Annotated in this window: 50 protein-coding genes and 6 tRNA genes (1 of these 56 cut by a window edge); 23 read left to right on the forward strand and 33 right to left on the reverse strand. The window is 60.3% G+C overall.

Features of this window, described 5'->3' with window-relative positions; all coding sequences use genetic code 11:
- Positions 1 to 239, forward strand: a 239-nt coding sequence (locus BMZ24_RS20010; protein WP_208599870.1) for a hypothetical protein, incomplete at its 5' end; no start/stop codon positions are given.
- A gap of 76 nt (positions 240 to 315) precedes the next feature.
- On the opposite strand, the gene BMZ24_RS15700 is transcribed toward BMZ24_RS20010, so the two are convergent.
- The 6 genes from BMZ24_RS15700 to serS form a co-directional block, all read right to left on the reverse strand.
- Positions 316 to 393 (reverse strand) — tRNA-Glu (locus tag BMZ24_RS15700).
- Between the two features lie 3 nt (positions 394 to 396).
- Positions 397 to 470: transfer RNA gene (locus BMZ24_RS15705), tRNA-Gln, on the reverse strand.
- Positions 471 to 495: 25 nt separating this feature from the next.
- A tRNA-Glu gene (locus BMZ24_RS15710) sits at positions 496 to 573 on the reverse strand.
- A 25-nt stretch (positions 574 to 598) separates the two neighbouring features.
- Positions 599 to 674 (reverse strand) — tRNA-Glu (locus BMZ24_RS15715).
- 6 nt (positions 675 to 680) lie between these two features.
- Positions 681 to 756, reverse strand: a tRNA-Lys gene (locus BMZ24_RS15720).
- A 52-nt stretch (positions 757 to 808) separates the two neighbouring features.
- The gene (gene serS / locus BMZ24_RS15725) at positions 809 to 2,092 is read right to left on the reverse strand and encodes a serine--tRNA ligase (RefSeq protein WP_092193715.1); all 1,284 of its coding nucleotides are present in this window, start codon (positions 2,090 to 2,092) and stop codon (positions 809 to 811) included.
- Positions 2,093 to 2,384: 292 nt separating this feature from the next.
- Here serS and groES point away from each other — a divergent pair, with 292 nt between their 5' ends.
- Both groES and groL read left to right on the forward strand, forming a co-directional pair.
- A complete protein-coding gene (gene groES / locus BMZ24_RS15730; protein WP_092193716.1) occupies positions 2,385 to 2,675 on the forward strand; it encodes a co-chaperone GroES in 291 nt (96 codons plus the stop codon).
- A 27-nt stretch (positions 2,676 to 2,702) separates the two neighbouring features.
- A complete protein-coding gene (gene groL / locus BMZ24_RS15735; protein ID WP_015774790.1) occupies positions 2,703 to 4,340 on the forward strand; it encodes a chaperonin GroEL in 1,638 nt (545 codons plus the stop codon).
- A gap of 89 nt (positions 4,341 to 4,429) precedes the next feature.
- Here the strand turns inward: groL and BMZ24_RS15740 are convergent, their stop codons facing one another.
- From BMZ24_RS15740 to BMZ24_RS15775, 8 genes are read right to left on the reverse strand one after another with little or no spacing between them, the layout of a single operon-like run.
- Positions 4,430 to 5,221 carry an NADH-quinone oxidoreductase subunit B family protein gene (locus BMZ24_RS15740; protein ID WP_092193717.1) on the reverse strand — a complete coding sequence of 264 codons (792 nt, stop codon included), beginning with the start codon at positions 5,219 to 5,221 and terminating at the stop codon, positions 4,430 to 4,432.
- Between the two features lie 11 nt (positions 5,222 to 5,232).
- Complete coding sequence (locus BMZ24_RS15745) at positions 5,233 to 6,714, reverse strand: hydrogenase large subunit (protein ID WP_092193718.1); 1,482 nt, start codon at positions 6,712 to 6,714, stop codon at positions 5,233 to 5,235.
- Positions 6,711 to 8,147 carry a proton-conducting transporter transmembrane domain-containing protein gene (locus BMZ24_RS15750; RefSeq protein ID WP_092193719.1) on the reverse strand — a complete coding sequence of 479 codons (1,437 nt, stop codon included), beginning with the start codon at positions 8,145 to 8,147 and terminating at the stop codon, positions 6,711 to 6,713. Before BMZ24_RS15750 ends, BMZ24_RS15745 begins: the two co-directional genes overlap by 4 nt.
- Positions 8,144 to 8,788, reverse strand: a complete 645-nt coding sequence (locus BMZ24_RS15755) for a hydrogenase (RefSeq protein ID WP_092193720.1) — start codon at positions 8,786 to 8,788, stop codon at positions 8,144 to 8,146. The genes BMZ24_RS15750 and BMZ24_RS15755 overlap by 4 nt, the downstream gene beginning before the upstream one ends.
- Positions 8,785 to 9,690, reverse strand: a complete 906-nt coding sequence (locus BMZ24_RS15760; RefSeq protein ID WP_208599871.1) for a respiratory chain complex I subunit 1 family protein — start codon at positions 9,688 to 9,690, stop codon at positions 8,785 to 8,787. The genes BMZ24_RS15755 and BMZ24_RS15760 overlap by 4 nt, the downstream gene beginning before the upstream one ends.
- Entirely contained in the window at positions 9,690 to 11,630 is a 1,941-nt protein-coding gene (locus tag BMZ24_RS15765; RefSeq protein WP_092193721.1) for a proton-conducting transporter transmembrane domain-containing protein, read from the reverse strand. Before BMZ24_RS15765 ends, BMZ24_RS15760 begins: the two co-directional genes overlap by 1 nt.
- The gene (locus tag BMZ24_RS15770; protein WP_161949193.1) at positions 11,627 to 12,328 is read right to left on the reverse strand and encodes a PTS sugar transporter subunit IIA; all 702 of its coding nucleotides are present in this window, start codon (positions 12,326 to 12,328) and stop codon (positions 11,627 to 11,629) included. Before BMZ24_RS15770 ends, BMZ24_RS15765 begins: the two co-directional genes overlap by 4 nt.
- 48 nt (positions 12,329 to 12,376) lie before the next feature.
- Positions 12,377 to 14,110, reverse strand: a complete 1,734-nt coding sequence (locus tag BMZ24_RS15775; protein ID WP_092193723.1) for a proton-conducting transporter transmembrane domain-containing protein — start codon at positions 14,108 to 14,110, stop codon at positions 12,377 to 12,379.
- A gap of 773 nt (positions 14,111 to 14,883) precedes the next feature.
- Here BMZ24_RS15775 and mraZ point away from each other — a divergent pair.
- The 15 genes from mraZ to BMZ24_RS15850 are packed head-to-tail and all read left to right on the forward strand — an operon-like array spanning position 14,884 to position 32,407.
- Positions 14,884 to 15,339 carry a division/cell wall cluster transcriptional repressor MraZ gene (gene mraZ / locus BMZ24_RS15780; RefSeq protein WP_092193724.1) on the forward strand — a complete coding sequence of 152 codons (456 nt, stop codon included), beginning with the start codon at positions 14,884 to 14,886 and terminating at the stop codon, positions 15,337 to 15,339.
- 11 nt (positions 15,340 to 15,350) lie between these two features.
- Positions 15,351 to 16,313: a 16S rRNA (cytosine(1402)-N(4))-methyltransferase RsmH gene (rsmH, locus tag BMZ24_RS15785; protein ID WP_092193725.1), complete on the forward strand. Its 963-nt coding sequence runs from the start codon at positions 15,351 to 15,353 to the stop codon at positions 16,311 to 16,313.
- Positions 16,310 to 16,585, forward strand: coding sequence for an FtsB/FtsL family cell division protein (locus BMZ24_RS15790; RefSeq protein ID WP_244150389.1), 276 nt, complete (start codon positions 16,310 to 16,312; stop codon positions 16,583 to 16,585). The genes rsmH and BMZ24_RS15790 overlap by 4 nt, the downstream gene beginning before the upstream one ends.
- 19 nt (positions 16,586 to 16,604) lie before the next feature.
- A complete protein-coding gene (locus BMZ24_RS15795) occupies positions 16,605 to 18,539 on the forward strand; it encodes a penicillin-binding transpeptidase domain-containing protein (protein WP_092193726.1) in 1,935 nt (644 codons plus the stop codon).
- A 2-nt stretch (positions 18,540 to 18,541) separates the two neighbouring features.
- Positions 18,542 to 19,972, forward strand: coding sequence for a UDP-N-acetylmuramoyl-L-alanyl-D-glutamate--2,6-diaminopimelate ligase (locus tag BMZ24_RS15800; protein ID WP_092193727.1), 1,431 nt, complete (start codon positions 18,542 to 18,544; stop codon positions 19,970 to 19,972).
- Positions 19,969 to 21,327: a UDP-N-acetylmuramoyl-tripeptide--D-alanyl-D-alanine ligase gene (locus BMZ24_RS15805; protein WP_092193728.1), complete on the forward strand. Its 1,359-nt coding sequence runs from the start codon at positions 19,969 to 19,971 to the stop codon at positions 21,325 to 21,327. The genes BMZ24_RS15800 and BMZ24_RS15805 overlap by 4 nt, the downstream gene beginning before the upstream one ends.
- Positions 21,324 to 22,400, forward strand: a complete 1,077-nt coding sequence (gene mraY, locus BMZ24_RS15810) for a phospho-N-acetylmuramoyl-pentapeptide-transferase (protein WP_092193729.1) — start codon at positions 21,324 to 21,326, stop codon at positions 22,398 to 22,400. Before BMZ24_RS15805 ends, mraY begins: the two co-directional genes overlap by 4 nt.
- A 7-nt stretch (positions 22,401 to 22,407) precedes the next feature.
- On the forward strand, positions 22,408 to 23,700 hold the full coding sequence (murD, locus tag BMZ24_RS15815; protein ID WP_092193730.1) for a UDP-N-acetylmuramoyl-L-alanine--D-glutamate ligase: 1,293 nt from the start codon (positions 22,408 to 22,410) through the stop codon (positions 23,698 to 23,700).
- Positions 23,697 to 24,818: a putative lipid II flippase FtsW gene (gene ftsW / locus BMZ24_RS15820; RefSeq protein WP_092193820.1), complete on the forward strand. Its 1,122-nt coding sequence runs from the start codon at positions 23,697 to 23,699 to the stop codon at positions 24,816 to 24,818. Before murD ends, ftsW begins: the two co-directional genes overlap by 4 nt.
- Positions 24,815 to 25,906, forward strand: a complete 1,092-nt coding sequence (gene murG / locus BMZ24_RS15825; protein ID WP_092193731.1) for an undecaprenyldiphospho-muramoylpentapeptide beta-N-acetylglucosaminyltransferase — start codon at positions 24,815 to 24,817, stop codon at positions 25,904 to 25,906. Before ftsW ends, murG begins: the two co-directional genes overlap by 4 nt.
- A 2-nt stretch (positions 25,907 to 25,908) precedes the next feature.
- A complete protein-coding gene (gene murC, locus BMZ24_RS15830; RefSeq protein ID WP_092193821.1) occupies positions 25,909 to 27,285 on the forward strand; it encodes a UDP-N-acetylmuramate--L-alanine ligase in 1,377 nt (458 codons plus the stop codon).
- The gene (locus BMZ24_RS15835) at positions 27,282 to 28,127 is read left to right on the forward strand and encodes a cell division protein FtsQ/DivIB (protein WP_092193732.1); all 846 of its coding nucleotides are present in this window, start codon (positions 27,282 to 27,284) and stop codon (positions 28,125 to 28,127) included. The genes murC and BMZ24_RS15835 overlap by 4 nt, the downstream gene beginning before the upstream one ends.
- A 39-nt stretch (positions 28,128 to 28,166) precedes the next feature.
- Complete coding sequence (gene ftsA, locus BMZ24_RS15840; RefSeq protein ID WP_015774769.1) at positions 28,167 to 29,396, forward strand: cell division protein FtsA; 1,230 nt, start codon at positions 28,167 to 28,169, stop codon at positions 29,394 to 29,396.
- 53 nt (positions 29,397 to 29,449) lie between these two features.
- A complete protein-coding gene (gene ftsZ / locus BMZ24_RS15845) occupies positions 29,450 to 30,700 on the forward strand; it encodes a cell division protein FtsZ (protein ID WP_092193822.1) in 1,251 nt (416 codons plus the stop codon).
- Positions 30,701 to 30,745: 45 nt separating this feature from the next.
- Positions 30,746 to 32,407 carry a radical SAM protein gene (locus BMZ24_RS15850; protein ID WP_244150390.1) on the forward strand — a complete coding sequence of 554 codons (1,662 nt, stop codon included), beginning with the start codon at positions 30,746 to 30,748 and terminating at the stop codon, positions 32,405 to 32,407.
- On the opposite strand, the gene BMZ24_RS15855 is transcribed toward BMZ24_RS15850, so the two are convergent.
- Positions 32,387 to 35,323: a ligand-binding sensor domain-containing diguanylate cyclase gene (locus tag BMZ24_RS15855; RefSeq protein WP_092193733.1), complete on the reverse strand. Its 2,937-nt coding sequence runs from the start codon at positions 35,321 to 35,323 to the stop codon at positions 32,387 to 32,389. The genes BMZ24_RS15850 and BMZ24_RS15855 overlap by 21 nt on opposite strands.
- 217 nt (positions 35,324 to 35,540) lie before the next feature.
- Between BMZ24_RS15855 and BMZ24_RS15860 the strand changes: the two genes are divergently transcribed.
- A complete protein-coding gene (locus BMZ24_RS15860; protein ID WP_143077936.1) occupies positions 35,541 to 38,060 on the forward strand; it encodes a TonB-dependent receptor in 2,520 nt (839 codons plus the stop codon).
- Between the two features lie 391 nt (positions 38,061 to 38,451).
- On the opposite strand, the gene BMZ24_RS15865 is transcribed toward BMZ24_RS15860, so the two are convergent.
- The 4 genes from BMZ24_RS15865 to BMZ24_RS15880 are packed head-to-tail and all read right to left on the reverse strand — an operon-like array spanning position 38,452 to position 41,462.
- Positions 38,452 to 39,369, reverse strand: coding sequence for an amino acid ABC transporter permease (locus BMZ24_RS15865; protein WP_244150391.1), 918 nt, complete (start codon positions 39,367 to 39,369; stop codon positions 38,452 to 38,454).
- Entirely contained in the window at positions 39,366 to 40,178 is an 813-nt protein-coding gene (locus tag BMZ24_RS15870) for a transporter substrate-binding domain-containing protein (RefSeq protein ID WP_092193736.1), read from the reverse strand. The genes BMZ24_RS15865 and BMZ24_RS15870 overlap by 4 nt, the downstream gene beginning before the upstream one ends.
- Entirely contained in the window at positions 40,166 to 40,981 is an 816-nt protein-coding gene (locus tag BMZ24_RS15875) for an amino acid ABC transporter permease (protein ID WP_092193737.1), read from the reverse strand. The genes BMZ24_RS15870 and BMZ24_RS15875 overlap by 13 nt, the downstream gene beginning before the upstream one ends.
- Positions 40,982 to 41,021: 40 nt before the next feature.
- Positions 41,022 to 41,462: a universal stress protein gene (locus BMZ24_RS15880; protein ID WP_092193738.1), complete on the reverse strand. Its 441-nt coding sequence runs from the start codon at positions 41,460 to 41,462 to the stop codon at positions 41,022 to 41,024.
- Positions 41,463 to 41,894: 432 nt separating this feature from the next.
- Here BMZ24_RS15880 and pal point away from each other — a divergent pair, with 432 nt between their 5' ends.
- From pal to mepK, 3 genes are all read left to right on the forward strand, one after another.
- Positions 41,895 to 42,425 (forward strand): peptidoglycan-associated lipoprotein Pal, encoded by a 531-nt coding sequence (gene pal, locus BMZ24_RS15885; protein WP_092193739.1) that lies wholly within the window; start codon positions 41,895 to 41,897, stop codon positions 42,423 to 42,425.
- A gap of 286 nt (positions 42,426 to 42,711) precedes the next feature.
- The gene (locus tag BMZ24_RS15890) at positions 42,712 to 44,325 is read left to right on the forward strand and encodes a L,D-transpeptidase family protein (protein WP_244150392.1); all 1,614 of its coding nucleotides are present in this window, start codon (positions 42,712 to 42,714) and stop codon (positions 44,323 to 44,325) included.
- Positions 44,326 to 44,335: 10 nt separating this feature from the next.
- Entirely contained in the window at positions 44,336 to 44,881 is a 546-nt protein-coding gene (gene mepK / locus BMZ24_RS15895; protein WP_092193740.1) for a peptidoglycan L,D-endopeptidase MepK, read from the forward strand.
- Positions 44,882 to 45,008: 127 nt separating this feature from the next.
- Here mepK and BMZ24_RS15900 read toward each other — a convergent pair whose 3' ends face one another.
- The 5 genes from BMZ24_RS15900 to BMZ24_RS15920 form a co-directional block, all read right to left on the reverse strand.
- Complete coding sequence (locus BMZ24_RS15900; protein ID WP_092193741.1) at positions 45,009 to 45,329, reverse strand: type II toxin-antitoxin system PemK/MazF family toxin; 321 nt, start codon at positions 45,327 to 45,329, stop codon at positions 45,009 to 45,011.
- The gene (locus tag BMZ24_RS15905) at positions 45,326 to 45,805 is read right to left on the reverse strand and encodes a hypothetical protein (RefSeq protein WP_092193742.1); all 480 of its coding nucleotides are present in this window, start codon (positions 45,803 to 45,805) and stop codon (positions 45,326 to 45,328) included. The genes BMZ24_RS15900 and BMZ24_RS15905 overlap by 4 nt, the downstream gene beginning before the upstream one ends.
- Before the next feature lie 111 nt (positions 45,806 to 45,916).
- A tRNA-Leu gene (locus BMZ24_RS15910) sits at positions 45,917 to 46,003 on the reverse strand.
- 264 nt (positions 46,004 to 46,267) lie between these two features.
- A complete protein-coding gene (locus BMZ24_RS15915; protein WP_092193743.1) occupies positions 46,268 to 46,564 on the reverse strand; it encodes a hypothetical protein in 297 nt (98 codons plus the stop codon).
- The gene (locus BMZ24_RS15920) at positions 46,561 to 47,946 is read right to left on the reverse strand and encodes an MATE family efflux transporter (RefSeq protein WP_092193744.1); all 1,386 of its coding nucleotides are present in this window, start codon (positions 47,944 to 47,946) and stop codon (positions 46,561 to 46,563) included. Before BMZ24_RS15920 ends, BMZ24_RS15915 begins: the two co-directional genes overlap by 4 nt.
- Before the next feature lie 169 nt (positions 47,947 to 48,115).
- Here BMZ24_RS15920 and BMZ24_RS15925 point away from each other — a divergent pair, with 169 nt between their 5' ends.
- Positions 48,116 to 49,288, forward strand: a complete 1,173-nt coding sequence (locus tag BMZ24_RS15925; RefSeq protein WP_092193745.1) for a TraB/GumN family protein — start codon at positions 48,116 to 48,118, stop codon at positions 49,286 to 49,288.
- Between the two features lie 247 nt (positions 49,289 to 49,535).
- On the opposite strand, the gene cydB is transcribed toward BMZ24_RS15925, so the two are convergent.
- The 9 genes from cydB to BMZ24_RS15970 form a co-directional block, all read right to left on the reverse strand.
- Positions 49,536 to 50,561, reverse strand: coding sequence for a cytochrome d ubiquinol oxidase subunit II (cydB, locus tag BMZ24_RS15930; protein ID WP_092193746.1), 1,026 nt, complete (start codon positions 50,559 to 50,561; stop codon positions 49,536 to 49,538).
- A gap of 29 nt (positions 50,562 to 50,590) precedes the next feature.
- Positions 50,591 to 51,895 carry a cytochrome ubiquinol oxidase subunit I gene (locus tag BMZ24_RS15935; protein ID WP_092193747.1) on the reverse strand — a complete coding sequence of 435 codons (1,305 nt, stop codon included), beginning with the start codon at positions 51,893 to 51,895 and terminating at the stop codon, positions 50,591 to 50,593.
- Positions 51,896 to 51,907: 12 nt separating this feature from the next.
- The gene (locus tag BMZ24_RS15940) at positions 51,908 to 52,615 is read right to left on the reverse strand and encodes a DVU0298 family protein (RefSeq protein WP_092193748.1); all 708 of its coding nucleotides are present in this window, start codon (positions 52,613 to 52,615) and stop codon (positions 51,908 to 51,910) included.
- A gap of 10 nt (positions 52,616 to 52,625) precedes the next feature.
- Positions 52,626 to 53,834, reverse strand: coding sequence for an FprA family A-type flavoprotein (locus BMZ24_RS15945; RefSeq protein ID WP_092193749.1), 1,209 nt, complete (start codon positions 53,832 to 53,834; stop codon positions 52,626 to 52,628).
- Positions 53,835 to 53,932: 98 nt separating this feature from the next.
- Positions 53,933 to 54,094 carry a rubredoxin gene (rd, locus tag BMZ24_RS15950; protein WP_092193750.1) on the reverse strand — a complete coding sequence of 54 codons (162 nt, stop codon included), beginning with the start codon at positions 54,092 to 54,094 and terminating at the stop codon, positions 53,933 to 53,935.
- Between the two features lie 15 nt (positions 54,095 to 54,109).
- On the reverse strand, positions 54,110 to 54,490 hold the full coding sequence (locus BMZ24_RS15955; RefSeq protein WP_092193751.1) for a desulfoferrodoxin: 381 nt from the start codon (positions 54,488 to 54,490) through the stop codon (positions 54,110 to 54,112).
- A 103-nt stretch (positions 54,491 to 54,593) separates the two neighbouring features.
- Complete coding sequence (locus BMZ24_RS15960) at positions 54,594 to 55,007, reverse strand: Fur family transcriptional regulator (RefSeq protein ID WP_092193752.1); 414 nt, start codon at positions 55,005 to 55,007, stop codon at positions 54,594 to 54,596.
- 77 nt (positions 55,008 to 55,084) lie between these two features.
- On the reverse strand, positions 55,085 to 56,092 hold the full coding sequence (locus BMZ24_RS15965) for a glycosyltransferase family 9 protein (protein WP_092193753.1): 1,008 nt from the start codon (positions 56,090 to 56,092) through the stop codon (positions 55,085 to 55,087).
- Between the two features lie 13 nt (positions 56,093 to 56,105).
- On the reverse strand, positions 56,106 to 56,908 hold the 3' portion of the coding sequence (locus BMZ24_RS15970) for a glycosyltransferase family 4 protein (RefSeq protein WP_161949194.1). 328 nt of this gene lie beyond the right edge of the window; the window shows 803 of its 1,131 coding nt (coding positions 329-1,131); its start codon lies off the right edge, out of view; its stop codon occupies positions 56,106 to 56,108.

Raw genomic sequence — 56,908 nt, forward strand, 5'->3', positions numbered from 1 at the left:
GTGGTCAGTTTGTCGTGGAATCCGTGGTCAGTTTCCCATGGAATCGGTGGTCAGTTTCCGCCGGAATCCGTGGTCAGTTTGGACCGGAATACGCAGGCCAGTGGCAAATTCTCATTTTGCATGCATATGCAAATGATCGGGGGGGGATTCAGCCAGTGAATACGCTGTGCTTTGGCGTTTGGAGACAAATGATCGAGGATTGGCCAACGAAAGGCGTCAATCCTGCGGAAAGGATTTGAGTTGACAAGAAAAGCGGTCAGCATGCGGATAAAAGAAAAAGGCCTTACATCTTGCGATGTAAGGCCTTGCTTCCTTTGGCGTCCCCAAGGGGATTTGAACCCCTGTTATCGGCGTGAAAGGCCGGTGTCCTGGACCTAGCTAGACGATGGGGACAGGTGGCTGGGTGACTTAGATTCGAACTAAGATTGACGGAGTCAGAGTCCGCTGTCCTACCGTTGAACGATCACCCAGCAAAAAAACAAAAAACAAAAAAAGTGGCGTCCCCAAGGGGATTTGAACCCCTGTTATCGGCGTGAAAGGCCGGTGTCCTGGACCTAGCTAGACGATGGGGACGCAAGTTCCGCGTCGGAGAAAAAAGTGGCGTCCCCAAGGGGGTTTGAACCCCTGTTAGCGGCGTGAGAGGCCGCCGTCCTAGGCCACTAGACGATGGGGACGCATTTTGGTGGGCCGTGAAGGGATCGAACCTTCGACTCTCTGCTTAAAAGGCAGATACTCTACCGTCTGAGTTAACGGCCCGTAAAGAGAAGACGCTTCTATAGGGGGGTACCCACCTTGTCAAGCCGGAAAGTCAGTCTTTTTTCAATTCAATTTTTTCCAGCCCGTTCATGTAAGGGCGCAGGACTTCAGGCACGAGTACCGACCCGTCGGCCTGCTGGTAGTTTTCCAGGATGGCGACCATGGTCCGGCCCACGGCCAGGCCCGATCCGTTCAGGGTGTGAACCAGTCTGCTCTTCTTGGCGTCCGCTGGTTTGAAGCGGATTCCGGCCCGGCGGGCCTGAAAATCCTCGAAGTTGGAGCAGGACGAGATTTCGCGGTATTTGTCCTGGCCGGGCAGCCAGACCTCGATGTCGTAGGTCTTGGCCGAAGAAAAGCCCAGATCACCGGCGCACAGCGTGACCACGCGGTAGGGCAGCCCGAGCTTTTGCAGGATGCTCTCGGCGTGGCCGAGGAGTTTTTCCAGTTCATTATATGATGAGTCGGGGTGGACGAAGCGCACCAGCTCGACTTTGTCGAACTGGTGCTGGCGGATCATGCCCTTGGTGTCCTTGCCGTAGGAGCCCGCCTCGGAGCGAAAGCACGCGGTGTACGCGCAGTGGGCGATGGGCAGCGCGGATTCGGCCAGGGTCGTGTCGCGGTAGATGTTGGTCACCGGGACCTCGGCCGTGGGGATGAGATAGTAGCTCGTGTTTTCGAGATGGAAGAGGTCTTCCTCGAACTTGGGCAACTGTCCCGTGCCCATGAGGCTCTCGCGGTTGACGATGACCGGGGGCATGACCTCGTCGTAGCCGTTTTCAAGGGTCTGCACGTCGAGCATGAAGCTGATCAGCGCGCGCTCCAGCTTGGCCGCCCATCCCTTGAGGATCACGAAGCGGCTGCCCGTGATCTTGGCCGCGGTCTCGAAATCGAGTCCGCCCAGGGCCGTGCCCAGCTCCCAATGCTCCTTGGGGGCGAAGGGCATGGCGGGTTTCTCGCCCCAGCTGCGCACTTCCAGGTTGTCCGCCTCGTCCACGCCCTCGGGCACGGAGGAGTGCGGGACGTTGGGAATGGACATGACCCAGTCCGAAGTCTGCTGCTCGATGTCCTTGAGCTCCTCGTCCAGGGCCTTGATGCGCGTGGACATGATGCCAAGCTCGGCCAGGAGGGTATCGGCGTTCTCGCCGGCCTTCTTCATCCGGGCCATCTCGCCGGAGGCCTGGTTGCGACGGGCTTTCAGGTCTTCTGCCTCAAGGAGCAGGTCGCGCCTTTTCTGGTCGATGGCCAGGAAAGGTTCAAGGTCCAGCTTGCTGCGGCGTTTGCGCAGTCCGTTTTTGACCTCGTCCGGATTTGATCTGATAAATTTGATGTCGAGCATGGGGATGTCCTTGTAGCGGTCTTGCGGTCAGCCCTTAAGCGGGCGGTGGTGGCGGTTGTGAGGCGAAATGCATAGCCTGCCTTGATCCGAATCACAAGCCGCCCGGTTTGGCGAGGAATGAATTTTTTTTTGGCTTCGTCCCTTGACTTCACTGTGGCAGGGATTATTTGGGCCTCTGTCTCGCGCGGAACTTGAGTTACATTTTCAGTTCCGCGTTTTGGCGCTCAGGCTTGCCGAGTGCCAAAAAAAATATCTACACGGAAGAAATTCTTAAACATCTTGGAGGAAAAACATGAAACTCAGACCACTGCACGACCGTATTCTGGTCAAGCGTCTCGAAGAGGAGCAGGTAACCAAAGGCGGCATCATCATCCCCGATTCCGCAAAGGAAAAGCCCATCAAGGGTGAAGTGGTTGCCGCCGGTCCGGGCAAGGTCGCCGAAGACGGAAAGCAGATCCCCATGGGCGTCAAGACCGGCGATAAGGTGATCTTCAATAAGTACGCCGGCACCGAGATCAAGATCGAAGGTGAGGAACTCCTCATCATGCGTGAAGACGACATCCTCGCTGTTATCGAAGCCTAATTTTTAAGAATTCAAGGAGACGCACACATGGCTGCTAAAATTATCAAGTTTGATGCCAAGGCCCGTGAAAAACTGAAAATCGGCGTGGACACCCTGGCCAATGCCGTCAAGGTCACCCTCGGACCCAAGGGCCGCAACGTTGTCATCGAGAAGTCCTTCGGTTCCCCCATCATCACCAAGGACGGCGTGACCGTAGCCAAGGAAATCGAACTGGAAGACAAGTTCGAGAACATGGGCGCCCAGATGGTCAAGGAAGTCGCCTCCAAGACTTCCGACATCGCAGGCGACGGCACCACCACCGCCACCATCCTGGCCCAGGCCATCTTCACCGAAGGCATCAAGCTGGTTGCCGCCGGTCGCAACCCCATGTCCATCAAGCGCGGCATCGACAAGGCTGTTGAAGCCGTTATCGCGAGCCTGGACAAGCTGGCCAAGCCCACCCGCGATCAGAAGGAAATTGCCCAGGTAGGCACCATTTCCGCCAACAACGATGCCACCATCGGCAACATCATTGCCGAAGCCATGGGCAAGGTCGGCAAGGAAGGCGTCATCACCGTTGAAGAAGCCAAGGGTCTGGAGACCAACCTGGACGTCGTCGAAGGCATGCAGTTCGACCGCGGCTACCTGTCCCCCTACTTCGTGACCAACCCTGACAAGATGGTCTGCGAGATGGATTCTCCGCTGATTCTGATCAACGAAAAGAAGATCTCCAACATGAAGGAACTGCTCCCCGTTCTGGAGCAGGCCGCCAAGATGGGCAAGCCCCTGGTCATCATCGCCGAAGACATCGAAGGCGAAGCCCTGGCTACCCTGGTTGTCAACAAGCTGCGTGGCACCCTGCAGGTCGTGGCCGTCAAGGCTCCCGGCTTCGGTGAGCGTCGCAAGGCCATGCTGCAGGATATCGCCATCCTGACCGGTGGCGAAGTTGTTTCCGATGATCTGGGCGTCAAGCTCGAGAGCATCGCCCTGAACCAGCTCGGTTCCGCCAAGCGCGTTGTCATCGATAAGGAAAACACCACCATCGTTGACGGTTCCGGCGAAGCCGAGGCCATCAAGGCCCGCGTGAAGCAGATCCGCAACGAAATCGAGGAGACCTCCTCCGATTACGATCGCGAGAAGCTGCAGGAGCGTCTGGCCAAGATCGTTGGCGGCGTTGCCGTGATCAACGTTGGCGCAGCCACCGAGACCGAAATGAAGGAAAAGAAGGCCCGTGTGGAAGACGCCCTGAACGCCACCCGCGCTGCCGTTGAAGAAGGTATCGTGCCTGGCGGCGGTGTCGCCCTGGTGCGCTGCCAGTCCGCCCTGGATTCCGTCAAGCCCGCCGATGACGACGAAGCCGCCGGCGTACAGGTTATCCGTCGCGCCATCGAAGAGCCCATCCGTCAGATCTGCGGCAACGCAGGTGTTGAAGGCGCCGTGGTCATCGACAAGGTCCGCAACGGCAAGGAAGACTTCGGTTACAACGCCGCTTCCGGCGAATACGAAGATCTGCTCAAGTCCGGCGTCATCGATCCCAAGAAGGTGACCCGCATCGCCCTGCAGAACGCCGCTTCCGTAGCCTCCCTGCTGCTCACCACCGAGTGCGCCATCGCAGAGAAGCCCAAGGAAGAGGCTGCTCCGGCCATGCCCGGTGGCGGCATGGGCGGCATGGGCGGCATGTACTAAGCCGTTCATATCCCATAATGATGAAAGGGCCGGAAGCGATTCCGGCCCTTTTTGCGTCTTATGGCGGGCTGTCGCCCGTGATCAAGGTCCTAGCGGTTGTGTGCGGGCAGCCGGTCCAGCAGGCGCAGGAAGCCGTCCAGGATGGTCAGCGGGTGGGGCGGGCAGCCGGGGATGTAGAGATCGATGGGGATGACAGGGGCCGCCCCGTCGTTGTGCTGCGGGTGCCCGACAAAGGGGCCGCCGCTGATGGCGCAGGCGCCGAGCGCGATGGCGATGCGCGGTTCGGGCACGGCCTCCCAGGTCTTTTGCAGGGCCAGTTCCATGCCCTTGGTCACCGGGCCTGTAATGAGCACGCCGTCGGCATGACGCGGCGAGGCCACGTATTGGATACCGAAACGTCCCAGGTCCCAGCCGATGGTGCCAAGCACATTGATGTCGGCCTCGCAGGCGCCGCATCCGCCCGCGCTGACCTGCCGCAGGCGCAGGGAGCGGCCCAGCAGGCTTTTCATTTTTCCGTCCAGGGCCGCCGCCAGCCGCAGTTCCTCCTTGCCGGGTTCGCCCAGGATCAGATCCTCGCGGCGGCGTACTGCCAGGCGATGGTCGCCCGTCCGGGTGATGGCTCCGCCAGGGCAGACCTCCACGCAGTCTCCGCAGAACAGGCAGCGGCCGAGGTCGAGGCGTGCAGCCTGGCCCGGCTCGCGGGTGATGGCCGAGACAGGGCAGGCCGCGATGCACTCCGCGCAGCCTGCCGGGCAGGCCGAGGCGTCAAGGCGCAGGGCTCCGCCGTGCCGGTCCGGCAGGGCCGGGGCAGGGCCCTTGGGATAGGGCATGGTCTGGCAACCGCGCCGCATCCGGTTCATGATAGTGTCGAATATGTACATGCATGATCCCCTTAGAGGTCAAAGCCGCAGTAGGACAGGTTGAAGCTCTTGTTGCAGATGGGAAAGTCCGAGATCGCCGTGCCGCGCAGGGACAGGGCCAGGCCGGTCCAGTTGTGGAAGGACGGGTCCGTGATCTTGTAGCGGCGGAAGCGGCCGAAGTGGTCGGTGAGAGCCACGTGGCAGACCTCTCCGCGCCAGCCTTCGACCAGGGCCACGACCATGGATTCCGGCTGCGGGGCGGGCAGGGCGGTGCTGGTGTCTCCATCCACGGGAGCGGCCAGTTGCTCGAAGAGATAGCGCCCGGAACGCTGCACTTCCAGGGATCGTACCCGGGCGCGGGCGAAAATGTCTCCGCTGGGCCAGACTGCCACGGGCGAATGGGAAAAGCGGTGCCAGCCCGCCGGATGGTCGAAGCGCACGTCGCGGACCAGTCCGCAGGCCCTCGCCGCCGGACCGACCAGGCCGATGTCCGCGGCCTGGGACGGATGCACGACGCCGACGTTGCGAAAGCGCACCCGCACCGAGGCAGCGTCCCAGAACCAGGCCATGGCCTGCTCGACATCGTTCATATGGACTTTCAGCCGTTGCTCCAGGGTCTGCAGCCGGTCCTCTTCGAGATCATGACGGCATCCGCCGGGGCGGATCAGCCCGCGGCCGAAACGGTTGCCGCACAGAAGCGCCGTCAGATTCAGAAAGTCTCCCCGGATTTTTCCGCACGCCGCCGAGGTAGGCAGGAAGGCCACATCCAGGGCCAAAGCTCCCATGTCGCCGGTATGGTTGGCCAGCCGCTCAAGCTCCAGCGCGATGGCTCGCAGCCACTGCGCGCGCAGGGGGGCCTCCACGCCGCCGAGCGCTTCCAGGACCGATGCATGGGCCGTTGCGTGGGCGATGGTCGTGTCTCCGGCGACGGCTTCCACCTGGCTCATGGTCGCTCTGTGCGGGCCGTTTGCCAGGGCTTCCTCCACACCTCGATGCTGGTATCCAAGCGCGATCTCCAGATGAAGGACCTCCTCGCCAGCGCACTGAAAGCGAAAGTGCCCGGGTTCGATGACGCCCGCATGCACCGGACCCACGGCCACCTCGTGCACCTCCCCGCCGTCCACCCGGTAGAAAGGGGCGTTGGCCGGGGCGTTGCCGTAGGTGTGGCGCACGGGTTTGAGCCACGGGTGGCCGACGGGAACCAGTCCGTGCTGCTCCCAGACTTCGCGTTCGAAGAGGTGGGCCTGAGGGTGTTTCGGGGTGAGGGACGGGTATGAGCCGCCTACGGGTTCGCTGCGGGCCACCGCCAGGGTGCTTTCGGCATCCATGGCCAGCACGGCGACCAGGATCGTGCCGTCATGTTCCGGGACGCCGAACCATGAGCACAGCCGCGCTCCTGATTCAAGCATTTCTCCGGTCAGGCGGACGAGCTTGGTCACCGAGAAAACCGGAACCGAGGCCCACGAAATTCTGGACGCATTGGGGAACTGGAAAAATGGGGCGAGTGTGTTCATGGTATTGGGAAGAGTTGAAGGACCGCGGCGGACCAGGCACCTTTCAGGATGTCCGGGGTGAAAAGACCGAGCCAGAGTGACGCCGCCAGCAGGAAGAGCGGGGGCAGGATGAGCCCGGCCGATTCCTTGAGGTGCGCGGGATTGGGTTTTTTGAGCCTCGGGCGGCCGTCGACAACGGCAAAGACGATGCGCGAGATTCCGAAAAAGGCCAGCAGCAGGCAGACCAGGAAGAGGCCGACGGCCCAGCCCTGCCCCGCGCCAAGGCCGGCGCGGATGATGAGCAGTTCGCTGAAGAACGGGCCGAAGGGCGGGCAGGCGGTGATGGCGAACATGCCCACGACGAAAAGAATGGAGGTGCGCGGCAGAACCTTGGACATGCCGCGCACGTCATCGATGGATGACGAGTCCGCGACCCGTTGCAGGTTGGCCGCGCTCAAAAAGAGGGCGCCCTTGGTCAGACCGTTGCTCCAGACATGGAAGAGCGCCGCCCAGACCCCGGGTCCGCCCAGGGAGGTGGCGATGCACAGGATGCCCATGTGTTCGATGCTCGAATAGGCGAGCATGCGCTTGAAGTCGCGGGTGCGCAGCAGGAAAAGCGCCGCGACCAGCGTCGAGAAGAGGCCGATGGCGAGCAGGGTGCGGCCGGTCACGACGCCCTCTCCGGCGGCATCTACCACGGACTTGATGCGCAGCAGGGCCATGAAGGCCACGGACGTGACCCCGCCCGCGAGCAGCGCGCCGACGATGCCCGGGCTCTCCCCGTAGGCGTCGGGCTTCCAGGTGTGCATGGGCGCAAGGCCCATCTTGGTGCCGTAGCCGACCAGCAGTAGCACCCATGCGGTCAGGACCCAGGCGCGGGAGAGGTTCGGTCCATGCTCCAGCAGCGCCGTGAAGGTGATGTCCCCGCTTTCGCCTCCGTGCAGGGATGCGTACCCCAGGCAAATGGAGCCGAGAAGCGACAGCGCGATGCCCGTGCCGCCCACGAGCAGGTACTTCCAGGTAGCCTCGAAGGATTTCGGGGTGCCGTTGAAGTGGATCAGCGGCACGCAGGCCAGGGTCACGGCCTCGGTCGCGATCCACAGGATGCCCAGGTGCCTGGCCTGATGGGCGGCGCTCAGGAGCCCGAGGACCAGCAGCAGCGCCGGGACAAAGACCCTATTGTCCTGCTCTTTCAGCCGCAGATAGCCCACCGTATAGCAGGCGCAGACCAGGAAAAGCAGGGACACGCCGGGCAGGATGGCCCGCGCCAGGGGGTCAAAGGCCAGCCAGACCGCCGGGTCCACGGCTTCGGGCTTGGCCAGGAGCAGAAAACACAGGATCGTGTGGACCAGTCCGACCGCGGGCAGGAAAAGGGGGCGGCTCTTCTTGCGTGGCCACAGCGCGGCCAGCACGGCTCCGATCAGGGGGATGATGATGAGCAGGTATGCGTTCATTCGTGCAGCGCCGTGAGTTTGCGGGTGTCGAGAGAATCGAAGGCCCTTTGGATGCGGTCAACGATGATGCCGATGACGAAGATGCCGACGGTGACGTCGAGCAGGATGCCGAATTCCACCAGGATCGGGGTGGATCTAATGAGCAGCAGCCCTGCGAGATAGATCCCGTTTTCAAGGATCAGGTAGCCGCAGACTTGGGAGATGGCCTTGGTGCGCCCGATGAGCAGGATAAACCCGGTCAGGATGAGGGCCATGGCCCCCGGGACATGCAGGTTTCCGGCGTGTTCGGGCAGGAGCGGCAGATAGCGGGTCAGGGCCACGGCGGCGATGGTTCCGGCCGCGCCGAGGAGCAGGGACGGGATGTAGCCGATGAAGGGTTCGAGCTCCCGGGCGATGTTGGCGGTTCGCATGGCGCGGATGAGCATGAAGGGGATGAGCACGCCCTTGCCGGCCACGGTAGCCAAGGTGATGAGGACCAGCCGCCAGTCCAGGCCGTGCGCTTCGAGCACCAGGGGCAATAGCCCCAGAAGCACGCCCTGCATGGCCACCGCCCGGATCAGGACGGGCAGGCGGCTGGTGCCCAGCGCCAGGAGGTTCAGGCCCATGGCCAGGCCGATCAGGAGGTTCAGCGTGTCGTTCATAGGTCACCCATCCAGGTCAGAAGCAGGGGAAAAAGGCAGAACAGGAAGCCGATGGTCAAAAGAAGCGGGACCCGGCGGAAAGCCAGGCGCGCGGTCAGGGACTCGACCAGTCCCACGGCCACGGTGATCAGCAGCACACTCACGAGCAGGGCCGCGACGGAGGCCAGAAGCGGCAGTTCCGAGAGGGGCAGCACGGCCTGCGCCAGGAAGACGGCGAAGAGCAGCAGCTTGACCGAGGCTCCGTGCAGTATCATGGCCAGCGGCGGGCCGCTGTGGTCCAGGACCATGACTTCGTGGATCATGGTCAGTTCGAGGTGGGTGTTTGGGTCGTCAAAGGGAACCCGGCAGTTTTCGGCCAGCAGGATGATGAAAAGCCCCACGGCCAGGAGCGCCGCGCCTGGCCCAAAGAGCGGCTCGAACATGGACGAGAGGGCGATGCTGCCCGATTGCACGACCAGGGTCAGGATCGCGGTGATGATCCCTATCTCGGCCAGGACGGCGAAGCTGACCTCGCGGGCCGCGCCCATGCCTTCGAAGGCGGAGCCCGTCTCCATGGCCCCCCAGGCCGTGCAGAAGCGGGCCAGGGCCAGCAGGTAGACCAGTAGCAGAACATCCCCGTCAAAGGAGAACGCCGTGCCCGTGCCGGCCAGGGGCAGCAGCAGGGCCGCCGTGACCACGGCCGTCCAGGCCACGGCCGGGGCGATGATGAAGCCGGGCGAAGCCAGGGTGCTGACCACCACGCCCTTGCGCCACAGCCGCGCCAGATCGTAATACAGTTGCAGCACCGGCGGGCCCTGCCGTCCGGCCACCCAGGCCTTGACCTTGTTGATGACGCCCGGAAGCAGCGGCGCCAGAAGCAGCCAGAACAGAAGGCGCAGGGGAATAACCATATACAGGGGCATCACATCCCTCCCAGAAGAACCATGACTCCCAGAGCCGTGACTCCGAGAAAAACATACAGAATGTAGAGGTGCAGACGGCCGTGCTGCATTTTCCTGGCTCCGTCGGCCACGAAGGACACGGCCGCCGCTCCGGGCATGACGGCTTTTTCAAGGACGGTTTCCGGCACCCGCTCAAGGATCAGGGACTTGCCCGGAAAATGGCCGCGTACCCGCCGAATCATGATTTCGGGCCTGAGCAGCCATGCGAACCAGCCTCTTGCGATTCCGGCAAAGGAGCCGCTGGTATATTGCATGTGCGCGGTCGGAGCCGCATAGCCGCAGTCCCAGGTCGGGCCCGTCCTTGTCCCGGCGCCTTGAATCTTGCGCAGCATCAGAAAGCCGCCCGCGATCAGCGCGCAGATCAGGATGGTGTGCGCGCCTCCGAGGGTCCGGGTCGCAAGGAGCGGGTCTGCCATGGCCCATTGCGGGGCCCAGACGGCGACGGTGCCCATGATCGGACGGAAGAAAAGGCCGGGCAGCAGGCCGATGGCGATCATGATCATGGCCAGCAGGATCATGGGCGTGCGCATGATCCAGCCGCATTCGACGGCGTGCGCGGCGGGCTTGTTTCGCGGGGCCCCGAGAAAGACGATGCCGACCGCCTTGGCGAAGGCGGCCAGGGCGAGCGCTCCGGCCCCGGCGAGCACGATGACCGCGGGCAGGACTCCGGCGGCGGGCCCTTTCTGGGCCACGGCCCGCAGTAGGCCCTGGTAGATCGCCCATTCACCGACAAATCCGTTCAGGGGCGGCAGTCCAGACACGGCCATGGCGCCCACGGCGAAAAGGGCCGCGGTCCAGGGCATGACTTTCCACAATCCGCCAAGACGGCTCATGTCGCGGGTGCCCGTGGCGTGCAGCACCGATCCCGCGCCGAAAAACAGCAGGGATTTGAAGAGGCCATGATTGATGACATGCAGGAAGGTTCCGGCCAGGGCGGCCTTGCCCCATATGGGCTGACCGTGCTGGACGGCCAGCACGGAGAGGCCGAGACCGATCAGGATGATGCCGACGTTCTCCACCGAGCAGTAGGCCAGCAGACGCTTGATGTCGTTCTGGGCCAGGGCGAAGGCGATGCCCAGAAGCGCGCTCAGGCATCCGATGCCGAGCAGGACCCAGCCTGAACTTCCGGGCATGGGCAGCCAGCCGCTGAAGCGCACGATGCCGTAGACGCCCATCTTGATGGCCACGGCGGACATGATGGCCGAGACATGGCTCGGGGCGCCTGCATGGGCCGAGGGCAGCCAGATGTGCAGGGGGAACATGCCCGCCTTGACCCCGAATCCGAACAGGGCGAGCCAGAACAGCGGCGCGAGGCCGGCCTGGGCATGTACGGGGCCAAGCTCCCAGGTTCCGGTGCGGGCGGCCAGCGCCGAGAAGAAGGCTAAGAGGGCCATGGTTCCGGCGTGGGAAGCCGCCAGATAGAGCCACCCCGCCTTGCGTGCATCCTTGCGGTCGTGATCCAGGGTGATCAGAAAATAGGCGCTGAGGGCAAATGCCTCCCAGGCAAAGAGAAAGTGCAGGCCGTTGGCGCAGGTCAGGACCAGTCCCATGCTCAGGACCAGGGTGCTCCACCAGCAGCGTCCTCCTGGCGCGGAACGTGGGTGATGGTGCCCGGACCAGTATTCATGGGCGTACAGCGCGCCCAGACCGCCGACCAGGCAGACCAGGACCAGAAAAAGGGCGCTGATTCCGTCAAGACGCAGGAACGGGGTTTCCCCGCCCAGGACGATACCGCCGCGCCAGATCCAGGTTTCTGTCGTGATCAGTGTGATCAGGGCCGCATACAGCCCGCTCAGGGAGGCAATGGCGCTCAGCCCAAGCCAGATGCGCGCATGCGTTCGCCCCAGGATCATGGCCAGGAGCAGGGACAGGCCGAAAATGCCCAGCAGTGCGGCGATCATCGGGTCTCTCCGGCGTTGCGCGGGGTCTGTCTGTCAGCGCACTCGGCAAGGATTTGCAGCAGGGTCTCGTCGTTTGCGCCCCTGTCCAGCGCTTCGCTCAGCATGCCGGAAGCGATGCCGCGCGCCAAAAGGCCCAGCATGTTCACATGCAGGCGGGGCGTCGGAGAGATGAAAAAGAGCAATCGGGTGATCGGCTTGCCGTCGGGGGGCTGGACCGCACCCCAGGGCGCGTTCAGCTGGATCAGCGCCACCAGGGCGCAGGCTTCGCCCAGGGCGACTCGCATGGACGGATGGGGCAGGGCAAATCCGTCGCCAACGGGAGCCGCGGTTATGCCGCCGGGGGCCAGGAGGCGTTGCACGATCAGGTTCGATACGGCCGGAGACAGGCCGGGCAGGCTGCGGACGATGCGTTCGAAAAGTTGACCGAGATCGGCCGTGTTCACGTCGCGCCAGATTCCGCCCCGGCGCAGCAAGGTGATCAGTTCCCGTGAATTGGCCAGCGAGGGCGCGGGCTCCGAGAGAAATCCGCCCTGGATGCCGAGCCCGTGGCTCGCCGCCCAGTCCATGACCTCGTCGCGTTCAAAGAGGATGCGATCGCGGTCATGGACGTGGGGCATGTCGTTCTTGCGCACCCATTCCAGGATGACGTGCTCGGAAACACCAAAGGATTCGGCTATTTGGATGAGATTTATGTACATGGGAGTTTTTGATGATCGGTTGTTTGAGGACATGGCTGTTTATCCGGTTCAAAGGAGCACGGCGATGGATAACACGAGGATGGCCGCGCACAGATACAGAAGATAGGATTGCACGCGTCCGTGCTGGAAAGTGCGCACGAAGTCCGCAAGGCGAAGAATGTGCGTGGCGGCCGGTATCACCACCTGCTCCAGGACCGTCTCGGGAGTGCGGCTTTCCAGGCTGGATCTGGCGGGAAAGATGTCGTCAGGCAGGCTGACTTTCACGGCGGGCCTCAGAATCCAGCCGAACCATGCGGTGATGATTCCGGCAAAGGATCCGGCAGTGTACTGCATGCGCGAGCTTGGAGCGCGGTAGCCGCAATCCCAGGTCAGCGCCCGTTTTTGGCGGCCGCGCGGCAGCAACACGGCGATTGCGGCCACGGTCAGGGCCGCCAGCGCCAGAAGCAGGTGGGCCGTCCCCAGCGGGCTCAGAGGGTTGGGAACGATCAGGCCCGAATCCGTGTGCGCCCAGACGCTCGCAACCCGCAGCAGTGTCGGCCAGAAAAACGCCGGGGCAAGGCCGATGATCAGGCAGCATGCACCCAGCACCGTCATGGCCGCACGCATGCCAACTCCGCATTCGCGGGCTTTTGCCACATCTTCGGAACGCGGCGCGCCAAGAAAGACCACGCCGCAGACCTTGACGAAGCAGGCCAGGGCCAGAGCGCCGGTCACGCCCAGCAGGATGGCCGCGGGCAGCGCGCCGAGGGCCACGCCGGTCTTGAGACGGCCGGCGTCAAGCAGTCCCCGGTAAACCAGCCATTCGCTGACGAATCCGTTCAGCGGCGGCAGTCCGCTGATGGCCATGGCCCCGAGGGTGAAGAGCGAGGCCGTCCAGGGCATGGCCTTCCAGAGTCCTCCCAGGCGGCTCATCTCCCGGGTCCCCGTTGCGTGCAGCACAGACCCCGCGCCAAGAAAAAGCAGCGCCTTGAAAAGCCCGTGATTCCAGACATGGAGCAGCCCGCCGGTCAAGGCCAGCAGTCCCCACTCGGGGCGGCCATGGTCCAGCGCGATCATGGCGAAACCCAGCCCGAGGAGGATGATGCCGATGTTCTCCACGCTGTGATAGGCCAGCAGACGCTTCAGATCATGCTGCCCAAGGGCGAAGGCGACGCCAAGGACCGCGCTGGCGGAGCCCAGTCCGGCCACGACCCAGCCTGCGCCCTCGGGCAGGGGAAGCCAGGAGCTGAACCGGATCAGTCCGTAAATTCCCATTTTGATGGCCACGCCGGACATGATGGCCGAAACATGGCTCGGGGCGTTTGCGTGCGCCGAGGGCAGCCAGATGTGCAGCGGAAAGACGCCGGCCTTGATGCCGAAACCCGCAAGGGCGACCCAGAAGAGCGGGGCCAGGGCGGTTTGCGAAGTCATGGGGCCAAGTTCCCAGCTGCCTGTTTTTGCGGCCAGGGCGGCGAAAAATCCGAAAAGGGCCAGTGTCCCGGCGTGGGAGGCAATGAGATAAAGGCGCCCGGCGGCCCGGACCTGGATGTTTTTGCGGTCGAGAGTGACCAGAAAATAGGCGGTCAGCGCAAAGGCTTCCCAGGCGAAGAGAAAGTGCAGCCCGTTGGATTGGGTCAGCACCAGGCCCATGGAGGCCAGCATGGCGCTCCACCACAGGCGGCTTTGTCCGGCGGAACGGGGATGCGCCTTTTGTGCCCAGTATGTCTGGCTGTACAGGGCCCCCGTGGCGCCAACGACGGTCAAAAGCAGTAAAAAAAAAGCGCTGATTCCATCCAGGCGCATGAAAACGTGCGTACCGCCAAGTGTCCAGGCGCTGTGCCATTCCCAGACCGGACCGCCTGACAGCGTCCTGGTTGCAGCCCAAAATGCGCATGCGGATGCCGTCAGAGTGGAGCTGATCCACCAACGGGGAAATACATGGCTCGTGATCAAGCCAATAATCGTTGCTCCCAATGCGCATGCTAGTAAAAAATCTTGTTCCATTTTTCTGGGAAAGTGAAAAAAATCACTTTTTCTTCTCTATTTTCATATTGTTTGAATGATGCGTTGAGAAAGATCATGATTATCACTTCATGCAGAAGTGGCTGCATGGAAAACTTATTTTTCGTTTTTTGGATAGATAAAATTTTCAGAGTAATATTTAAAATTACAGTGAATTAATCTGGAAGCCTGTACGTTATCGTATCCACTCCCGGGGATATGCCTCTCAAAATAGAGAGTCAAGGAAATGAAGTCGCAAAAATGAGGTTTGTGCACGCGCGGGTGTTTTTGGTCGCAAAAGGCCTGTTTTCAGGGGCGGGTATCGCGAATGAGGGCAAAGACATGTTGTTTCAAGGAGTTGTCAATTGACTGTTGCGCGGTCGGGTGGAATCCCCCCTGGGGCGACGTTGTCCGGGGCGAAAGGATGGTTTTCGAAGTTACGGAAATGGCGTGCGCGCAAAGTTTTTTTTACGGGGTAAATCCGTAAAAAATGGAGGAATGGCTTGACTCCCCAAGAGATGCATGGGTAAGGGTGGTAAAAAGTGGTAAAAAGTGGAAAGGGCTGAGGAGACAACATGTTCAGAGGGCATTCACAACGTACGCAAGATCCCAAGGGACGGCTCATGCTGCCCCCTGAATTTCGCGACGAGGTGTTCGCCAATTCCCCGGACGGCAAGCTTGTGCTGACCAACTTCGACGATTGTGTAGCTGCCTACCCCCTGCCAGAATGGGAAATCATTGAACAGAGTTTTTCCAAGTTGAACATGGCTGATCGCAAGGTTCGGGATTTTCACCGCTTTTTCATTTCCGGCGCAGCCGAGGTGACCCTCGACAAGCAGGGACGGATTCTTGTTCCACCACATCTGCGCAATTACGCGGGCTTGCAGAAGGACATCATTCTGGCCGGAGTGGGACGGAAGTTCGAAATTTGGGACCAGGAGCGTTTTGAGGCAGGACGCAACGCCCTGCAGGAGAATGTCGATCAGGTCATGGATGATCTGGCCGAAAAAGGATTTGAACTACGGTTCTGATCGGAGGAGCCATGGACGCATATTCCGATCACATTCCGGTCATGCTCGAAGAGGTCATGCATTGGATCGCGCCGAAACCCGGCGGGTTCTACATGGATGCGACCCTCGGCCTTGCTGGACATGCTGCCCGGTTGATGGAGATTACCGATGGGCAGGCCCTGCTTTTGGGGCTGGACAGGGACGAACAGGCCCTGGCCAAGGCCGGGGAGAGGCTGGCGATGTACGGAGAAAACGTACAGCTGGCCCATACGTCGTTCCAGCATTTTCCCCAGGCCCTGCGGGAGATTGGCTGGGACAGGCTTGACGGCGTGATCGCCGATCTGGGCGTGTCTTCACTGCAACTGGACAGTCCCGAACGGGGCTTTTCCTTCCTGCAGGACGGCCCTCTTGACATGCGCATGGATCCTGGTTCAGGCGGTGAGCCCGCATCGGCCATCGTCAACGGAGCCTCTTTCGAGCGGCTGCGCCAGCTCCTGTGGGATTACGGCGAAGAGCCCATGGCCGGGCGCATCGCGCGGGCTATCGTCAAGATCCGCGAGACGGCCCCGATCGAATCGACCCTTGAGCTGGCCCGCATTGTGGCCGCGGCCTACCCGGCCAAACGGCGCGCATTGTCGCGCAATCATCCCGCGACCAAGACCTTCCAGGCCCTGCGGCTGGAAGTGAATCAGGAGTTGCGGGAAATTGAATTTTTTCTGGAGCGCGTCGTCGATTATTTGCGGCCGGGCGCGCGCATCGCAGTCATCTCCTTTCATTCTTTGGAAGACCGCATCGTGAAGAGGGCTTTTCGCAAGGAAAGTTCCGCTTGCCTGTGTCCTAGGGAGTACCCCGTATGTCAGTGCGGACATACGCAAAAGCTCAGGCTCCCCTTTCGCAAGCCGCTCATTCCCACCGAAGAGGAGATGCGGTCCAACAGCCGGAGCCGCAGCGCCAAGCTGCGCGTGGCGGAGAGGGTTGATGGAGAGGCGCAGTGAGCGAGGGCGGCAAGGGATATTTGAGCATGGGGGTCATGTTCCTGGTGACCATGATTCTCGGATTGGGACTGGTGTGGGTCAATATCGAACGGGTTGATCTGGCTTATGAATTGAAAATTCTCGAACGCGAGTTGCAGGAAAAGCAGGATCAGAATTCGAAACTGCAGGTGGAGCTGCATTATCTGCTCGCTCCGGCGACTCTGCGCGATCGGGCTGAAAAAGCGGGGTTGCAGCCTCCAAGGCGGGATCAGATACGTACCATGCAGCAATAGGCAGGACTGGGCTTAAAAAGTGACAAAAACCGGAAGCAAGCCACCCAAGGACAGAAGCCGCGGCAAGATACTTTTTGCCGGGGTTCTTTTCGCGTTGGCGCTGATGGGGCTTTGGGCACGTGCCTATTACGTGCAGGTGGTCAAGGGGCCCGAGTACGCGAAGATGGCCAATCGCCAGTACTGGGCCTCGGAGACCGTGTCCGGAAAGCGCGGTGAAATTTTTGATCGCAACGGCCTCCTTTTGGCCAAATCGATCGCGACCCCGTCCGTCTATGTCCGCCCCAACGAGATCAAGGACCCCTGGACCGTTTCGCAACGCCTTGGCTCCATTCTGGGAATGAGCCCCAAGGGCCTCGCTTCCAAGATGGGGCCCAAGAAGCGTTTTGTGTGGGTGGCACGCAAGATCAGCGACGCTCAGGCGGAGGCGATCAAGGCCGAGATGCTCCCCGGCGTCTATCTGGAAACCGAGAATTCCCGCCAGTACCCGCAGGGTCACATGGCCGGGCAGCTGCTCGGCTTCGTGAACATGGACGGACACGGCATCGAGGGATTGGAGAAGAGTTTCAACGACCTGCTCCTGCCGTCATCCACCAAGTACACCGTGCAGAAGGATGCGGCCGGCAAAAGGCTGTCATCACTGGAAAGCGGCGACAGAAGTTCTTTCAACGGCCAGGACCTGCGCCTGACCCTCGACAGCCAGGTACAGCTGGCCACCGAAGAGGCGCTGGCGCGCAGCGTGATCCGGGCCAAGGGCAAATCCGGGATGGCGCTGGTGGTCGAGGTGCCCACGGGCGATATTCTGGCCTGGGGGCATTATCCGTTCTTCAATCCCAACGCGGTCAAGAAGATCCGCGGGGAGTGGAAGAACCGCATGGCCGTGGATATTTTCGAGCCGGGCTCGACCATGAAGCCCATCATGGTCGCGGCGGCATTGCAGGAGAAGGTCTGTACTCCGGGCAAGGAGTACTACTGCGAAAACGGGAAGTGGAGCGTCAAGGGGCGTCGCGTCAAGGACACGCACAAGTACGAGAACCTGACCGTAAGCAAGATCATCCGCTATTCGAGCAATATCGGCGCGGCCAAGATCGGGCTTGAGCTCGGCGCCGCCAAGCTGAATCGATATCTGCAGGATCTCGGCTTCGGGCGCCGGACCGGCCTGCCCCTGCCCGGTGAATCGGCGGGGCTGCTCAATCCGGTCAGCCAATGGAAGGATGTCGAGCTGGCCAATATTTCTTTTGGGCAAGGCCTGGCCGTGACCATGCTGCAACTGGCCGATGCGTATCTGTGCATCGCCAACGACGGGGTCCGGCTGCCTTTGCGCCTCATGCACGAGGCCGACAAGCCGGTGCAGGGCACCCGCGTCTTTGACTCGAATGTGGCCAAAATGGTCATGGCCATGATGGAAGAGGTGGTTCAGGAGGACGGCACCGGCACCCAGGCGCGCATCGAAGGCGTGCGGGTCGCGGGCAAGACCGGGACGGCCCAGAAAGCGAGTCCGACCGGTGGTTACGGCGGGGACTATGTCGCGTCGTTCGTGGCCATTTTTCCGGCGGACAAGCCCCGCTATCTGGTCTGTATGATGGTCGATGAGCCAAAGGCGGGGCATTACGGCGGCGTGCTGGTCGCCCCTGAAGTACGCAACATCGGGGTCCAGCTGCTCAACTCTTCGGGCATGCTGGCCGAACCGGTGGATGCGATGCAGATGGCGAAGGTTTCGCCGGACCGATTTTCGGCCCCGGTGAAGCGATCGGAGCACATCAGCGTTGACGGGGAATTCATGCCGGACCTGCAGGGCGCGACAGTGCGCGAAGCGCTTGAGATACTTGTGGCGCGAGGGATCGTGCCTTCGGTCAAGGGCCAGGGCGTTATCATCGAAAAGCAAAAACCGCTCCCCGGCGAGAAGTGGCCGGCGGACAAAAAATGTCAGCTCTGGCTGACTGGGCAACCGGGTTAGGAATGAACCAGATGAACCTTGAGACCGTGCTTGAAATGCTTCGTGGCGGAACCGGGCTGCGCACCCACTCTGGTGCGGTGACGCCTGGCGACGTTTTCGTGGCCCTTTCCGGGACACGGGTCGACGGTGCGCGGTTCATCGACGACGCGGTGGCTCGCGGCGCGCGGGTCGTGGTGCATGGCGAGGGTATAGATGTCGCTCGTCATGAGGGCGTTTTTTGTCTGGCGGTGCAGAGCCCCGCGCAGACTCTCGGAGTGCTGGCCCTTGCGGCGTTCGGAACGCAATCGCACCTGCCGAGGATCATCGGCGTGACCGGAACCAACGGCAAGACGACCACCGCGCATCTGATCCATTTTCTGCTGAGCCGCAACGGCATGGCCACCGGCCTCATCGGCACGGTGCATTGCTCCTGGCCCGGCGTCCAGGTCCCGGCGACAATGACCACGCCGGACTGCCTGAGCCTGCACGAGATTATCGGACGCATGGTCCGTGACGGCGTCGAAAATCTGGTCATGGAAGTTTCCTCCCACGCCCTGGATCAGGAACGCATCGCCGGACTGCCCATGGAAGTGGGCGTGTTCAGCAATCTGACTCAGGACCATCTGGACTACCACGGGGACATGCAGCGCTACTTCGAAGCCAAGGCGCGCCTGTTTCTGGATGGCCCGGCGCGTTGCGCCAAGGGGCTCGTCAATGTCGACGACGAGTATGGGCAGCGTCTGAAAGAGATGCGTCCCGATCTGCTCGGATTCGGACTCGACTCCGAGGACGCCGGACTGCGGTGCCGGATCCTTGCCGCCGGGCCTTGGGGCATGACTCTTGGCCTGAGTCATGACGGGCATGCCTGGGAGCTGCGCACGGGTCTGGTGGGTCGTCACAACGCCTATAACCTGCTCTCGGCCGTGGGTACGGGGCTGCTGCTCGGCCTGACTCCGGCGCAGTGCGATTGCCTGAGCCAGGCTCCGGGCGCTCCCGGCCGCCTGGAACGGGTGCCCAATGAGCGCGGGCTCGATATTTTCATTGATTACGCGCACACCCCCGACGCGCTTGAAAAAGTTTCGGTGGCGCTCAAATCCATGGGTTTCAAGCGCCTGCTCACGGTGTTCGGTTGCGGCGGGGACCGTGACGCGAGCAAGCGTCCGCTCATGGGCGAGGCCGTGGCCCGACACGCCGATGTGGCCGTGGTCACTTCGGACAACCCCCGCACCGAAGACCCGGATTCCATCATCGACCAGATCGAGCCGGGTCTTGCAAAAGCGCGCCGGGTCCTGCGCGAGGCCGACCGGCGCAAGGCCATAGCGCTGGCCCTTGAGACCATGGAACCGGGCGACGCGTTGCTCATCGCGGGCAAGGGCCATGAGGATTATCAGATCATAGGTACTCAAAAGCGTCATTTTTCGGACTTCGAGGTCGTGCGGGAGTGCCTGTCATGAACATGACCTTGCAGCAGATCGCCTCCGCCATGGCCGCGAGCATCGAGCATGACCACGACCAGCCAGTGAGCCGGGTGAGCATCGACAGCCGTGCCGTCCGCCAGGGCGACCTCTTTTTCTGCATCGTCGGGCAGAAGCTCGACGGGCATGAATTCGCGCGGCAGGCGGTGGCGAACGGTGCCTGCGCCGTGGTGGCCAGCGCGCCTCTTGATCTGGATGTTCCGGTGTTGCTGGTACGTGACACGACATCGGCTCTGGGCCGACTGGCTCGGGTCTGGCGGGAAGGAACCCGCGCCAGGGTCATCGGCGTCAGTGGATCGGCGGGCAAGACCACGGTCAAGGAGATGCTGGCGCAGGTGCTGTCTGCGGCCGGGCGCACCGCCAAGAATTTTCGCAATCTGAACAATCAGATCGGCCTGCCCCTGTCCATTCTGGAGATGGACGGAGATGAGGATTTCTGGGTCCTGGAACTTGGCATCAGCCAGCCCGGCGACATGGATGAGCTTGGCTATATCCTGGCCCCTGACGCGGCGCTTCTGGTCAACATCGGCGCCTGCCATCTGGAAGGGCTCGGCAGTCTGTCCGGAGTGGCGGAGCAGAAATCCATTTTGCTCGATCATGTCCGCAAGGGCGGGTTCGCCTGCGTCAATGCAGACTATCCCGAGCTTTTGCAGCAAAGCGCCAGGCGAGATCCGAAGCTGGTGACCTTTTCCGGAGCCGGAGCCCGGGCCGACTATTCGTGTCTGCGGCAGGAGAACGTCGAGGGGTCCATTTCCTACACCGTGCGCGTCAAGGGTGAAGAGCTGCGCTGCAAGGTGTCGCACAACGTGCATATCGCCGAGAACCTGGCCGCGGTCGTGGCCATGGCCATGGAGCTGGGCCTGGGCATGGCGGCCATCGAGTCCTCCCTGGCGGAATACAGCCCGGTGACCCAGCGATTCGCGCAGAGCCGTGTCGGAACGTGGCTTTTCATCGACGACACCTACAACGCCAATCCCGTGTCCATGGCACGCTCCATCCGCGAAGCCGGGCGTCTTGGCGAAGGCAAGCGGCTGGTGCTGGTTCTTGGCGACATGCTCGAACTGGGCGCGGACAGTTCCCGCGCTCATCGTGAACTGGGCGAATTGATCGCGGACACGGGCGCGTCACACTGCTTTTTTCAGGGGAATCACGCACAGGACGTGGAGGCCGGACTCGGCGGATTCACAGGTGTTTTCAAGAAAGTGTCCGGGGCTGAAGAGGTTTTGCAAGCTTTGAGCGCAGTGCGCTGCGAGCAAGGCGTGATGCTCTTCAAGGGGTCGCGGGGATGTAAAATGGAGCAGTATTATTCTGCGCTGGAAAGGAGTTGGGCATGATTTATCATCTGCTGTACCCCCTTAGCGACCAAGTCAGTATGCTAAACGTGTTTCGTTACATCACGTTCAGATCCATCTATGCCATGCTGACTGCGCTTATCCTGTCGATAATCATCGGCCCAATTTTTATCAGATGGTTGCGCAAGCTTAAATTTGGCCAATATATAAAAGAATGCGGTCCGGATCATCAGGCCAAGAGCGGAACTCCGACCATGGGTGGCCTGCTGTTCGGATTCTGCATGCTGTTCAGTGTCTTTTTGTGGAGCGATCTGAGCAACAAGTACATATGGCTGACGGTGATGGTTTTTCTTGGTTTCGGGGCGGTCGGATTTGTCGACGACTACATAAAGGTCGTGCGCAGGCACAACGACGGGCTCTCCCCCAGGATCAAGCTCCTCGGACAGCTGATCGTCAGTGTCGGCGCGGTCTCCTTGCTGGTTTCGTTTCCGGAATATTCGACCAAGCTCATGGTTCCGTTCTTCAAGAATTTCAATCCGGACCTGACCTGGATGTATGTCCCGTTCGGGCTTTTCGTCATGATCGGGGCCTCCAACGGAGTGAACCTGACCGACGGCCTCGACGGTCTGGCCATCGGCCCAGCCGTGGTTTCGGCCGGGTGTTTCGCCCTCTTCGTCTATGTGGCCGGCCATGTGAATCTCGCCAACTACCTGCAGGTTTCCTACATCGCGGGGGTCGGCGAGGTCACGGTGATCTGCGGGGCCATGGTCGGGGCGGGCCTTGGGTTCTTGTGGTTCAACGCCTTCCCGGCCCAAGTCTTCATGGGCGACGTGGGCAGCCTGAGCATCGGGGGCACGCTGGGTTTCATCGCCATCCTGTGCAAGCAGGAACTGCTGCTGGTCATCGTGGGCGGCCTCTTCGTGGTCGAGACCCTGTCGGTGATCCTGCAGGTCGGATATTTCAAGGTCAGCGGTGGGAAGCGGATCTTTCGCATGGCGCCCCTGCACCATCATTTCGAGAAGAAAGGCATTCACGAGTCGAAAATCATCATCCGTTTCTGGATTCTGTCGCTTCTTTTGGCGGTCATGGCTCTGGGAACACTCAAACTGAGGTAGGAAGGGCATGCGCGAATTCATCCATGAAGATCAGCTTCGCGGTCACATCGCGATCGTGCTGGGGGCGGGAGCCTCGGGCATCGCGGCGGCGCGTCTTCTGGTGAAGATGGGCGCGTCCGTGCGCGTGCTGGAGAAGAACGAAGCCTGTGCCGCCAAGGTCCCCGCCGATCTGGGCTTCACGGTCTGCGCGGGCGAGCACGAACCAGAGCATTTCGCGGGCGCCAACCTGATCGTGCTCAGCCCGGGCATTGCCCGCTCGAAAGTCGCGCACCTTCTGCCTGCGGGCGTACAGGTGGTTTCCGAGCTGGAGCTGGCGAGCTGGTTTGTGTCCGAGCCCATCATCGCGGTGACCGGGACTAACGGTAAAACAACGACCACGACCCTCATCAGCCGCATTCTCGAAGTCAACGGCAAGAAGGTCTTCATCGGCGGCAATATCGGCACGCCCCTGTGCGAATACCTGCTGGGAGGCGAGCAGGCCGACATCCTGGTGCTCGAAGTGTCGAGCTTTCAGTTGCAGAACTCCCCGTCCTTTCACCCCCGGGTGGGCGTTCTGCTCAATTTTTCGGCCAACCACCTCGATTACCACGAGACCATGGAAGAGTATCTGAGCGCAAAGCTCTCCATGTTCGCGCACATGGGCGCATCGGACCTGGCCGTGGTGCCGCTGTCCATGAAGGATGAGCTTGAGAGACGAAATTTCACCCAGGGTCGCCGGGTCTATTTTGTGGCCAGTCCCCGTTTTGAATGCCCGGGGCTGCCCGGTCAGCACAACCGGGAAAACATGGAGGCGGCCTATCTGGCGTGCCGCTATTTCGGGCTTTCCGAGGAGGATGTGCAGCGCGGGATCGACGGTTTCGCCACCCTGCCGCATCGCATCGAGGCGGTCGCGGAGCACAAGGGCATAGTTTTTATTGACGATTCCAAGTCCACGACCATCGACTCCATGATTGCGGCGCTCAAAAGCCAGGACCGCCCCGTGCGCCTTTTGGCCGGAGGCGTGTTTAAAGGTGGTGATCTCTGTGCGGTGGTGCCGGTTCTGCGCGAGAAGGTTCGCGGCGTGTATCTGTTCGGGCAGTCGCGGGAAATTTTCGAAGCGGCCTGGAGTGGATGCGGCAAGGAACTCAGTTGGGACGCAACGCTGGAAGAGGCTTTGTTCAGGGCCGCCGCCGACGCCCGCAGCGGAGAATGCGTGCTCCTGTCGCCGGCCACGGCCAGTTTCGACCTCTTCGCCAACTACAAGGAGCGGGGCAAGGCTTTCCAGCGCGCGGTCAGGGAATGGGTGGAGGGCGCATCATGAAGATCACCCAGCGCGAAGCGGCCCGCCAGCTCATGAGCTTTGACGTCATCTTGCTGGGTGCGGTCATCTGTCTGGCTTCTCTCGGGCTGATCATGGTTCTGAGCGCAAGCGGCATCATGGCCGAGAAGGTTTACGGCGACAAGTACGCCCTGTTCTGGAAGCAGGTGCTGTTCATGGTCGCCGGAGGCGTGGTGCTGACGGTCGCGGCCCGCGCGAACATCGAATTTTTTTATCGCCACACCTATCTCTGGATTCTGCTGGCGGCCGGACTTCTGCTGCTGACCGTTTTTTCGCCGCTTGCCACCACCGCCGGCGGTGCAAGCCGCTGGTTGCGGATCGGGCCGTTCTCGGTCCAGCCGCTGGAGGCCGCCAAGATCGCGCTGGTTTTCTACCTGTCCTACTTTTTCGCCAACAAGCAGGACCTGGTCAAAACCTTCAGCGTGGGTTTTCTGCCGCCGATCATGGTGACGGGGAGTCTTTGCTTTCTGCTGCTCCTGCAACCTGATTTCGGCGGCGCGGTGTTTCTGGCGGGCCTGCTTTTCCTGATGTGCCTGGTCGGTGGAACGCGGATAATTTTTCTGGGATCGGCCGTTGTTCTGGCCCTGGTCTCGGCGGCGTTGCTGGTGGTCAATTCCCCATATCGTTTTCGCCGGGTCTTTTCCTTCCTGGACCCGTTCCAGGATGCCCAGAACACGGGATACCAGCTGGTGCAGTCTCTTTACGGGCTGGGTTCGGGCGGATGGTTCGGCCTGGGGCTGGGCGAGGGAAAGCAGAAGCTTTTCTTTCTGCCCGAAGCGCACAACGACTTCATCATGTCCGTGCTCGGTGAAGAACTGGGCTTTGTCGGGGTGTCCCTGATCGTCATCCTGCTCGGTGTGGTTTTGTGGCGGACTCTGGCGATCAGCATCCGTCAGGCAACCATGCATGATCGCATCACCGCCTTCGGCATGGGAGCGATCGTGATCGTCGGCGGAATTTTGAACATGGGCGTGGTCCTTGGCGCCATTCCCCCAAAGGGCGTGCCCATGCCGTTTTTGAGTTATGGCGGCAGCCACCTGCTGACCGGATTTTTTTGCACCGGGGTGCTGCTCAACCTGTCACGCAAGGTCAAGGCATGAAACGTTTGATTCTGACCACAGGCGGCACCGGAGGCCACATTTTCCCGGCACTGGCCGTGGCGGAGTCCGTGCGCGCCACCGTGCCTGACTGCGAGATCCTGTTCGTGGGCTCGGAACGTGGTCCCGAAGGCGAATGGGCGCGCAAGGCCGGACTGTCTTTTGTGGCTCTGCCGGCCCAGGGCGTTCTGGGGCGCGGCATCAAGAGCGCGGCCACGGCCTTGTGGCTGGGGCGCAGCCTGCTCAAGTCCTGGCGGCTTCTGCGTGAGTTCAAGCCCGACGTGGTGCTGGGTCTGGGCGGCTACGCGGGATTTTCCTGCCCCATGGCGGCAAGTCTGATGGGCATTCCTTCGGCCATTCACGAGCAGAACAGCGTGCCCGGAGTGACCAACCGTATTCTGGCACGGCGCGTGGACCGCGTGCTGGTCAGCTTCGCGGACATGGAAGGCCCGATCTTCGGCGGCCCAAAAGCGGTCGTCACCGGCAATCCCGTCCGCGCCGAAATCCGCACCTTGCGTGAAGAGCGGCGCATGCCGGGGCGCAATATTTTGATTGTGGGCGGCAGTCAGGGCGCTTCTGCCCTGAACGGCTTCGTGGTGCGGGAACTCGACAGGCTCAAAGCCCTGGGGCTCGGCATCTGGCATCAGACGGGAAAAGACGAATTCGAGGCCATCCGAGAGGTTTACGCCCAAAAGTATCCCGCCGCGCGTGTGGAGCCGTTCATCAGCGACATGCACGAAGCCTACCGCTTCGCCGATCTGGTGATTTGCCGGGCCGGAGCCACGACCATCGCGGAACTGACGGTGGCGGGGAAGCCGAGCATTCTGGTGCCCTTTCCCTACGCAACCCACGACCACCAGCTAAGGAACGCCCGTTCGCTGGAAAAGGTCGGGGCGGCGCTGGTCATTCAGCAACGCCAGCTGGATGAGTTGAATTTGTCTTCTGTGGTGGGCGATCTTTTTCAAATGCCGGAGAATCTGGCCAGAATGGCCCGGGCGGCCCGCGAAGCCGGCATCCACGATGCCGGGGACAGGGTCGTGGCGCAATTGCAGGATTTGGCGTCGAGCAAAACACGGCGTGACAGACGGTGAACATGAAGTCGAAAATTAGAAAAATACACATGGTAGGCATCGGCGGCGCAGGCATGAGCGGCATTGCCGAGGTGCTGCTGACCCTTGGCTACGAAGTGTCGGGTTCGGACTTGGTCAAGGGGCCGGTGGCGTTGCGCCTTGAGTCTCTCGGGGCAACGATTCATGCCGGTCACGAGAGGAAGAACGTCCGCGATGCCCAGGTCGTGGTCCGCTCCACTGCCGTGCGCGACGACAATCCCGAGCTTGAGGAAGCTCGCGCCCATGGCGTGCCCATCATCCCGCGCGCCGAAATGCTGGCCGAGCTGATGCGCCTCAAGGTCGGCGTGGCGGTGGCCGGGACCCACGGGAAAACCACGACCACGTCGCTCTTGGCCACGATCTTCATGGAAGCCCACCTTGACCCCACGGTCATCATCGGCGGCCGGCTGAACGCCTACGGTTCCAACGCCATGCTTGGCCAGGGACGCTATCTCATCGCCGAAGCCGACGAATCCGACGGGTCGTTTCTGTGTCTTTTGCCGAGAATATCCATCGTCACCAACGTCGATGCGGATCATCTCGATTACTACAAGGACCTGGACGAAATCCGGGACAGCTTTGTCGAATTCATGAACAGCGTGCCGTTTTACGGACTGAACGTGGTCTGCGGTGACGACAAGGGCGTGCAGTCCATTCTGCCCAGGGTTCGTCGTCCGGTCATGACCTACGGATTCGGTGAAGGAAACGATCTGCGGGCCGAAATCATAAGCTGCGAGGCGGGGTCGCGATTCAACGTCTATCGCCACGGGGAATTCTGGGGCGAGGTGTCCCTGACCCATCCCGGCCGTCACAATGTCTTGAATGCCTTGGCCGCCATCGGCGTGGCCATGGAGGCCGAGGTGCCAAAGGCGGACATCATCCACGGTCTTGGAGCCTTTGCCGGAGTCGGGCGCCGTTTTGAACACAAGGGCGAACGGAACGGAGTGCTCGTGGTCGACGACTATGGCCACCATCCGACGGAGATCGCCGCAACCCTCGAAACCGCGCGGCTGTGCTATCCGCACAAGCGCCTGGTTGTGGCCTTCCAGCCACACAGGTTCAGCAGGACGCAGGCCCTGTTCGGCGATTTTTCCAAGGTGTTCGCGGGGGTTGATCAATTGCTGTTGACGGAGATCTATCCGGCCAGCGAATCCCCAATCCCTGGGGTCAGCGGGCAGAGTCTGGCTCAGGCCATCCGACAGGTGACCAGCACTCCGGTGCGATTTTTCGAGGATTTCGGCGCCATGCAGTCTGCCCTTGGCGAGATTCTGCACGAAGGCGATCTGTTTTTGACGCTGGGCGCGGGCAGCATCTGGACCGTCGGCCAGGGATATCTGGATGAAGGGGCGGGGAATCCGTGAGCACGGCGGTTCTGGGCAAGAAGATTCGCCGGAACGTACCCCGGCGCAAGGAACGCAGGCAGCCTGTGGACAAGGGCGCGGTGCTTGGCGGACTCCTTCTTGGCCTGGGACGCACGGTTTTCGTTCTGACACGCTGGACTTTGGGCGTTGCCGCAGTGGTAGTTGTCAGCTTCGGGATTCTGTTCGCCTACAGATGGGTCACGGCTCATGAGTTTTTTGCCCTCGTCAATCTGCGGATCGAAGGCTCTCAGCGGCTCGGGCGTGAGGAGATCGCGGAGATGGGCGGGGTCAGCACGGGTTCGAATGTATTGAGCATCAATATCGCGGAGGTGCAGCGCCGCATCGCCGCCAGCGAATGGGTGGAAAGCGTGGCCGTGACCCGGGTTCTGCCCGACGGCCTGATCATCGAGGTGAAGGAGCGGGAACCCGCCTTCCTGACGCGCCGCGACGAGCAGCTCTACTACGCGGACATCAACGGGCAGACCATAGCGCCCGTGAGCGTGGACAAGTTCATATCGCTCCCGATTCTGGAGACGGAAGAGGGCGTGCAGGTCGGAAGCGGAATCAGGACGCTGCTGGACGAGGTCGCAAGGAACTCTCTGCCTTTCGGCATGAGTCAGATAGCCTGGCTGCGGCAGGACAGCGCGGATCAGTTCAGCATATTTTTGGAAAAGCCGCGGGTGCTCGTGCAACTGGATGGCGCGGATCTGGATTCCGCGCTGGCAAGCCTGACCAAGGTCTGGGCTGATTTGGGGCGCCGGGGCGAACTTGATCGCACCGAATTCATGTTTGTCATGCCCGGTCGGGCATGGATCAGGCTACATGCCGATCAAACACTCTAGGGAACGCATGCCGGCCAGAGCCGGGAGATGAGGGGAAGTATGGCCAAGTCTGAATTGATCGTCGGTCTGGACATCGGAACGACCAAGATATGTACCGTCGTGGGCGAGGTGGGTACGGATTCGCTGGTGGATATCATCGGCATCGGGACCAGCCCTTCCACCGGCTTGCGCAAGGGCGTGGTCGTCAACATCGAACAGACCGTGCAGTCCATCAAGAAAGCCCTCGAAGAAGCCGAGCTCATGGCCGGTTGCGAGATCAGGGCCGTTTACGCAGGGATCGCGGGCAGCCACATCAAGGGCTTCAACAGCCATGGCGTGATCGCCGTCAAGGGCGGCGAAGTGACCGCCCGCGACATCGAGCGGGTCATCGACGCGGCCAAGGCCGTGGCCATCCCGCTCGATAGGGAAGTCATCCATATTTTGCCCCAGGAGTACATCGTCGACGACCAGACCGGCATCGCCGATCCTCTGGGCATGGCCGGGGTGCGCCTTGAGGTGAAGGTGCACATCGTCACCGGAGCGGTGACCAGCGCCCAGAACATCGTCAAGAGCTGTCACAAGTCGGGGCTCGACGTCGAAGACATCGTGCTTGAGGCCTTCGCCTCGTCCAAGGCCGTACTGACCGACGAGGAGCGCGAGATCGGCGTCGCGCTCGTGGATATCGGAGGCGGCACCTCGGATATCGCGATTTTTCACGGCAACTCCATCAAGCACACCGGGGTCATCGCCCTTGGCGGGACCAACCTGACCAATGACATCGCCTTTGGCCTGCGCACGCCGACCCAGGCCGCCGAAAAGATCAAGATCAAGTACGGCTGCGCACTGGCGGAGCTGGTCAAGAAGGATGAGATTATCGAAGTGCCGAGCGTCGGCGGCCGGGAGCCGCGCAAGCTGACCAGGCAGGTCCTGGCGGAGATCTGCGAGCCGCGCATGGAGGAATTGCTCGCATTGGTGGACCAGGAGCTGATCCGCTCCGGGTACAAGAAACTTATAGGCGCGGGCGTGGTGCTGACTGGCGGCGCGTCGCGCATCGAAGGGATTCAGGAATTGGCGGAGCAGGTATTCAACCTGCCGACCAGGACGGGTTCGCCTGCCGGAGTGGGCGGACTCAAGGATGTGGTGGACAGTCCTACCTATGCCACGGCGGTGGGACTGCTTCTCTATGGCGCGGAAAAACATGGGCGGGACAGCAAGATCCGCATCCGCGACAAGAACATCTTTCACTCCATCCTGGCGCGGATGAAGAAATGGTTCGTGGACATAAGCTGAAGGGTTTCAGGGAAAAAACGGAGAACGGGAACAACGAAAAACGTGGGGGAATTATGGATTTCCTGGAAATTGAACGCGAAGACAATGCTTTGATCAAAGTGATCGGAGTGGGTGGCGGAGGCGGTAATGCGGTGAACAACATGATCAAGGCCGCCATGCAGGGCGTGACCTTCATCGCCGCCAACACGGACATGCAGGCTCTGAAGCATTCCCAGGCCGAGTACAAGATTCAGCTCGGAGACAAGCTGACCAAAGGCCTTGGCGCTGGCGCGAATCCGGATATGGGTAGGGACGCGGCGCTTGAGAGCCAGGCCCAGATCAGGGATATCCTGGGCGACTGCGACATGGTTTTCGTCACTGCCGGCATGGGCGGCGGCACGGGTACGGGAGCCGCTCCGGTCATCGCGCAGGTGGCCAAGGACATGGGCGCGCTGACCGTGGCCGTTGTCACCAAGCCTTTCTTTTTTGAAGGCAAGCGTCGGCAGCAGCAGGCCGAACGCGGGATCAAGGAGCTGCGCGAGATCGTCGACAGCATCATCACCATCCCCAACGACCGCCTGCTGACCCTGGCATCCAAGAAGGCCTCCTTCGTGGACATGCTGGGCAAGGCCGACGAAGTCCTTTTCCATGCCGTGAAGGGCATCTCGGACCTGATCATGGTCCCCGGTCTCATCAACCTCGACTTTGCCGACGTGAAAGCGGTCATGGAAGAGATGGGTCTGGCCATGATGGGTACGGGCATCGCTTCCGGCGATGGCAGAGCCCGCGAGGCGGCCCTGAAGGCCATCACCAGCCCGCTCCTTGAGGACGTGACCATCGACGGCGCTCGCGGCGTGCTCATGAACATCACCTGCGGCCCGGACCTGACCATCGAAGAAGTCAGCGAAGCCGCCAGCATCGTGCACGAAGCCGCTCACGAGGATGCCAAGATATACTTCGGCACGGTCTTCGACATGGATTGCGTGGATGAAATGCGCATCACCGTCATCGCCACCGGCATTCAGGACGGAAACGCACCCCTGGAAAAGGGAACCAAGGTCACGCCTTTCGCCGCGAATCCGGCTGCGAGCCGCCTCGGGGCCGAAAGCGAAGGCTCCTTCATCCGTCCGCGCACCCGCAAAATCACGGTCAACGAGAGCGCCGATCTCAGCGTTCCGGCCTATATTCGGGCCAAGACCCAGCCGGGCGCGGAAGAAAAGCGGCATGAAGTTCGCAAATGCGTCAACGGCGGCGATGACGCCGAGTTCCTGTTCGAAGAGGAGGAATTTGAAATTCCGTCATTCATCAGAATGCAGGCAGACTAGCATTACAAGTCTCCCCGACTTGTCACCCCGTCCGTGGAGGGAACTGTGTCCGAGCTCTATCTAGGCCGAACCGCCCCTCGACTGAAGGATTGGGGAGGCCGGCTGCCTGTTGCTCTGGTATTTCCAGAGGCAGCGCGGCACGGACTCTCCACTCTGGGTTGGCAGGTTGTCTACCGGCTGCTCGCAGGTCGCGAGGAGTTGGCCGTTGAGCGTTTTTTCTGGGACCCTACTTCTCCGAGGCCCAGGTCCGTTGACTCCGGACGCGACCTGGGCCTCTTCCCCCTTGTTCTGTTTAGCCTCAATTTCGAAGGTGATTTTCCAACGGCCATACGGCTTCTGCAGGATGCGGACATTCCGGTCAGAGCCGAAGAGCGTCAGTCCTGGCCAATGATCCTGGCCGGCGGGCCTCTGGCGTTTCTCAACCCGTTTCCGATCTTGCCGGCGCTGGACGGAATCTTTGTCGGCGAGGCCGAAGCCGGGCTCTCCGCCGTCATGGACAAGATAGCCAACGCCTGGAACAGCGGCGGAGACAAGGCCGCTGTACTGGAGGATATCGCCGGGCTGCCCGGAATGCTGATTCCCGGCAAAAGCATCGAGCCCGTGCGCAGACTTGTCGATATGTCCGGATCCAGGACTCTGCACGATCCTGCCTATTCCTGCTTTGTCAGTTCCGAGGCCCAGTTTCGTGACATGCTGCTTTTGGAAGTCAACCGGGGATGTCCCTACGGTTGCCGCTTTTGCGCGGCAGGCAGCATCTACAAGCCGCCCCGCCACGCCGAGCTGGAGACGCTGCAAGAGATCGTCACGCGCTGCGCTCCGCAAAAAGTGGGTCTTGTGGGCACGGCACTGACCGACTGGCCGGACCTGTTGCCATTTTTGCGCTGGCTGCAGGAGCGCAAGATAAAATTTTCGCTGTCGTCCCTTCGTGCCGACGGCCTGACCGACGAGTTGCTCGAATTTCTTCGCCATACAGGCACTCGTTCCGTGACCCTGGCCCTGGAGGGCGCGAGTCGCCGCCTGCGCCAGGCCATGAACAAGCATTTTTCGGAAGAGGCCTTTCTGGACGCCGTGACGCGCATCAGCCGATTGCAGTTCAACACCTTGAAACTGTACATGATCACGGGCTGGCCGGACGAAAGCGAAGCGGACTGGGCCGAATTCGAGTCCTTTCTGGGCAGCATCGAAGAGGCCAGGAAGATGGGGCAGGGCAACCGCAAGAAGGGGGTGGAGCTTGTCTCCCTGTCGGTCAGCTGCCTTGTGCCCAAGGCCTGGACTCCCCTGCAATGGGCGGACATCCCGGAAGAGGACTGGTTCAAGAAGGCCATGAAGCGCTTCAAGGGCGCTGTCGGACGCTTCAAGGGCATGCGTTTCGCGGGAGAGAACCCCGGTCAGGCCCGGATACAGATGTTTCTGGCCAGGGGCGGGGAAGAAATTTTTCCCTGTCTGGAACGGGCGGCCGAAATAGGACTTGCCGAAGCCGTGAAGGAATTCGACGAGATGGTGCGGCAGGTTTTGCATCGACCGCTTGACCGGGAAAGCGTGTTTCCCTGGGAACGTCTGGATGTAGGGGTTTCAAGGAAATTTCTGTATTCGGAGTGGACCAAATATAAGCACGGAATGATCACGCCTCCATGCCCCGAGTCCGGTTGCCGTGAGTGCGGGGTCTGCGGGATGGACCGCTTCCTGTCATTGCCGCACGGGAGTTAGGGCCAGACAGTGATCCTTGTAGAAAAAGCAGTTCCGCCCGTTGCGTTTGGCTTGGTAGAGGGCCTGGTCCGCTGAAAAGAGTCCCGAATCGATGTGCAGGTCGGTTTGCGGGCTGAATGTCGAAATGCCCAGACTCACCGTGATTCTGTCCGAAAGCGGTGAGCCCGGATAGGGGATGTTGGCCAGGAAAAGGGCCTGCTGAATTTTTTGAGCCACCCGCTCCGCCCCGCTGCGGTTGGTGCTGGGCAATACCACCACGAATTCTTCCCCGCCATATCTGGCCACGAAATCCTCCGGTCGCTTGAGCGTGACGTTCAAGGTTTGCGCGACGCTGCGCAAGGCCATGTCGCCTGCCTGATGACCGAAGCGATCGTTGAATCCCTTGAAATAATCAATGTCGATCATGAGCACCGAGATCTGGTGGTTGCTGCGTTTGCAGCGGCTTTTCTCGGCTACGAGCACTTCCTGGAATTTGCGTCTGTTGGGTACGCCCGTCAGCGGGTCCTGCATGACCAGGTTTTCGAGCATCTCCTTGCGGATGCGCGTGGTCTGCAGGCGGGCAAAAAAAAGCGAAGAGAACAGGAATGTGGACACCAGGAGCAGCGCGTAGCCGGCCTTGGCCCACGAAGTCATCCACCAGGGCGGAGAGATGTTGACGCTTATGGACTCGGTGATAGGACTGTTGAAGCCGTCCTTGAGCTTGAACACGTAGCGCCCAGGTTGCAGATGCGCGTAGCTGACCGACGACTGCCCGCCTGAGTCGGTCCAGGCGGAATCCACGCCTTCGAGTTTGTAGACAAACCTGGGTGTGCTGAGGGGGCTGATTTCAGGGATGGCGAAGGAAAAAGTCAGAAAGTTCTGGAGATGGTCAAGTTCAAGAGCTTTGGGCATCCGTCCCAACGGGGTGGGGGGCACCTTGCGCTCGAAAATGCGCACATCGGATATTTTGGGCTGCGTGGGGGGGCTGGAGATGAGTTTTTGCGGATCAATGAGCAGTAATCCGTCGGAATGTCCGTAGACGAGCATCTGGCCAAGGATAACGGGAGCCGCAGTGATGCTGGAAGCAGGATGCCCCGCGCCGGTGGCCATCTCCTGCGCCTGGTTTGATCCGGCCGGGAGATGATGGATTTTTGATTGGGTATGCATCCAGATGCCGTGCCCGTTGTCGTCCCAGAGCGACAGCACGCTTGGAATGGGCGCATTTTCAATCGTGCGCACGGGTGTGACCAGCCCTGATTTCAGGTCGTAGCGGAGCAACTGGCTCGTCGTCCCTATGAGCAGTTCTTCGGGGCCGGTCTTGAGCATGCATTTGACGTTTTGCGTCTTCCCCTCTTTTGCCGGTTCCGGCAGGGAATACTGGATGGTATGCCCGGAGCGGGTATCGATCCTGTGGATCGAGCTCAAATGCCCGACCCAGAGTTCAGCACCGGATTGCATGAGAAACGACCCTCCCGGCTGCGGGGAGAAGGACATCTCTTTGCGAACGCCTGGGTCGCCGGGGCTCCAGGAGTACAGCTCGGCAGTGTTGGAGACCCATACTCTTCCGTCGTTCATGGGTACGATGTGGTGGATGTAACTGTTCGGCAGCGAAGGATCGACGTCGTCGAAAACGAGCTGCGTAAGTTCCATTCTGCCGTCGGAGGTGATGCGCAGAAGAGTGTTCTGAGTGCCGCAGAGAAGGGAATTGTCGGAAGCCCAGGCAAGTGAACGGATTCTCGGCGTGTCGAGAAACGGTTCGATTTCAATACTGGTCGACAGGGAGAGTTGGTCCGGATCCAGCGGCAAGGAACGATACAGTCCGCCGTCCTTGAGCGCGACATAGATGCGGGAGTCCACAGGGCTCACCGTGCAGATGGCATTGGCATTGCGCAATGGCTCGCGTTGTCCCCTGATCCTGAGTTCGAGCAATTTGGCGCCGGGATAGGCCGGCCGGTGCAGCACCCCATGATTGTATGTCCCGATCCAAAGCGTCCCGGCCTTTGTTTCATTGATGCTTGCGATGTAGAGCGGTGTCTTGCCGCGTGAATCGGTTATGCGGAAGGGGTGGTAAAAGATTCTGCCCTGGCGGAAGGCGTGTCGAAACAGGCCTCGGGCGGTGGAAATCCAGACATCGCCGCTGCTGTCGGTGTAGAGATCGAGAATGCGCTCTTCAGTAATTTTGTTCACCGGAACGAGTTCCTGCTTGGAGGCGTGTGCCGGGAGGATCCACAAACCTTTGCCTGCGACGCCGACCCAGAGGTTGCCCGCGCCGTCAAAGGTGAGTTTTTTGGCCGAGTAGGGTGCGCCAGAAGGCAGAGGGATGGCCGTGGCCGGTCCTCTGGTGCCTGTCAACCGAAGCACGCCCTGGCCTGTGCCCAGCCACATGTCCCGCTGGGCATTTTCGGCGATATCGAAAACCGTCCAGGCCTTTTCCGGGTTCGGCGGAACAATCTCGACGCTCTCGAATTTATCGAAGGACGGCTCGTAACGATGCAGTCCCCCATTGCCGGTTCCTGCCCAGAGGAAGCCCTTCTGATCTTTGTGGAGGACGAAGACGGTCTCGGTGGAGAGTCCGGCTGGAGTTTCGCTTGTCGTGTACCAGCGGGGAGTTTTTGTCGCCAGGGAGTAGGCCAGCACGCCTGAATTGGTGCCCACCCACAGGATGTCATTGTCGTCTATGCGCATGTCTCGAACGTTCTTTCCCTGCAAGACATCATCAAGCACGGGACGGATCGACCGGCCGTCATACACGTGCAGCCCCCGGATGGAAGCCAGCCAGATGTAGCCCTGGGAATCCTGGGCGGTGGCGATGACGCTGTTGTGGCTGTTGCGTTCCAGGGAAATGTCCAACTTGCTGACATCAAGGGGGATGTCCTGGATGGCAAGGGCTTGTTGCGGAAGGAACAACAATATGAGTATAAAAATCAGGGTTCGCATGGAGTGCTTGATGTTTTGTAATACATCCTTCAAGTAGTACTTGGCGTTGGGTACTTACGGTTCAACAGGTGCGTGGCATTTGTCGGGAAAAAGAGCAACCATCATCTTTCAAAAAAAGCAGGGGAAAAAAAGGAGAGGCGCACTCTCTCTTTTTTTTCTGTTGTTCTTGCTGATTCAGGGCAGCGCCTGGGCGGAAAACTTCACGGACGGAGCTTTTTTGCCGGTGCCCCAAGGCTCCATGCCGGACGAAGGGCAGGACAATTCAAGTCCCGGAGACAATGGAACCGGGCCGGACAATGCCACGACGGATATTTTCAACGGCTCGGCCGGCCAGTGGCAAGATCTTCTGAACGATCAGGACGATCTGATTTATCAATTTGATCCGGTGAAAGTTCTGGGAGAGAGGCATCTGTCCGGCAAGGCGACGATCGGTGGAGACGAATTGCAATCCCTTCCTTCCCGCACGGGCTCCATCACCGAGGCCATCAAGGGCTTCTCCAACGTTCAGTTTTCCAACGAAGAGACCTCAAGCCTCACGGGCGGGGAAATACGTCCGCCTCGCATCTCCATCGCAGGAGCCAAACCCTACGAAAACAATTTTCTCATCGACGGCATGAGCGTCAGCAACACGCTCAATCCCAACGGACTGGATGCGGATGGGGACTCCATTGCCCCCAATGATCTGGACGTCAACGGTGCGGACCAGACAATTTTCTATGACAGCAGCCTCGTGGACACGGTAACTGTTTACTCCAACAACGTGCCAGCCAAGTACGGGCGCTTCGTGGGTGGCGTCGTGGATGCCAAATTGGTTGATCCGCGTCTGGATCGTTGGCACGCGGTCTTTTCGGGCGGCCATACCCGCAGTGAGTGGTTTGATCTGAGAGGAGTGGACGAAGAGTCGACGTCGTCCGCCAATCAGCCCCGTTTTCGATCCTACGCCTTGAGCGCCAGCGCGGACGGTCCTCTTTCGGGAAATACCGCTCTTTTGGTCGCGGCGTCGCAAAGGCGCTCGGTCATTCCCTTAAAGCGGGATAAGCCCGACGACTCCACGTATGATGATGATCAAAAGCGGAGCAGCGAGAATTTTTTCGCAAAACTGTTGGTCATTCCTGGGGCGGATCTGAAGCTGACCCTGGACGCGACATACGCTCCATATGCTGAGGAACGATGGAAGGCGGTATACGACGAAAGTGACTGGAAAACGCAGAACAAGGCGTACAGGTTGGCCGGCTCGGCGACTGTCGGTGGGTCATGGGGCGAGTTGACGGCCAAGGCGGCCTATTCGCAAAACGGGTACAGCAGGGATTCCAAGAACAATCTGCGTGAGACGTATTCCGGGACCGGGGTGCCCGACGAGGAAAAATATTTCAGGGGTGGACTTGGGGACGCCGAGGTCACCAACCGCGGCATCGACGCAGCTATTGATTTCGACCTTGCGGAGTTCGAGACCGGCGTTCTGGTGTGGCGGCTTTCCTCGGGCCTGGATCTGAGCAACGTGACCACGGACATATGGAACGAGGAGGCCCGTCTGGAACTCGTGACGATGCCCTCCAGCGGGAAATGGAACCGCGTCTTCACGACCTATCCCGAGAGCGATCAGACCAGGACCCTGAACACGCTGGGTTGGTACGGACAGGCCGAGGTCCAGTGGGGGCGATTCACGCTCACGCCCGGATTGCGCATCGATCATGACGATTTCTCCTTCAATACCGATGTCGCCACACGTCTCAAGATGGAGCTGGACACCATGGGGGATGGCGCGTTGCGGCTGGTGAGCGGGGTCAACAGATATTACGGGGGGCAGCTGCGCGCCTATGCATTTGATCGGCATCGGCCGTCCCTGACAAGGATGATCAAGTACAATACAGATCCTGACATTTTGCCTCCCATCAAGGTCGGCCCCGACAACAGCTACCAGGCCAAAGGCCTTGAGACTCCGTATTCCGACGAGCTCATGGGAGGGATTCTCGGGGACGTGGCGGGATTTGAGTATGGCCTGGAGTTCGTGCACCGGGATCACCGGGATCAGATCATCAGCAAGGCCAGGGAAAAGGGCGTTTATGAACTGACCAACGACGGCAAGAGCACTTACGACGGCATTACCCTGTCCTTGATGCGATCCTTCGAGACCGCCCGCTTCGGAACCCATGCGCTCTCCCTGGGCGTGACCAAGTCCTGGTCCAAGACCTTCAACGGTGCCTTTGACAGCGAGATCGACGAGTACAAGGATGTCGACTACGATTACGACAGGGTCTACTTCGAAGGCGAACTCATTGATCGCAGCCAACTGCCTGCCAACGACTACAATTCCCCCGCGGTTGTCACGCTGTCCTGGCTGGGCAGTTTTTACGATGACAGGTTCAAGATCAATTGCGTCTCTCGCTGGCGCGATTCAACCACCGGCCTCATGAATGACCAGCGCACCGACGCTGAAACCCCTTTCGGCACCGTGGAAAGCAAGCCCACGACTCCAAGCTCCAAGTGGTTTGGCGAGGACGGGTTGTATCACGATGCCTACAAGGAGGGGATCATATCCGGAGGCTTGGTGACTGACGTTTCGCTGGAGCTTGATGTGGTCAAGGAGGAGTTGCTCACGATCAGCCTGCTGCTGGACATATTCAACGTGTTTGCTTCCGATGGACATACGGGAGTGTCCGAACTTGGTGGAGGGTCGAAACTTCCGCGCAGCGAATACGGGCGTGGCTACTACGCCGGCATTAGCTGCGAATTCTAGGCGACCGTTCAGAACGCGTTCTGGACTGCGTTGCTCCCCGATTTTGCAAGGCTCATGTAGTGGGCTACACATCGCCTTCCAAAATCGGCTCGCGCCTTGCCAGAACCCGTTCTGAACGGCCGCCTGGCGTTGAACCGTCCGCGGAGCAAGGAATTCGTCTGATGGGCTCTGTTCGGGTGCTGCGCATCCGGAACGCGTTCTGGACTGCGTTGCTCCCCGATTTTGCAAGGCTCATGTAGTGGGCTACACGTCGCCTTCCAAAATCGGCTCGCGCCTTGCCAGAACCCGTTCTGAACGGCCGCCTGGCGTTGAACCATCGTTGGATCAATGGCCCTATCCTGAGGGGCTTTTTTTTCGAGATGCACATCCGGAACGCGTTCTGGTACGCCGCCTAGACGCTGTACCTGCGGCGCAGTAGATGTTCCAGGCGTGCAGCGCCCATGGAGCAGGAGAAGGTCAGTGCGAAGTACAGAAGCGCCACGCAGGTCCAGACTTCCATGGTCAGGTAGGTCGTGGCCATGAGTTGCATGCCCTGGAAGGTCAGTTCCTGGATTGAGATGACCGAGACGATGGCCGAATCCTTGATCGTGGAGATGATCTGTCCGGCCAATGGAGGGATCATGTTGCGCACGGCCTGGGGCATGATGATGTAGACCATGAGCCCAAGGCGCGGGAACCCCTGCGCACGCCCCGCCTCCCATTGCCCGGCATCCACCGACCGAATCCCTCCGCGCACGATTTCGGCGACATATGCCCCTTCGTAGAGTCCAAGGGTGAAGGCCGCCGTGACAAAGGCGTCAACCTGGTCCAGACGGCCGATCAACACTCCGGCCACGGCCTTGACTCCGTCCGGGGCCGTGCGCAGCGCGTCCTGCAGGCCGATGGCCGGGGCGATCTGGTCGGCCAGAAAAAAATAACACAGAAAAATGAGCACCAGGGGCGGCAGGTTGCGGCACAGCTCGACATAGGTGCTGCCCACAAGCCGCAGGTAAAGACTGGGGCTGGTGCGCGCCAGCCCGGCCCAAACGCCCAGAAACAGTGCTATGAGCGCGGACCAGCAGGTCAGGCGGATGGTGGTGAAGAGGCCCTGCAGCAGCAGGCCCGGGCCCCCGTCTGCTCGCACCAGGTATTGGCCGAGCACTCCCCACTCCCATGGTTTTCCGTTCTGGGCGCTGATGCGCCAGACAACGTACCCTGCGCAGCCTGCCAGGAAAATGAGCAGGACGGCGTCGAGTTTCGTCAGGGGTGACCTTGGGCCTCGTCCTGCCCGGAGTACGTTCCCCGGGGTCTGGCGCGTTGCGGGGCTCACTTGATCCGGGCTTCCCAGTCCATGGTCTTAAACCAGTATGCATATCTCTCGGCCAGCCAGCCCTCGGCTCCGGCCACCAGCACCCAGTTGTTCAGGAAGTTCAGGAAGTCGTGATCACCCTTGCGTATCGCGAAGCCGATGGGCTCCTTGGTGAATGTTTCACCCTGCAGCGGCAGATAGAGCTTGTCCTTGTTGCGAATGGCCTGCTGTTCAGGAAAGGGGGCCGAAGCGACCATGGCGTGCGCCCTGCCGTTCAGGACTTCCTGCAGGGCCTGGGCCTCGTCGTCGAACATCCGCACGGTGGCCTTCGGCATGTGCTTCTTGGCCGCGGCAACGGAGGTGGCGCCGGTTTTCGCGGACAGGATAATCTCGGGCTTGTTGAAATCGTCCAGGGAGGACAGGTTCGGCGCCGCCTCGATACTCGCGACCAGGGACATGCCGGAGAATTCGTACGGGCTGCTGAAGTTGACCTTGAGATTGCGGGCCGGCTGGATGCCCATGCCGCCGATGATGACATCGAATTTGCCGGTCAAAAGGGCCGGGATGATGCCCGACCATTTGGTGGGCACAAACTCGATCTCTACGCCCATGTCCGCGGCCACGCGTCTTGCCACATCGATCTCGAAGCCGATGTATTCACCGTTTTTGTCCTTCATGGCCCAGGGCACGAACGTGTCGAAACCCACGCGCAGCACGCCTCTCTCCATGACCTGATCGAGCACTCCTTTTTCAGCGGCCGAGCTTTCCACGGGCACGAGGCTGGCGCAAAGACTGAGACACAGGATTAAAATCGCGGCTATTTTGTGCATGAATCCTCCAAATGTGGTGATGATGAGTGTTGTTCCAGTAGCCTGGCCAGCGACGACAGCGTGACCGTGAAGACAAGATAGATGGCCGCCACCACGGTCCAGATTTCGAAGCTCAGGAATGTCTCCGCGATGATGGCCTGGCCGTGCATGGTCAGGTCGTAGATGGCGATGGTCGAGACCAGGGCCGAGTCCTTGATCAGGGAAACACCCTGGCTGGTCAGGGGCGGAAGAACGTTGCGCAGGGCCTGGGGCAGGATGACCTGCATGTAGATGCTCGGCTTCTTCATGCCCAGGCTGAGCGCCCCTTCCCATTGTCCGCGCGGGATGGCCAGGATGCCTGCCCGGATGATTTCCGAGGCGTAAGCGCCCTCGAACAGGGACAGAGCGAGCACCGCCGAGGACATCCTGCCCAGGTCCACGGCCGGAGCCAGGACGAAATAGATGAAGAAGATCTGGACCAAGAGCGGCGTGTTGCGGATCAGTTCCAGATATACCCGGGCCATGGCCTGGCCGACCACGGAGCCCGACAACCGGAGCAGGGCGGTGCCCAGCGCGAGGACGGCCGCGCCGACAAGGCCGAGCCCCGAGACAAGCAGGGTGATGCCTGCGCCCTGCAGCAGGGGGCCGGGGCTGCCGTCAGGGAGCAGGATGAAGCGCGGAACCCTGTACCACTGCCAATTGTAGCCCATGCTCTCCGCACCGCGTAATACGATCCACGCTACGCAAAACATGGTCAGGGCGTAGGCTGCGACGGAACATGCCGTGCCGCATCGACACCTCAGGGAATGGAATCTGGCTATCATGGCAGAGCCCGCGGCCCGGTTCGGGCCGCGGGAAGATGATTTATTGCGGGCGGATGGTCATGACGGGCACGGCCGATGTCTTGACGACTTTTTCGGCTACGGAGCCGAAAAGAAGGCGATTCAAGCCCTGGCGGCCATGAGTGGACATGATGATGATGTCCGCTTTTTCCGCCTGGGCCAGATTGACGATGGCTTCGGCCGCGTCTCCGCTGACCACCTTGCCCGTTGCACGGACATCGGAGAAATGCTTGTCCACGAATTCGGTCATGGTTTTTTCCGCCCCGGTGACGATGTCTCCGACAAGCTGCGGCAGAGAGGCGGCAGGCAGGTCGAAGATTTCATACTGGATCATCGACGGCGCGACATACACCACAAGGACATCGGCATCGAATTTGAGGGCGAATTCCCGGGCCGTCTTGGCGATGGCCGCACTGGATTCGGAAAAATCCACGGGACAGAGGATTTTGGAAAACATGCTCATTTCTCTACCTCCTGGCAGATGGTTGACTTGCCTATCAGGTCGATTTCATGGTTTAAAATTAGCACAGCTGGTAAACATTGCAAGGCCGGAAGCCGTGAATAATCGGATTGCGGATGATTCACGAAGGCGTCCAAAGATGTTCTGAAAGTATGCCTGAAATGGATTTTATCACTCGATCATGTCGAAACATTTGGACATTCTTTTTAACCTTCGAGAGACAAAGGTCAACGGGTTGTCGCCGAATTGATGGATTTTCGCATTCCCGCACGCTGGCGGGCCGAATTTTTCACGCTGATGTACGTCCTGTGTGTTTTTTTGGAGTCAGTGAACCAGTTGAAAGAATTGCGCTACACTTTGTCTTGAAAATGCGTTACCAAAACTTGAAAAAATGGATGCGAATATTCTTCAACGTCTTCACCACAGGGGGATTTCATGAAAAAATCAAGCGTGATCGTGCTGATCGTTCTGGCCTTCAGCCTCGTCATGGTCGGCGGTTGTTCCAAGAAAGTGAGCTCCACTCCCGCAGGGACCTCGGCCGCCGGTTCGAGCACGGAAACGGGCGGTTTGAGCGCCGAGCAGCTCGAAGCGCAGCGCCTGGCCGAGCTCAGACGTCAGGCCATCGACAAGATCGGTGCCGACCGGATCTATTTCGCCTTCGACAAAAGCGAGCTGACGGATCTGTCCCGTCAGGTTTTGGCTGAGAAGGCCGAGTTGTTGAAGGCCCATCCGTCCCTGTCCTTGCTTATCGAAGGGCACTGCGACGAGCGCGGCACCAACGAGTACAACATGGCTCTTGGCGAACGCCGGGCCAGGGCTGCCTATGAATATCTGGTCCTCATGGGGATCGAGTCCGGCCGGTTGACGATCATCAGTTACGGCGAAGAGTATCCGGCCGTACCCGGTTCCAACGAAGAGGCCTGGGCCAAGAACCGGCGCGACGAATTCAAGGCTTCGGTAAACTAGGCTCTTCGCTTCTTTCATCTTGAACTACTGAACGCAGAACACTATAACGCCGCTCATGTTCCTGTGCAAAATGGAACTTGAGCGGCGTTTTCGTTTGCGAGCTCGTGGTCGGAATATTTTTTTTGGCAATACCGTGCGCTCCGGTGATGTTTTCAAGGATTCAGTCCCGGTTTTCCGGATTGATTCGTGTTTCCGTGAAATCCGCGGTGAATTTCTGATCGCGGTCCGGGATGGCTTTTTGTCATTTGGGATTGAATTTTTACAACTGTCCATGGAGAGATTCGATTTGAGCTGTTGCAACCGTTCTTGTACCGCGTGTCTTCATGCCGGAGCAAAAAAGAGTCGGCGCGTCGCGTCCATCCTGCTGATGGGCCTGTTTTTATTGGCGAGTCTCCCCGGAGCAACGGCCCTTGCCGAGGACCATCCGCTCTGGTTCAAGGACGGCCGGCCGGTGGACCAGGCGCTGGAGGCCGTGGACATCCTGGCGGATGCCGCCGAGGAGGGGCTCTCGCCGCGAAAGTATGGCGCGGACTCTCTTGCCCAGGCGCTGGCGGCAGCCCAAGGAGTCGAGGCGTTGCCGCCAGGCGTCATCATGCGTCTGGAGCAGGATCTGACGGATGCGATGCTCCGCTATTTCCGGGACCTGCATTTCGGTCAGATCGATCCGCGTCATATTCAGGAGAATTTCACTCCGCATCCTCCCGACAGGTTTGATCCAAAGATCCACCTGTTGCGAGCGGTGCACGCCATGCGTTTGCGCGAGGCCGTGGCCGAGGCCGCTCCGCAGGTGCCGCTTTATGACCGTCTGCGTCGAGCCCTGGCGCACTATCGCGGACTGGCGGCGGATCCGGTTTTCAGCAAACTGTGGCAGTCTGCGCTGCCTCCTCTGCCCAACGGCAAACTGGAAATCGGGCAGACCTATGCCGGGATGCCGCTGGTCACACTGCGCCTCATCGCCCTTGGCGACCTGCCGCGTGAGACGATCGTGACCGAGCACTATGAAGGGCATATTGTGAAAGGCATCATGGATTTTCAGGTCCGCCATGGGTTGGAACCGGACGGCGTCATCGGGCGCAAGACGCTTGCGCAGCTTGCGGTTACCCCCTCCGACCGTGTGCGGCAGATCGAGCTGTCCATGGAGAGGCTGCGCTGGACTCCGCTTCTGCATGCGCCGCGCATGATCGCCGTGAATATTCCGGAGCACATCCTCGAAGCCTACGAGGTGGAGAACGGCACGATCGACGTCCAGACATCAATGCGAGTCATCATCGGCAGCGCACTGGACACGCGCACGCCGCTCTTTGACGGCCGGATGCGGTTCATCGAGTTCAGCCCCTACTGGAATGTCCCCCTGTCCATCGCCCGGTCCGAGGTCGTGCCCAAGATCTTGCGCGATCCAAGCTACTTCACGCGGCAGGGGTTTGAACTTGTCGCTGCCGACGGACGGATCATCACGACGTTATCCCTGGATGATTTGGACGCCGTGCGCAGAGGGCAGATGCGGATTCGCCAGCGGCCCGGGCCCAAAAATGCCCTGGGCGACATAAAATTCATATTTCCCAACAAAGACAGCATCTTTTTGCATCATACGCCGACCACGCATCTTTTCGAAAAACAACGGCGTGATTTGAGCCACGGTTGCATTCGCGTGGAAGACCCGGTAGGGCTGGCGAAATTTGTCCTGCAACACGATCAGGTTTGGGGCGAGGAGCGCATTCGCGAAGCGATGAGTTCAGGCGTTTCCACCACGCTTCGTTTGCGTGAACCCCCTCAGGTCGTGTTGGCCTACAACACGGTGCAGGTCAAAAACGATGGTCGCGTCCATTTTTTTCAGGACATATACGGCCAGGACAAACTTCTCGATCAGGCCTTGCGCAGGTCTGTTCAAGCCAGCCAATGATCAATACCGCATGAAACAATCACGTCGCCACTTTCTCTGCAGCATGGCCAATCTGGCCGTAGCCGGTGTCGCTCTGACCATCGCCCCTTCGGCCTTTGCGGCCAAGCCCGGGACTCGCAGCCTGACCTTTGCGCATACGCACACAGGCGAGAGGCTGCACATCGTCTACTCCACCGGAAATCAGTATGTTCCAGGAGCCCTGAAAACGCTCAATCGGTTCCTGCGCGACCACTACACCGGACAGATTGGGCGGATGGACCCCAAGCTTTTTGACCTTCTGTACAAGCTCAAGCTGACCCTGGGCAGCAATGAGCCCTTCGAGATCGTCTCCGGCTACAGATGTCCTGCCACCAACACGAAATTGCGCAGGAAAGGGGGCGGCGGTGTCGCCAAACGCAGCCTGCACATGGAAGGCAAGGCCCTCGACCTGCGCCTGGCGGACGTTTCCCTGGCCGATTTGCGCGATGCCGCCAAGGCTTCCCGCAAGGGAGGAGTGGGCTTCTACCCGAAGGACGGGTTTGTGCATGTCGATACCGGCGCGGTGCGCAGCTGGTAGAAAGGCCGCTTTTGCTTCGCGCGCATCTCATTTTTTGCAGCCAGTGAATAACTTAGCTGTCTCTTAAAAAAGATGGAGGCGTGGAGCGCTGACCAAGTGCCTCAAAAGAGAAAAGCCCCTTTCGGGGCTAGTCAAAAACAGTCTTCGTTGCATTTAGTGTCTCTTGCAACTTGTCAGGCTTCAGCTCATCAATTTTCTTAAGAAAAATACGATTCTCACAGGTTACGATCCTGTCTACGCGGATCAATCCTGGGCGGACAGCAGCGTTTTTGGTGTCGTTGGGAGACAAGGGTACTGCGTATTGGGAACGGCTTGGCTGGGTGGTGAGCATGCAAACGATGCAGTCATTTCCAGGGAGTGAGCTGAGAATCAGAACTGGACGAACCTTTGCATTCTTGAGGTCTGTGAAGGGAAACGGCATGACGAAAATGTCTCCCCGTTTGATCATTTCTCGCCTGCTGCAAAATTCATCATGCACATTCGCGTCAGATCTTCCTCGGTATCTTCCTTCATGTCTTCCCACATCTCGTCGAGCATTTTGGATGAGATGTTTTCCATGAGTCCGGTGATGTGCTCTGATGTCGGTGAGATCGTTTCCGCGGCTTTGGCTTGTACGTAGGATTCTGCGAACTTCCCAACCATCGCAAGGGATTGGGCAAAGTTGAATCGTGTCTTAAAGGTGTTTCCTTCGACGTCGAGTGCCTGGGTGTAATATTTTCTCACGGCGTCCACGTCGTCTCGAATCGCACTGATCGCACCCATAACATAGATGTAGTTGATCCAGTCACTATCTTTCGACGAAGCTGCCAGCTTTTCAAGGCGTGACAAAGTGAATTCGTCAACCTTGTCGCTTTCGACTCTGGTTGCAAGCTCACCAAGTACCTTGGCGGCCTCGGATTCTTCGTGCGCGACGTGCTTTGCCATGTCCTACGGCTATAACACGATATGGCCAGAGTCAACGAACGGCGGAATATCTCAGGAGCTATGTCGTAGAAAAGGACTTGTCGCATATAGCTACAAGTCCTTTAAATTCATTGGTGCCCAGGGCCGGACTTGAACCGGCACGATCCGAAGATCAAGGGATTTTAAATCCCTGGCGTCTACCACTTCCACCACCCGGGCAGGGAGGTTTTTCAAATATACAGGGCGGTGATGACCGTCAATTCTTTCTTGGACTCTTGGACTCTTGGACTCTTGGACGGTTAAGCGGTGGCGGGTCCGGGTATGGGGTGGTGTGGTCGATCGGGTGACGCGGCGCGGGGGAGGGGCGAAAAATTTTTCGCCCCTACGATGCGATAGGACGTCGTTTGGTGGACGGGGATTTTTTTATTTTGACTGGTTTTGGTTTTTGCCGGCCGAAGTGCTGCCATGTTTTTCTTGATGGTTTCAGTCTGTTGCGTTGCGGCTTGCGATGAAGTTCTTGAAGTCGGCGGCAAATCCGCTGTCGATGTAGCTCAGGTCGCGCAACAATTCTTCCACGTCAAAGCCGTTTTGCACCGCGAACTGGGCGAATGCCCGGCCGGAGGTGCCGGCGTTGCGCTGGCGGATCAGTCCTTCACCGTCGCGTGAAAAGAATTGGTAGTGCCCCAGGGCGTCCAGTACCAGGGAGTACTCCAGGTCCCAGGGCGTGTCCGCCGCGTAGTTGGCAACGGACCCGAGATAGTGGCCGGGCAGGGATTTCAAGCGGTTCTCCTGTCTTTGCGCAGAGTGAATTTGTACCAATCCTTGTACTGATAGAAATAAAGGGCGGTGGCGCACTGGACCAGGACGGACGCGAACATGGCCATCCATACGCCGTTGGCGGTCTGGAATACCACATGCCCCAGCAGGTACGCCAGCGGCAGGCGCACCAGCCACGCTGCCGTGCCGAATATGACGGCCTGGTAGATGGTCGCGCCCGCTCCGGTGAAGGCGCCGCCAAGGATCATGGCGGCCAGCAGCGGCGGCGTGGCGGCCATGTTCCAGGCCAGATAGCGAATGGCTTCGTCCTGTACCTGCAGGTCCGGCGCGACAAAGGCGATGACCGGCTCAATGACCAGCCACAAAAGGCCGGTGATGATGCTCATGGCGATCACGCCCACGACCATGATCTTGTAGCCGATGCGCTTGGCCTCCTCCTTTCGCCCCTGGCCGAGATAGTGGCCCACCAGAATTGAGGCGGTGAAATTGAAGGCGATGCCGGGAAGAAAGAGCAGCGCTTCGATGCGGATGCCCGCGCTCATGCCCGCCATGGCGACGACGTTGTCAAAGGGAAGACTGGCCGTGATGGCATAGAGCACCATGTAGGCCGAGTGCCAGACCAGCTGCATGAGCCCGGCCGGCCAGGCTACCTTGACCAGATAGGGCAGGGCCAGCCGGACCCAGCGCCATGGGGCCAGGCTTTGCCGGGAGAGCAGCCCGCAGCGGAACATCATGGCAAAATTATAGACGGTGCCGCAAAGGATGGAGGCGAATGTCGCCCAGGCGATGCCCTTGTACCCGAGATTGGGTAGCCCCCACATGCCGAGTCCAAGGCCCAGGTCGAGCAGTGTGTTTACTCCCGTGACCAGAATCATGGAATAAAGGGGCAGGGTCACTATTTTCTGGGCCCGGAAAAAGGCGTTGCTGATGGTGAACAGGTAGTAGGCCGGCAGAATGTAGAGACTGACTTGCAGCAGATATTCGGCGATGGGCATGACCTCGGCCGGTATCTGCAGCAGGAGCAGGAAGCGTTCGTCGAACCAGAGCCCGAAGGCCAGAATGATCAGTCCCGTGACAAATCCGAGTCCCACTCCAAGCCCCACAAAACGTTTGACGCGGCGTGGCAGCCCCGCTCCGGAGCTCTGGCTTATGGCCGCCACACCGCCGTTGGCCAGCGCAATGGCCACGACCATGAAAAAAAACATGGCTTGGCTCATGACGCCCACGCAGGCTTGAGTCTCGCGACCGATCCGTCCGGCCACCCACACGTCGACAAAGCCGATCAGGAAATGGAAGAACATCATGACCACCTGGGGCCAGGCCAGGTTCCAGATGGTAGCGTAAGGTGCGCGTTGCAAGTTCTGGTCGAAATCGCTTTTAGACATGTCTGCTCCGGATGAGTTGTCTGGGTCGGAATGCTTCAGGGACTTTGATTTGACAAGCGAAAATGTGCCCGCCGGATGTCAGGGACCGCCTGGGCTTGCTTTCCCGGGTGGCTGCGGATAACGGAACGGATCTTGACAATAAACAGGGCTTGTGCCCGTGAGGTATAGCGTGGATTTTGAAAATTTGCCCGAGAGCGTGACCGTGGTCGAAGAGGGCGAGAAAAGGTTTTTTCTCGTCGGAACCGCCCACGTTTCCCTGGAAAGTGTCGAGGATGTGCGCCGGACCGTGGAGATAGTGCGTCCTGATTCCATCTGCGTCGAGCTTTGCCCGGCGCGTCATCAGGCCATGACCCGCCGCGACGACTGGAAGCGGATGGATATCTACAAGGTCATCAAGGAAGGCAAGGCTGTCTTCCTCATGGTGCAACTCGTGTTGCAGGCTTTCTACCGCAAGATCGGCGACAAGCTGGGCGTGCAGCCCGGCGCGGAGATGATGGAAGGAGTGCGTCTGGCCGGCGAGACCGGAGCCATCCTGGTCCTGGCCGACCGCGATGTGCAGGTCACCTTGAAGCGCGTCTGGGGTTTTCTTGGCTTCTGGAAGAAATTCCAGCTTCTGAGCCAGCTTCTGGCCAGCATCTTCGTCGACGACGACGTGGACAAGGAGCTTATCGAGGATCTGAAGAAGAAGGATCAGCTGGCCGCGATCATGGGCTCTTTTGCGGAAAATTTCCCCCAGATCAAGGAACGCCTCATCGACGAGCGCGACATCTATCTGGCGCAGAAAATCCGCAAGGCTCCGGGCACGAACATCGTGGCCGTGGTCGGAGCCGGTCACGTGCCGGGCATGCAGAAATATTTTGGCCAGGAGATCGACCTGGCTCCGCTGGAAGAGCTTCCTCCACCCTCCAGATGGGGCGCGTTCTGGAAGTGGGGATTACCCGGTTTTTTCGTCGCATTGCTGGTCATCGGATTTTTCCGTGGCGGCGCTGATGCCTCCATGGACGCAATTTCCGTTTGGGTGCTGGTGACCGGCATCGGCGCGGCCCTTGGTTCCCTTGCCGCCTTCGGGCATCCGCTGACCGTGCTTTCGAGCTTTCTGGCCGCGCCCATCACCACGCTGCATCCGCTCATTGCCGCGGGCTGGGTGGCCGGACTTGTCCAGGCCTGGGTCAAGAAGCCCACGGTTTCGGATCTTGAAGAACTGCCCATGAGCGTCATGACCGTGAAGGGATTCTGGATCAATCCGGTCAGCCGCATTTTGCTCGTGGTTATCTTTGCCAATCTGGGCGCGACCATAGGCGTCTTTGTCTCCGGAAGCTGGATCGCGAGCATGGTCTTCTAGAACGGTCGATTTTTGACGGGGTCCGCGTCGGTGAGGTGACCGTGAGAGGTGGCGATATATGCCATCCATACCCGAAGATCGCTGCAAGACGGCTTGAGGCAGGGCTGCGCAAGATACACTGTCATTCCCGCGAAGGCGGGAATCCATCCGGCATGATTTCATATCGAAACAACTTGTTTTGACTCAACAAAAAAGGGTGACCATTTCGGCCACCCTTTTTTGTTGTCGATGCGAACAGAATCCGGCGCTAGTAGGCACCGTCCTGGGCCAGTTCCTTTTCCGTGACCTTGTGGGCGAAGGTCCGGTAGAGCCAGAACTGGTAGGCCGCCACGATGGGGATGAAGACCAGCGTCACGCCCAGCATGATGGACAGGGTCAGGGTGCTGGAGGCTGCGTTGGTGATGGTGATGGAATAGTCCGGGGAGATGCTCGAAGGCAGCAGCGCCGGGTACAGTCCGACCACGCCGAAGAGCGTCAGGCCGGCGATCATGGCGGCGGACAGGCCCCAGGCGGACCACCACTGCTCCTTGCCGATCTGCTGGCGCAGCAGAACGAGCGCCAGGACAGGAATCACCAGCAGGACGAGCATCAGCGGGTTGACCAGGTAGTTGGCCAGCAGGTTGGTGTAGATGGCGGTCAAGACCACGAAGGCGCCGATGAGCGCAACCAGCACCGGCCAGAGCTTGCGGGTCAGTTTGGCGGCGCGCTGCTGCAGATCGCCTTCGCTTTTGACCGTCAGCCACAGGGCGCCATGCATGACGAAGAGCAGCACGAAGAGCACTCCTCCGGCCAGGCCGTAGGGATTCAGAAGGGTCAGCAGGTTGCCCTGGAAGACACCGTTTTCATCCAGGGGCAGGCCCATGAAGATGTTGGCGAAGGCCACGCCCAGAAGCAGCGCGGGCACGAAGCTGCCGATGGTGGCGCCCCAGTCCCAGACCTTGCGCCAGGCCGGGCTGTCGACCTGGTGCCGGAACTCCAGGGAGACGCCGCGGACGATGAGGGCGAAAAGCAGCAGCATGAGCGGCGTATAAAGGCCGCTGAACATGACCGCGTAGGCCTTGGGAAACGCGGCGAAAGTCACGCCGCCAGCGGTGATCAGCCAGACTTCGTTGCCGTCCCAGAAGGGGCCCATGGCGTTGAGCATGACCCTGCGGTCCGTGTCGGACTTGCCCAGAAACGGAATGAGGGTTCCGATGCCCAGATCGTATCCGTCCAGCACGAAATAAACAGCCCAGAGCACACCCCAGAGTAGGAACCATATGGTTTCAAGCATGTATCAATCCTCCTTGTGATCCGAACGGTTTATGCCTCGGCCGGGCCTTTCTTGGCGAACTTGAAGAGCAGGTAGATGTCCACTGCGCCCAGCAGCGCGTAGAGCAGGGTCAGCGCCACCAGGGAGAAGGCCACCTGGGACGTCACGATGGGCGAGACCGCGTCGGCGGTTTTCATGAGCCCGTAGACGATCCAGGGTTGACGTCCCACCTCGGCCACGACCCAGCCCGCCTCGATGGCGAGATAGGGGAGCGGGATGGCGAAGAGCATGGCCTTCAGCAGGCGCGGCGTCTCGGTCAGCTTGTTGCGGCGCAGGAAGGCCCAGATGCAGAGGATGGGCAGGAGCGTGCCGAGGCCGACCATGGCCCTGAAGGAGAGGAAGGTCAGCATGACGGGCGGGCGCTCGTCCGCGGGCCAGTCCTTCAGGCCCTGTACGGGAGTGTTGAACGAGCCGTGGGCAAGAAAGGACAGGGCGCCGGGGATGCCGAAGAGTTCGATGGCGTTCTTTTCGTTTTTTTCGTCCGGAACGACCAAAAGATACATGGGCGCGTTTTCATGGGTTTCCCACAGGGATTCCATGGCCGCGAGCTTGGCGGGCTGGATCTTGCCGACTTCCTGGGCGTGATGATGGCCCTGGACCGCGACCAGTACCGAGAAGACAAGGGCGAAGACCAGGCCCATCTTGAAGGAGCGGGTGAAGAAGTCGATGTTCTGTTTTTTGAGCAGATGGTAGGCGGAGACACCCATGACGAAAAATCCGGCCAGGGTGAAGGCGCCGCTCAGCGTGTGGACGTACTGCTGCCAGCCAAAGGGATTCAGGAGCACGTGAAAGAAATTGTCCAGTTCGGCCCGTCCGTTTCTGAGCACATAGCCCACGGGGTTCTGCATGAAGGCGTTGGCCAGGAGAATCCAGGCCGCCGAGAGGTTGGAGGCGATGGCCACCAGCCAGATACAGGCCGCGTGCATCTTGGGGGACAGGATGTTCCAGCCGAAGATCCAGGCGCCGAGAAAGGTCGATTCAAGAAAAAAGGATGTGGTGGCCTCGATGGCCAGAAGGGAACCGAAAATGTCTCCGACGTATTCGGAATAGCGGGACCAGTTGGTGCCGAACTGAAATTCAAGCGTGATTCCCGTGACCACGCCGAGCACGAAATTGATGACAAAGAGCTTGCCCCAGAATTTGGTCATCCGTTTGTACGTCTCGTCGCCGGTCCGTACGTATTTGGTTTCCATGATGGCTACCAGAATGGACAGGCCCAGGGTCAGCGGGACGAAGATGAAATGAAACATGGTAGCCATGGCGAATTGAAGCCTGGATAACATGAGCACATCCATAGTGAGTCTCCTTTAGTTTTGAGCGGGTGCGTGGCCCGTGATCCGGCAGACGGCCTCCGCGGCCAGGATGGCCAGGGTCACTTCCTGAAGTTCGCGGTCGCGGTACAATTCAAGGACCGATTGGTCCTGGCTGATGGCTCCAAGTTTCGGCAGCGCCGCAGTCAGACCCAGCAGACCGCAGGCCCAGGCCGCAAGGCCCCGGATGACCGTGTCGCAGTCTTCCAGGGCGCAGAGCAGATCGGGCTCCGCCTTCGCCGCGAGGTCCGGCCGAACCTGAGCCAGCCGCCCCACGCCCCAGACGGCCCCACGGCGCAGGGGGGCGTGTTCCAAGTAGCAGTCAGGCCGGCAGTGGTCCTCATGGATATAGGCCAGGAGGTGGTTGTGGTATTCGGAAGCGATCAGGGGGCTTGCGGTCATGATTTCGGCCATGGCCTCCGGTGCGCCCCAGCCGATGCCCCCGGATTCGTCGTTGAGGCTCCAGATGAAGCGGCGCATGACCACGCGCGCCTTTTCCGGAGACTTTTCGGCCAGGGCCGCGATGACGATCCCAAACCCCGTGACCGCGCGCCAGCGGACCAGCGGCGCAGGGTTGCATAGCGCCGAAAAAAGCGGCGCCACGGCCTGCTGTCCGAGATCCGCGAGGCCGCCAAGGCCCGCCTCCCAGCCATCGGTGGCCAGGAGGTCCAGGACTTGGCGTTTTATTTCTCTGCTGCGCGCCATGGTGCGTATCTTAAGCCTCGGCTTCCACTTTTGCGACGATGGCCTTGCCCACCTGGCGTCCCAGTTCCTTGCACTCGGCCAGCTTGGCGTGATCCGGCACGTTCTTGCATTTCACGCCGGGCTCGACGACCTCTATCTTGGCCGATTTGAGCCACTCGGTCAGGATGTTCAGGGATTCGCCGCTCCAGCCGAAGGATGCGAAGGCCGCGCCGACGCGTCCCAGGGGCTTCAGGCCTTTCATGTAGGTCAGAAAGTCCGCCATCAGCGGCATGATGCCGTTGTTGTGGGTCGGGGAGCCGCAGATGATGCCGGTGGCATCGGCCAGGGCGCCCATGACGTCGGAGTGGTGGTACTGTTTGAGATGCATGATCCTGACCGCGACCCCTTCTTCCATGAGTCCCTCGGCGATGGCCTTGGCCATCTTCTCCGTGGAGTGCCACATGGTGTCAAAGACGATGACGGCCTTCTTGTTCGGCTTCTGCTCGGCGTAGTCGCGGTAGGCCTGGAGGATCAGCGGCACGTTGGAGCGCCAGATGATGCCGTGGTCCGGTGCGATCATGTCGATCTCAAGACCCAGCTTGGCCACCTCGTCGAGCACCGCGATGACCCGGGGCGAAAAGGGCAGGACGATGTTGAAGTAGTAGTGGGAAGCCTCCGCCATGAGCATGGCCAGATCGATTTCGTCGTCGAAGCGTTCGCTGGAGGCGATGTTCTGCCCGAAAGCGTCGTTGGAGATGAGCAGCTTCTCTTCGGGGATGTAGGAGAACATGGAGTCCGGCCAGTGCAGCATGCGTGTCTCCATGAACTGCACCGTGCGCTTGCCGAGGCTGATGGAGTCGCCGGTCTGGACCGGATGGTAGGGCCAGTCTGGCTGGTGGAAATGGTCGAGGAGCATGCGATGTCCCATCTTGGAGCAGAAGACTTTCTCGGGCTGGATCTTCTCCATCAGGAAGGGCATGGCTCCGGAGTGGTCGGGCTCGATGTGGTTGCAGACGATGTAGTCGATCTTTTCCAGCGGGATGATGGACCGGATCTGGTGATAAAGGTCCATCTGAAATTTGGCCGGAACGGAGTCGAAAAGGGTGATCTTGTCGTCGATGACCAGATACGCGTTATATGTCGTTCCCTGGGGAGCTTTGGAGTATCCGTGGAAATCATGGATGTTCCAGTCCACGACTCCGACCCAGTAGATGTCTTTCTTGATTTCGGTAACAGGCATTGGGAATTGTCCTTACAACGTGATGACCCCGCCCGGGGCGGGGAGTTGAGCTTAGAAAAAACCAGGCCAGCCCGGATCGTGCGGGCTGGCCTGGTAAATCAATCTTCCTTGGCGAAATCTTCCTTGCCGGCTCCGCAGACAGGACAGGTCCAATCTTCCGGAACGTCTTCAAACTTGGTTCCGGGGGCGACTCCGTTGTCCGGGTCGCCGGTGGCCGGGTCGTAAACATAACCGCAGAGCGTGCAAACGTATTTATCCATGCTGGGTATCTCCTTTTAGTTTTCGATTTTCCAGTGTCCGTGCAGGTTGCAATATTCGCGGGCCGTGACCTTTTCCGCCTCGATGCAGAACTCGGCTTCAGGGGCCTGGCCGGGGCTCAGGTACTGGCGGTAGACCTTGCCGTCGGCGACAAGCTCGATCCATTCAATATAATGAGCGTCGATCATGGGGTGGGCGACTTCGCCGACCACGACCTTGTAGCCGGTGGCGGTTTTGTGGATCACGGGAACATGTTTTTCCCGGGCCGCGTCCACTGTTCCTTCTACCTGAAGCTTCATGTCCTCGCCGCAGCAGACCAGGGCTCCTTCGCCGCCATGCATCACTTCAACGATATTGCCGCACAGGTCACATTTGTAAACTTCGAGTCTTTGCGCCATTTCTTCCTCCGTGTTCGTGGTGTGAATTTACCCGAACACATACCATGGAACGGCTGAGTGTTCCAGTGATTTTGATAATTGGGACATGTTCGCCGCTAATGGACTATTGCGCCAGCTTTTTTCCAGCCTGGCACTGGGGGCAGATCCCCGAAAATTCCAGGCTTACGCCGGTGATCTGGAAGTCCGTGCCAAGTCCCTGCTCAATTCCCGTGATGTCCGGAGCGTCGAAGATGTCCCCCACCTTTCCGCATACTTCGCAGCGGATATGGTGGTGGGGGGAGACGTCGCCGTCAAAGCGCTTCTGTCCGGCCGCGTTTTCCAGCTTACGCACCAGGCCGAGCGAACTGAGCACTTCGAGATTGCGGTACACGGTGCCCAGGCTGATGCGAGGCATCTTCTGGCGCACCATGCCGTAGATCTCGTCGGCAGTGGGGTGGGTGGTCACTGATTTGAGCTCTTCCAGGATGATCCTGCGTTGATTGGTCAGGCGCATGTCTTTGCCCAATAGTTCTTTCATGACGGTACCTCTGTCAAACTTTGATAATTGTTCCTATTAAAAATAAGGACCGGCGTCAACAAAAAGGCGGGGTTGGATCAGGCCGGGATGGTAGAAAGCAGATCCAGGATCAGTTTCTCCGAGACGTCTTTCATGCAGGCGTTGCCGAGCGCACATGCATCCTGGCCGTGCAGGGAGCAGGGGGCCTTGGGGCAGGGGCTTTGATGGACAACGTCATGCGGGCCTGAAGGGTAGAACCCCCATTCCTTTGTGGTCGGTCCGAACAGGGCGATGACCGGCGTATCCACGGCCGTGGCCAGGTGCATGGGGCCGGAGTCTCCGGTGATCAGAACCCGGCACAGGGACAGCAGGGCCGAGGTGGCGCGCAGATCCGTGGTGTTGGTCAGATCATGAGGCGCCTGCGCAAGGAGCGGCTGGTCATGGCGACCGAGGATGAGCACCTGCTCTCCCTGGGCTTCCAGGCTTCTGCTCAGGTTTCGCCAGACTTCGGGGCTCGGGGTCTTGGCCGGGTGGGTGGCGTAGGGATGGATGGCGACGGGGCGGGTCAGTCCCAGGCGTGAAAGCGTTTCACGGGCCGCAGCCTTCTCGTTCCCGGCAAGAAAGATGCGGGGTTTCAGCGCGTTCGCATCCACGACCTGTGGATCCAGAGCCATGCAGTAGCGCTGGGGGACATTGAGGCGGCGGAGTCTGGCGGCGAACATGGGGTGCCGAGTGGCCAGAAACAATCGTCTGGTCAGTGAAAATTTGCGGTAGGAGCGCGTGGGTCCGGGCCAGAGCGAGCGCAGTAGCAGGGTGCGCAGGTTGACGTGCAGGTCGATGAGCGGCAACCGGCCAAATTCCCTGGCCAGCTCACGGCAGAACCTGATCCAGCTTGCGCCGTGCAGGTCTTCTTCGCGGACGCCGATGATTCCGGTCACGGCCGGGTGGTTGTCGAAGACGGGAGTCAGGGCCGGTTTGGTCAGCACCCGAAAGGTCAACCCGGCCTGATCATGCCAGTATGCGAGCACTCCCGTGGTCAGAATGGCGTCGCCAAGGGCGCTCAGGCGTACGGTCAGGCATTCCTGGTTGCTGAAGGGCAGGGACATGGGGGAGAGGCTCCTATCTTTGGGCGCAGAGGTCGGCGTAGACCTGCATGAGGGCTGCCGAGGTGCGCGAGATGTGAAAATTCCGGGCGTGGCGCTCACCCCTGGCGATCATGTCCTGGCGCAGGGCGCTGTCCTGCAGGACCCTGGTCAGGGCCAGGGCCAGTTCCGGCACGTCGCCCGGGGTGGTGTACAGGGCGGCGTCGCCGCCAGGTTCGGCAAAGCAGGAACCGGAGGAAGTGATGACCGGCACCTTGCTGTTCAGGGCCTCAAGGATGGGAATGCCGAAGCCTTCGCCTACCGAAGGATAGGCAAATGCCTCGGCCAGCTGGTACAGGCCGGGCAGGTCCGCATCCGCGACCTGTCCCAGGAAATGAACCTGGCCGCCAAGGCCCGAGGCCAGCGCCTGGTCGCGAAGCGCGGTTTCCATGGGTCCCTTGCCGACGATGACCAGGTCCGGCCGGTCGGACCGTGGCAGGCTCGCCAGGGCGGAGATGAGCGTCTGGGCGCCCTTGCGGGGGATGAGGGAGCCGACGAACAGGACGTAGCGTTCGGGCAGGCCGTGAATCCCACGCAGCCTGGCCGCCTCGTCCCTGCCCCTGACGACAGAGAAGGCCGGGGAGCAGCTTTGATAGGCGACACGGATGCGTTCCCGGGGGATATTGAAAATTTCGTGCACGTCGTCGGCGGTCTTTTGGCTGATGGCCACGATCATGTCCGCGCGCTGGCAGCTTTTTCTGTATTTGAAAGCGTAGAGCTGGCGGTCGATCCAGGGATAGAGGTGCGGGTGGGTCAGGAAGAGCAGGTCATGCATGCTGA

This window comes from Desulfomicrobium norvegicum, assembly GCF_900114595.1.
In the GTDB taxonomy this organism is placed as follows: Bacteria; Desulfobacterota; Desulfovibrionia; order Desulfovibrionales; family Desulfomicrobiaceae; genus Desulfomicrobium; species Desulfomicrobium macestii.

Excerpts from the sequence above, each read along its gene's own strand:
- BMZ24_RS15765 (WP_092193721.1), bottom strand. The coding sequence starts at position 11,630 with ATGATCGCCGCACTGCTGGGCATTTTCGGCCTGTCCCTGCTCCTGGCC.
- BMZ24_RS15960 (WP_092193752.1), bottom strand. The coding sequence starts at position 55,007 with ATGAAAGAACTATTGGGCAAAGACATGCGCCTGACCAATCAACGCAGG.
- BMZ24_RS15745 (WP_092193718.1), bottom strand. The coding sequence starts at position 6,714 with ATGAACACACTCGCCCCATTTTTCCAGTTCCCCAATGCGTCCAGAATT.
- serS (WP_092193715.1), bottom strand. The coding sequence starts at position 2,092 with ATGCTCGACATCAAATTTATCAGATCAAATCCGGACGAGGTCAAAAAC.
- murG (WP_092193731.1), top strand. The coding sequence starts at position 24,815 with ATGAAACGTTTGATTCTGACCACAGGCGGCACCGGAGGCCACATTTTC.
- BMZ24_RS15800 (WP_092193727.1), top strand. The coding sequence starts at position 18,542 with ATGAACCAGATGAACCTTGAGACCGTGCTTGAAATGCTTCGTGGCGGA.
- ftsW (WP_092193820.1), top strand. The coding sequence starts at position 23,697 with ATGAAGATCACCCAGCGCGAAGCGGCCCGCCAGCTCATGAGCTTTGAC.
- pal (WP_092193739.1), top strand. The coding sequence starts at position 41,895 with ATGAAAAAATCAAGCGTGATCGTGCTGATCGTTCTGGCCTTCAGCCTC.
- murC (WP_092193821.1), top strand. The coding sequence starts at position 25,909 with ATGAAGTCGAAAATTAGAAAAATACACATGGTAGGCATCGGCGGCGCA.
- BMZ24_RS15920 (WP_092193744.1), bottom strand. The coding sequence starts at position 47,946 with ATGTCTAAAAGCGATTTCGACCAGAACTTGCAACGCGCACCTTACGCT.
- BMZ24_RS15935 (WP_092193747.1), bottom strand. The coding sequence starts at position 51,895 with ATGGATGTGCTCATGTTATCCAGGCTTCAATTCGCCATGGCTACCATG.
- BMZ24_RS15750 (WP_092193719.1), bottom strand. The coding sequence starts at position 8,147 with ATGAACGCATACCTGCTCATCATCATCCCCCTGATCGGAGCCGTGCTG.
- rsmH (WP_092193725.1), top strand. The coding sequence starts at position 15,351 with ATGGACGCATATTCCGATCACATTCCGGTCATGCTCGAAGAGGTCATG.
- rd (WP_092193750.1), bottom strand. The coding sequence starts at position 54,094 with ATGGATAAATACGTTTGCACGCTCTGCGGTTATGTTTACGACCCGGCC.
- BMZ24_RS15875 (WP_092193737.1), bottom strand. The coding sequence starts at position 40,981 with ATGATAGCCAGATTCCATTCCCTGAGGTGTCGATGCGGCACGGCATGT.
- groL (WP_015774790.1), top strand. The coding sequence starts at position 2,703 with ATGGCTGCTAAAATTATCAAGTTTGATGCCAAGGCCCGTGAAAAACTG.
- groES (WP_092193716.1), top strand. The coding sequence starts at position 2,385 with ATGAAACTCAGACCACTGCACGACCGTATTCTGGTCAAGCGTCTCGAA.
- BMZ24_RS15945 (WP_092193749.1), bottom strand. The coding sequence starts at position 53,834 with ATGCCTGTTACCGAAATCAAGAAAGACATCTACTGGGTCGGAGTCGTG.
- BMZ24_RS15760 (WP_208599871.1), bottom strand. The coding sequence starts at position 9,690 with ATGCCCCTGTATATGGTTATTCCCCTGCGCCTTCTGTTCTGGCTGCTT.
- mraY (WP_092193729.1), top strand. The coding sequence starts at position 21,324 with ATGATTTATCATCTGCTGTACCCCCTTAGCGACCAAGTCAGTATGCTA.
- BMZ24_RS15940 (WP_092193748.1), bottom strand. The coding sequence starts at position 52,615 with ATGGCGCGCAGCAGAGAAATAAAACGCCAAGTCCTGGACCTCCTGGCC.
- murD (WP_092193730.1), top strand. The coding sequence starts at position 22,408 with ATGCGCGAATTCATCCATGAAGATCAGCTTCGCGGTCACATCGCGATC.
- BMZ24_RS15965 (WP_092193753.1), bottom strand. The coding sequence starts at position 56,092 with ATGTCCCTGCCCTTCAGCAACCAGGAATGCCTGACCGTACGCCTGAGC.
- BMZ24_RS15955 (WP_092193751.1), bottom strand. The coding sequence starts at position 54,490 with ATGGCGCAAAGACTCGAAGTTTACAAATGTGACCTGTGCGGCAATATC.
- BMZ24_RS15900 (WP_092193741.1), bottom strand. The coding sequence starts at position 45,329 with ATGATCAAACGGGGAGACATTTTCGTCATGCCGTTTCCCTTCACAGAC.
- cydB (WP_092193746.1), bottom strand. The coding sequence starts at position 50,561 with ATGCTTGAAACCATATGGTTCCTACTCTGGGGTGTGCTCTGGGCTGTT.
- BMZ24_RS15855 (WP_092193733.1), bottom strand. The coding sequence starts at position 35,323 with ATGCGAACCCTGATTTTTATACTCATATTGTTGTTCCTTCCGCAACAA.
- BMZ24_RS15770 (WP_161949193.1), bottom strand. The coding sequence starts at position 12,328 with ATGTACATAAATCTCATCCAAATAGCCGAATCCTTTGGTGTTTCCGAG.
- ftsZ (WP_092193822.1), top strand. The coding sequence starts at position 29,450 with ATGGATTTCCTGGAAATTGAACGCGAAGACAATGCTTTGATCAAAGTG.
- BMZ24_RS15880 (WP_092193738.1), bottom strand. The coding sequence starts at position 41,462 with ATGAGCATGTTTTCCAAAATCCTCTGTCCCGTGGATTTTTCCGAATCC.
- mraZ (WP_092193724.1), top strand. The coding sequence starts at position 14,884 with ATGTTCAGAGGGCATTCACAACGTACGCAAGATCCCAAGGGACGGCTC.
- mepK (WP_092193740.1), top strand. The coding sequence starts at position 44,336 with ATGAAACAATCACGTCGCCACTTTCTCTGCAGCATGGCCAATCTGGCC.
- BMZ24_RS15805 (WP_092193728.1), top strand. The coding sequence starts at position 19,969 with ATGAACATGACCTTGCAGCAGATCGCCTCCGCCATGGCCGCGAGCATC.
- BMZ24_RS15755 (WP_092193720.1), bottom strand. The coding sequence starts at position 8,788 with ATGAACGACACGCTGAACCTCCTGATCGGCCTGGCCATGGGCCTGAAC.
- BMZ24_RS15775 (WP_092193723.1), bottom strand. The coding sequence starts at position 14,110 with ATGCGCCTGGATGGAATCAGCGCTTTTTTTTTACTGCTTTTGACCGTC.
- BMZ24_RS15740 (WP_092193717.1), bottom strand. The coding sequence starts at position 5,221 with ATGTACATATTCGACACTATCATGAACCGGATGCGGCGCGGTTGCCAG.
- BMZ24_RS15870 (WP_092193736.1), bottom strand. The coding sequence starts at position 40,178 with ATGCACAAAATAGCCGCGATTTTAATCCTGTGTCTCAGTCTTTGCGCC.
- BMZ24_RS15905 (WP_092193742.1), bottom strand. The coding sequence starts at position 45,805 with ATGGCAAAGCACGTCGCGCACGAAGAATCCGAGGCCGCCAAGGTACTT.
- ftsA (WP_015774769.1), top strand. The coding sequence starts at position 28,167 with ATGGCCAAGTCTGAATTGATCGTCGGTCTGGACATCGGAACGACCAAG.